At 38.0% G+C, this 57,671-nt stretch carries 52 protein-coding genes (1 of these 52 only partly in view); 44 read left to right on the forward strand and 8 right to left on the reverse strand.

Annotation, left to right across the window (positions count from 1 at the left end; translation table 11 throughout):
• The first annotated feature begins 116 nt into the window (after positions 1-116).
• The 5 genes from mgtA (at position 117) to lpdA (ending at position 8,599) form a co-directional block, all read left to right on the forward strand.
• Positions 117-2,729, forward strand: coding sequence for a magnesium-translocating P-type ATPase (gene mgtA / locus IGK27_RS05720; protein ID WP_075320339.1), 2,613 nt, complete (start codon positions 117-119; stop codon positions 2,727-2,729).
• 598 nt (positions 2,730-3,327) lie between these two features.
• Positions 3,328-4,443 (forward strand): pyruvate dehydrogenase (acetyl-transferring) E1 component subunit alpha, encoded by a 1,116-nt coding sequence (gene pdhA, locus IGK27_RS05725; protein ID WP_002357768.1) that lies wholly within the window; start codon positions 3,328-3,330, stop codon positions 4,441-4,443.
• Positions 4,444-4,445: 2 nt separating this feature from the next.
• Positions 4,446-5,423: an alpha-ketoacid dehydrogenase subunit beta gene (locus IGK27_RS05730; protein WP_002357767.1), complete on the forward strand. Its 978-nt coding sequence runs from the start codon at positions 4,446-4,448 to the stop codon at positions 5,421-5,423.
• A 142-nt stretch (positions 5,424-5,565) separates the two neighbouring features.
• Positions 5,566-7,185: a dihydrolipoyllysine-residue acetyltransferase gene (locus tag IGK27_RS05735; RefSeq protein ID WP_002357766.1), complete on the forward strand. Its 1,620-nt coding sequence runs from the start codon at positions 5,566-5,568 to the stop codon at positions 7,183-7,185.
• Between the two features lie 7 nt (positions 7,186-7,192).
• Positions 7,193-8,599: a dihydrolipoyl dehydrogenase gene (lpdA, locus tag IGK27_RS05740; protein ID WP_002357765.1), complete on the forward strand. Its 1,407-nt coding sequence runs from the start codon at positions 7,193-7,195 to the stop codon at positions 8,597-8,599.
• A 115-nt stretch (positions 8,600-8,714) separates the two neighbouring features.
• On the opposite strand, the gene IGK27_RS05745 is transcribed toward lpdA, so the two are convergent.
• The gene (locus IGK27_RS05745) at positions 8,715-9,701 is read right to left on the reverse strand and encodes a PocR ligand-binding domain-containing protein (RefSeq protein WP_002382271.1); all 987 of its coding nucleotides are present in this window, start codon (positions 9,699-9,701) and stop codon (positions 8,715-8,717) included.
• A 160-nt stretch (positions 9,702-9,861) separates the two neighbouring features.
• On the opposite strand from IGK27_RS05745, the gene IGK27_RS05750 reads away from it, so the two are divergent.
• The 5 genes from IGK27_RS05750 (at position 9,862) to IGK27_RS05770 (ending at position 13,917) form a co-directional block, all read left to right on the forward strand.
• Positions 9,862-11,001, forward strand: coding sequence for a glycerol dehydrogenase (locus IGK27_RS05750; RefSeq protein ID WP_002363858.1), 1,140 nt, complete (start codon positions 9,862-9,864; stop codon positions 10,999-11,001).
• Between the two features lie 12 nt (positions 11,002-11,013).
• Positions 11,014-11,412, forward strand: coding sequence for a dihydroxyacetone kinase phosphoryl donor subunit DhaM (gene dhaM / locus IGK27_RS05755; protein ID WP_002357762.1), 399 nt, complete (start codon positions 11,014-11,016; stop codon positions 11,410-11,412).
• A complete protein-coding gene (gene dhaK, locus IGK27_RS05760) occupies positions 11,413-12,396 on the forward strand; it encodes a dihydroxyacetone kinase subunit DhaK (protein WP_002357760.1) in 984 nt (327 codons plus the stop codon).
• Between the two features lie 12 nt (positions 12,397-12,408).
• Positions 12,409-13,011 (forward strand): dihydroxyacetone kinase subunit DhaL, encoded by a 603-nt coding sequence (dhaL, locus tag IGK27_RS05765; protein WP_002360441.1) that lies wholly within the window; start codon positions 12,409-12,411, stop codon positions 13,009-13,011.
• Between the two features lie 123 nt (positions 13,012-13,134).
• Complete coding sequence (locus IGK27_RS05770) at positions 13,135-13,917, forward strand: hypothetical protein (RefSeq protein WP_002394413.1); 783 nt, start codon at positions 13,135-13,137, stop codon at positions 13,915-13,917.
• A 72-nt stretch (positions 13,918-13,989) separates the two neighbouring features.
• Here IGK27_RS05770 and IGK27_RS05775 read toward each other — a convergent pair whose 3' ends face one another.
• On the reverse strand, positions 13,990-15,141 hold the full coding sequence (locus IGK27_RS05775) for a hydroxymethylglutaryl-CoA synthase (RefSeq protein ID WP_002357756.1): 1,152 nt from the start codon (positions 15,139-15,141) through the stop codon (positions 13,990-13,992).
• A gap of 185 nt (positions 15,142-15,326) precedes the next feature.
• Here IGK27_RS05775 and IGK27_RS05780 point away from each other — a divergent pair, with 185 nt between their 5' ends.
• Positions 15,327-17,738 carry a hydroxymethylglutaryl-CoA reductase, degradative gene (locus tag IGK27_RS05780; RefSeq protein ID WP_075320338.1) on the forward strand — a complete coding sequence of 804 codons (2,412 nt, stop codon included), beginning with the start codon at positions 15,327-15,329 and terminating at the stop codon, positions 17,736-17,738.
• Between the two features lie 19 nt (positions 17,739-17,757).
• Here IGK27_RS05780 and IGK27_RS05785 read toward each other — a convergent pair whose 3' ends face one another.
• From IGK27_RS05785 to IGK27_RS05805, 5 genes are all read right to left on the reverse strand, one after another.
• Positions 17,758-18,810, reverse strand: coding sequence for an AI-2E family transporter (locus IGK27_RS05785; RefSeq protein ID WP_002357754.1), 1,053 nt, complete (start codon positions 18,808-18,810; stop codon positions 17,758-17,760).
• A 16-nt stretch (positions 18,811-18,826) separates the two neighbouring features.
• Positions 18,827-20,032: a YdcF family protein gene (locus tag IGK27_RS05790; protein ID WP_033626311.1), complete on the reverse strand. Its 1,206-nt coding sequence runs from the start codon at positions 20,030-20,032 to the stop codon at positions 18,827-18,829.
• 154 nt (positions 20,033-20,186) lie between these two features.
• Positions 20,187-20,387: a cold-shock protein gene (locus tag IGK27_RS05795; protein ID WP_002357750.1), complete on the reverse strand. Its 201-nt coding sequence runs from the start codon at positions 20,385-20,387 to the stop codon at positions 20,187-20,189.
• Positions 20,388-20,684: 297 nt separating this feature from the next.
• Complete coding sequence (locus IGK27_RS05800) at positions 20,685-21,806, reverse strand: hypothetical protein (RefSeq protein WP_033626312.1); 1,122 nt, start codon at positions 21,804-21,806, stop codon at positions 20,685-20,687.
• A gap of 336 nt (positions 21,807-22,142) precedes the next feature.
• The gene (locus IGK27_RS05805; RefSeq protein WP_033626313.1) at positions 22,143-22,493 is read right to left on the reverse strand and encodes a helix-turn-helix domain-containing protein; all 351 of its coding nucleotides are present in this window, start codon (positions 22,491-22,493) and stop codon (positions 22,143-22,145) included.
• 191 nt (positions 22,494-22,684) lie between these two features.
• On the opposite strand from IGK27_RS05805, the gene IGK27_RS05810 reads away from it, so the two are divergent.
• The 5 genes from IGK27_RS05810 to IGK27_RS05830 all read left to right on the forward strand — a co-directional run bounded on the left by IGK27_RS05810 (position 22,685) and on the right by IGK27_RS05830 (position 27,755).
• Positions 22,685-24,118: an MFS transporter gene (locus tag IGK27_RS05810; protein ID WP_002357746.1), complete on the forward strand. Its 1,434-nt coding sequence runs from the start codon at positions 22,685-22,687 to the stop codon at positions 24,116-24,118.
• Between the two features lie 214 nt (positions 24,119-24,332).
• Positions 24,333-25,007: a metal-dependent hydrolase gene (locus tag IGK27_RS05815; protein WP_002357744.1), complete on the forward strand. Its 675-nt coding sequence runs from the start codon at positions 24,333-24,335 to the stop codon at positions 25,005-25,007.
• A gap of 9 nt (positions 25,008-25,016) precedes the next feature.
• Entirely contained in the window at positions 25,017-26,336 is a 1,320-nt protein-coding gene (locus IGK27_RS05820; RefSeq protein WP_002357743.1) for a DRTGG domain-containing protein, read from the forward strand.
• Positions 26,337-26,349: 13 nt separating this feature from the next.
• On the forward strand, positions 26,350-27,303 hold the full coding sequence (locus IGK27_RS05825; RefSeq protein WP_002357742.1) for a DHH family phosphoesterase: 954 nt from the start codon (positions 26,350-26,352) through the stop codon (positions 27,301-27,303).
• A gap of 113 nt (positions 27,304-27,416) precedes the next feature.
• Positions 27,417-27,755, forward strand: coding sequence for a zinc ribbon domain-containing protein YjdM (locus IGK27_RS05830; RefSeq protein ID WP_002357741.1), 339 nt, complete (start codon positions 27,417-27,419; stop codon positions 27,753-27,755).
• 60 nt (positions 27,756-27,815) lie between these two features.
• Here IGK27_RS05830 and IGK27_RS05835 read toward each other — a convergent pair whose 3' ends face one another.
• Positions 27,816-28,214, reverse strand: a complete 399-nt coding sequence (locus IGK27_RS05835; protein WP_002382283.1) for a hypothetical protein — start codon at positions 28,212-28,214, stop codon at positions 27,816-27,818.
• A 55-nt stretch (positions 28,215-28,269) separates the two neighbouring features.
• Here IGK27_RS05835 and IGK27_RS05840 point away from each other — a divergent pair, with 55 nt between their 5' ends.
• From IGK27_RS05840 to IGK27_RS05975, 28 genes are all read left to right on the forward strand, one after another.
• Positions 28,270-29,451, forward strand: coding sequence for a VanZ family protein (locus IGK27_RS05840; protein WP_010707619.1), 1,182 nt, complete (start codon positions 28,270-28,272; stop codon positions 29,449-29,451).
• 53 nt (positions 29,452-29,504) lie between these two features.
• The gene (locus IGK27_RS05845; RefSeq protein WP_016622251.1) at positions 29,505-30,863 is read left to right on the forward strand and encodes a DEAD/DEAH box helicase; all 1,359 of its coding nucleotides are present in this window, start codon (positions 29,505-29,507) and stop codon (positions 30,861-30,863) included.
• 546 nt (positions 30,864-31,409) lie between these two features.
• On the forward strand, positions 31,410-32,093 hold the full coding sequence (locus IGK27_RS05850; protein ID WP_002381934.1) for a helix-turn-helix domain-containing protein: 684 nt from the start codon (positions 31,410-31,412) through the stop codon (positions 32,091-32,093).
• A gap of 345 nt (positions 32,094-32,438) precedes the next feature.
• Positions 32,439-35,081 (forward strand): alanine--tRNA ligase, encoded by a 2,643-nt coding sequence (gene alaS / locus IGK27_RS05855; RefSeq protein WP_033626314.1) that lies wholly within the window; start codon positions 32,439-32,441, stop codon positions 35,079-35,081.
• A 202-nt stretch (positions 35,082-35,283) separates the two neighbouring features.
• Positions 35,284-36,000, forward strand: a complete 717-nt coding sequence (locus tag IGK27_RS05860; protein ID WP_033626315.1) for a tRNA (adenine(22)-N(1))-methyltransferase — start codon at positions 35,284-35,286, stop codon at positions 35,998-36,000.
• The gene (locus IGK27_RS05865; RefSeq protein WP_002357732.1) at positions 35,984-37,102 is read left to right on the forward strand and encodes a Nif3-like dinuclear metal center hexameric protein; all 1,119 of its coding nucleotides are present in this window, start codon (positions 35,984-35,986) and stop codon (positions 37,100-37,102) included. Before IGK27_RS05860 ends, IGK27_RS05865 begins: the two co-directional genes overlap by 17 nt.
• A 29-nt stretch (positions 37,103-37,131) precedes the next feature.
• Positions 37,132-38,361 (forward strand): peptidase T, encoded by a 1,230-nt coding sequence (gene pepT / locus IGK27_RS05870; protein ID WP_002360428.1) that lies wholly within the window; start codon positions 37,132-37,134, stop codon positions 38,359-38,361.
• Positions 38,362-38,506: 145 nt separating this feature from the next.
• Complete coding sequence (locus IGK27_RS05875; protein ID WP_002357729.1) at positions 38,507-38,773, forward strand: DUF1294 domain-containing protein; 267 nt, start codon at positions 38,507-38,509, stop codon at positions 38,771-38,773.
• A gap of 19 nt (positions 38,774-38,792) precedes the next feature.
• Complete coding sequence (locus IGK27_RS05880; RefSeq protein WP_002360426.1) at positions 38,793-39,821, forward strand: lysylphosphatidylglycerol synthase transmembrane domain-containing protein; 1,029 nt, start codon at positions 38,793-38,795, stop codon at positions 39,819-39,821.
• A gap of 139 nt (positions 39,822-39,960) precedes the next feature.
• Positions 39,961-40,536: a molybdenum cofactor guanylyltransferase gene (mobA, locus tag IGK27_RS05885; protein ID WP_033626316.1), complete on the forward strand. Its 576-nt coding sequence runs from the start codon at positions 39,961-39,963 to the stop codon at positions 40,534-40,536.
• 15 nt (positions 40,537-40,551) lie between these two features.
• On the forward strand, positions 40,552-41,376 hold the full coding sequence (locus IGK27_RS05890; protein WP_033626317.1) for a formate/nitrite transporter family protein: 825 nt from the start codon (positions 40,552-40,554) through the stop codon (positions 41,374-41,376).
• The gene (locus IGK27_RS05895; protein ID WP_002363879.1) at positions 41,366-41,947 is read left to right on the forward strand and encodes a hypothetical protein; all 582 of its coding nucleotides are present in this window, start codon (positions 41,366-41,368) and stop codon (positions 41,945-41,947) included. The genes IGK27_RS05890 and IGK27_RS05895 overlap by 11 nt, the downstream gene beginning before the upstream one ends.
• On the forward strand, positions 41,935-42,423 hold the full coding sequence (locus tag IGK27_RS05900; RefSeq protein WP_002357722.1) for an NAD(P)H-dependent oxidoreductase subunit E: 489 nt from the start codon (positions 41,935-41,937) through the stop codon (positions 42,421-42,423). Before IGK27_RS05895 ends, IGK27_RS05900 begins: the two co-directional genes overlap by 13 nt.
• Before the next feature lie 11 nt (positions 42,424-42,434).
• Positions 42,435-43,733 carry a complex I 51 kDa subunit family protein gene (locus IGK27_RS05905; protein WP_002394421.1) on the forward strand — a complete coding sequence of 433 codons (1,299 nt, stop codon included), beginning with the start codon at positions 42,435-42,437 and terminating at the stop codon, positions 43,731-43,733.
• Between the two features lie 2 nt (positions 43,734-43,735).
• Positions 43,736-46,456: a formate dehydrogenase subunit alpha gene (fdhF, locus tag IGK27_RS05910; protein ID WP_033626318.1), complete on the forward strand. Its 2,721-nt coding sequence runs from the start codon at positions 43,736-43,738 to the stop codon at positions 46,454-46,456.
• Positions 46,457-46,473: 17 nt separating this feature from the next.
• Entirely contained in the window at positions 46,474-47,676 is a 1,203-nt protein-coding gene (locus IGK27_RS05915; RefSeq protein ID WP_002360421.1) for a molybdopterin molybdotransferase MoeA, read from the forward strand.
• A 263-nt stretch (positions 47,677-47,939) separates the two neighbouring features.
• Positions 47,940-48,449 (forward strand): cyclic pyranopterin monophosphate synthase MoaC, encoded by a 510-nt coding sequence (gene moaC, locus IGK27_RS05920; RefSeq protein WP_002378319.1) that lies wholly within the window; start codon positions 47,940-47,942, stop codon positions 48,447-48,449.
• Complete coding sequence (gene moaA / locus IGK27_RS05925; RefSeq protein WP_074653131.1) at positions 48,446-49,420, forward strand: GTP 3',8-cyclase MoaA; 975 nt, start codon at positions 48,446-48,448, stop codon at positions 49,418-49,420. Before moaC ends, moaA begins: the two co-directional genes overlap by 4 nt.
• Positions 49,421-49,422: 2 nt before the next feature.
• A complete protein-coding gene (locus tag IGK27_RS05930) occupies positions 49,423-49,857 on the forward strand; it encodes an MOSC domain-containing protein (protein WP_002357714.1) in 435 nt (144 codons plus the stop codon).
• Positions 49,850-50,332 (forward strand): MogA/MoaB family molybdenum cofactor biosynthesis protein, encoded by a 483-nt coding sequence (locus IGK27_RS05935; RefSeq protein WP_033626319.1) that lies wholly within the window; start codon positions 49,850-49,852, stop codon positions 50,330-50,332. Before IGK27_RS05930 ends, IGK27_RS05935 begins: the two co-directional genes overlap by 8 nt.
• Before the next feature lie 3 nt (positions 50,333-50,335).
• Complete coding sequence (locus IGK27_RS05940) at positions 50,336-51,307, forward strand: molybdopterin-binding protein (RefSeq protein ID WP_002379413.1); 972 nt, start codon at positions 50,336-50,338, stop codon at positions 51,305-51,307.
• Positions 51,308-51,325: 18 nt separating this feature from the next.
• The gene (modA, locus tag IGK27_RS05945) at positions 51,326-52,126 is read left to right on the forward strand and encodes a molybdate ABC transporter substrate-binding protein (protein ID WP_002360416.1); all 801 of its coding nucleotides are present in this window, start codon (positions 51,326-51,328) and stop codon (positions 52,124-52,126) included.
• 8 nt (positions 52,127-52,134) lie between these two features.
• Positions 52,135-52,806 (forward strand): molybdate ABC transporter permease subunit, encoded by a 672-nt coding sequence (gene modB, locus IGK27_RS05950; RefSeq protein WP_002357709.1) that lies wholly within the window; start codon positions 52,135-52,137, stop codon positions 52,804-52,806.
• A complete protein-coding gene (locus tag IGK27_RS05955; protein ID WP_002357708.1) occupies positions 52,803-53,807 on the forward strand; it encodes an ATP-binding cassette domain-containing protein in 1,005 nt (334 codons plus the stop codon). The genes modB and IGK27_RS05955 overlap by 4 nt, the downstream gene beginning before the upstream one ends.
• Before the next feature lie 121 nt (positions 53,808-53,928).
• Positions 53,929-56,031, forward strand: a complete 2,103-nt coding sequence (locus IGK27_RS05960) for a heavy metal translocating P-type ATPase (protein ID WP_002357707.1) — start codon at positions 53,929-53,931, stop codon at positions 56,029-56,031.
• 268 nt (positions 56,032-56,299) lie between these two features.
• Complete coding sequence (zapA, locus tag IGK27_RS05965; RefSeq protein ID WP_002357706.1) at positions 56,300-56,743, forward strand: cell division protein ZapA; 444 nt, start codon at positions 56,300-56,302, stop codon at positions 56,741-56,743.
• A 19-nt stretch (positions 56,744-56,762) separates the two neighbouring features.
• Positions 56,763-57,311, forward strand: coding sequence for a CvpA family protein (locus tag IGK27_RS05970; protein WP_002357705.1), 549 nt, complete (start codon positions 56,763-56,765; stop codon positions 57,309-57,311).
• 110 nt (positions 57,312-57,421) lie between these two features.
• Positions 57,422-57,671: the 5' portion of an endonuclease MutS2 gene (locus IGK27_RS05975; protein WP_002357704.1), read on the forward strand. It continues 2,117 nt past the right edge of the window; only the first 250 of its 2,367 coding nucleotides appear in the window; its start codon is at positions 57,422-57,424; its stop codon lies beyond the right edge, outside the window.

Raw genomic sequence — 57,671 nt, forward strand, 5'->3', positions numbered from 1 at the left:
ATGACTGTCATGGAAGACCCTGGAAGTGAACAGAGAAACAAAATACAGTCACCAACGAAAGGAGAAGATTTTAGCGCTCTTTTCGGCAGGTGACCACAACCTTGGAGGAAAAGAAAATGATGAACAAAAAAACAATGGATATGAGAAAAGCAACCAAAGATCAAGAATTACGTAAATTGGCTTTGCTTTCTGAACGGGAATTAATGATGGAATTACGGACATCTGAAAAAGGACTCTCGAATGAAGATGCCGAAAAAAGATTAGAGGAATTTGGACCAAACGAAGTTTCTGCACAAAAGCCAACCCCAGCAATTATTTTATTTTTAAGTGCATTCAAAGATCCGTTTGTCTATGTCTTAGCCTTATTGATGGTCGTTTCAACTTTAACGAAAGATTTCGAAGCCGCTATCGTGATGGGCGTGATGATTTTAGCCAGTGTCTTGATTGCTTTTATACAAGAGTATCGTTCTCAAAAAGCGAGTTTGGATTTAAAAGAATTAATTGAAAATACCGCTGCAGTGACACGGGAAGGGATTACGAAAGAAATTCCAATGGACGAAATTGTTCCAGGAGACATTGTAACTTTAGCTACAGGAGACATGATTCCTGCAGATGCCGTGTTGATTTGGACCAAAGATTTATTCGTTAATCAATCGTCGCTAACAGGCGAATCCATGCCTGTCGAAAAATTTGTGGATGCAGGTGTGGATCGTCAACAAACAGAGGTTTCTGCATTAGATATGCAAGACCTAGTGTTTATGGGCACAGATGTCTTGAGTGGACAAGGAAAAGCGATTATTTTAAAAACTGGGCAACATACATTTTTTGGTGATATTGCTAAAAATGCTACAACACAACGAGGAAAAACTAGTTTTGACTTAGGCTTAGCAAAAGTCAGTAAGTTTTTATTACGAATGGTAATGATTTTGTTTCCAATCGTTTTCTTGATTAATGGTTTAACTAAAGGTGCTTGGGGCGAAGCGTTTTTCTTCTCGATTGCCGTTGCAGTTGGTTTGACACCAGAAATGTTGCCAATGATTGTTACGAGTAACTTAGCCAAGGGTGCATTATCCTTATCGAAACATAAAGTCATTGTTAAAGAATTAGCGGCTATCCAAAATTTGGGTGGTATGGATGTGCTCTGTACAGATAAAACTGGAACGATTACCGAAGATCGTGTAGTTTTGGTTCAACATTTGAATCCATTAGGTGATTTGAGTGACGAGGTTCTAAATTTAGCCTACTTAAATTCTTCTTATCAAACAGGTTGGAAAAATTTAATGGATATTGCCGTTATTAATTTTTATGAAGAGCATCAATGGAAAACGCCGTTTAAAAATGTCACTAAAATTGATGAAATTCCTTTTGATTTTTCCAGACGCCGCTTAACGGTTGTCGTGAATGCAGATGATCATCAATTGATGATTACGAAAGGCGCCGTGGAAGAAATGGAAGAAGTGTGCACGCATGCGCAAATTAATGGCGAAATTGTACCATTAAGCACTGCTGTACGAGAAGAACTACGCCGAGTGAATGTTCAAATGAACAAACAAGGGATGCGTGTGTTAGCGGTAGCTGTAAAAAAAGATGTCCATAAAGAAGCAGTTTATTCAGTTGAAGATGAAAAAGAGATGACATTGATTGGGTTTATGGGTTTTCTTGATCCAGCAAAAGAGTCAGCCGTCAGCGCTATCCGCTCCTTACATGAACATGGTGTCAACGTGAAAGTGCTAACGGGCGATAATGACATTGTCGCCAAAAAAGTCTGTAAAGATGTAGGCATTGAAGTTTCCCATGTGTTATTAGGTTCTCAAATTGAAGCAATGACAGATGAAGAGTTGCGGGCGCAAGTAGAAGAAACTAATTTATTTGCCAAATTAAATCCGATGCAAAAATCTAAAATCATTGAATTGCTACAAGCAAAAGGTCATACGGTTGGTTTTATGGGGGATGGCATTAATGATGCACCGGCATTACGAAAAGCTGATGTGGGCATTTCAGTAGATACTGCAGCTGATATTACTAAAGATGCTAGCTCGATTATTTTACTGGAAAAAAGTTTAAATGTACTGGAATCTGGTGTGATTGAAGGACGAAAAGTATTTAGCAATATGATGAAATATATTAAAATTACCATCAGTTCTAATTTTGGGAATGTCTTTTCAATTTTAGTAGCCAGTGCCTTTTTACCATTTCTACCAATGCTTTCCTTACAACTCTTGATTCAAAATTTGATTTATGATGTGGCTCAGTTGACAATTCCTTGGGATAATGTCGATGAAGAAGAGTTATTAAGCCCCGTTCGGTGGGAAACGAACGGACTAGCGAAATTTACGGTATGTATTGGCCCGGTAAGTAGTATTTTCGATATTCTAACGTATCTTGTCATGTGGTTTGTGTTTAGCGCCAATAGTTTGGCAACTCAACATTTATTCCAAACAGGTTGGTTTATGGTGGGACTTGTTAGTCAAACGTTAGTTGTTCATATGGTCCGGACGCGGAAAATACCATTCATTCAAAGTCGTGCGTCAATGCCTGTGATGTTAAGTAGTTTAGGCGCAATTTTACTCGGTTTCCTGATTGTAGCAACGCCTATAAGAGAGGTTTTTGACTTTGTGAAACTTCCGGCTAACTACTGGCCATGGTTCTTTGGAATCATCATTGCGTACATGTTAACTGTTGAAGTAGCTAAACGTTTATATATTAAAATTACCAAGGAATGGATTTAGTAAAATCTACTGAAAGAGAAAAGAAATTGCTAAGCTGTATTACTCGTTTTGCGAAAATTTGGTGATTTTAAGCAATGAATGTTCGTGATAAAACCTAAGGTAAAGTATTTGGCAAAAAAACGAGCCAAAAAAAATAAAAATTAACGAAAAAAACTTTGTTCTCTAAAAAATAAAAAACCGCATGCTGAGTAGGTTACTCGGCTGACGGTTTTTATTTTTTGGTTTTTTCAAGATAATTTTCATGAAAACGCAAAGTTCGGAAATCAGATTACTAGCCAGCTCGGGGATGAGGGGGCTCGAATTAATAGAACTGTTATATAATATTTTCAAAATAGAATATAACAGTTGGGAGAAAAATAGTACAGAAGAAGTGTGGAACAGAAACCGTTTTCTTGTTTGTGAAAATTATCACTAAACCGCAAAAACATGCGGTTTTGCTCTTTTGTGAAAAAATGAAGAAATTAGAGTTTTTTTCTTGCGCTTTTTCGAATTTAGTGATAATTTGTTAAGTGTAGTCGATAAAAAGTAATACAGTTTCGCACTCTGTTTTACTTTTATCGAAATTAAAGAAACGTAATAGAGAGGATTGTGTGACAAAATGGCAAAGGCTAAGAAACAAAAACCTATTGACTTTAAAGAGCTAATGGCTAAAGTCGACGCTGATTTCCCAACTTTCCAAATCTTGGATCAAGATGGAAAAATTGTGAATGAAGATTTAGTACCTGATTTATCGGATGAGGAATTAGTTGAATTAATGACACGCATGGTTTGGTCTCGTGTGTTAGACCAACGTTCTACTGCATTAAACCGTCAAGGACGCTTAGGATTCTTCGCGCCAACAGCTGGACAAGAAGCAAGCCAATTGGCAAGTCAATTTGCAATGGAAAAAGAAGACTACTTACTACCAGGTTACCGTGATGTACCTCAATTAGTACAACATGGTTTACCATTAAGAGAAGCTTTCTTATGGTCTCGTGGTCACGTAGCAGGGAACTACTACGCGGAAGATTTAAATGCATTACCACCACAAATTATCATTGGTGCTCAATACATCCAAGCAGCTGGTGTTGCTTTAGGATTGAAAAAACGTGGAAAAGAAAATGTTGTCTTCACTTATACTGGTGACGGCGGTTCTTCACAAGGGGACTTCTATGAAGCAATTAACTTTGCTGGTGCTTACCAAGCAAACGGTGTCTTCATTATCCAAAACAATGGTTTTGCGATTTCTACACCTCGTGAAAAACAAACAGCGGCTAAAACTTTAGCTCAAAAAGCTGTTGCAGCAGGAATTCCTGGTATTCAAGTTGATGGTATGGATCCATTAGCAGTTTACGCAATTGCAAAAGAAGCACGTGATTGGTCAGCTGCAGGAAACGGTCCAGTTTTAATTGAAACATTAACCTATCGTTATGGTCCACATACTTTATCTGGAGACGATCCAACACGTTACCGTTCAAAAGAAATGGATGACGAATGGGTACAAAAAGATCCATTGACTCGTTTCCGTAAATATCTAACAGATAAAGGCTTATGGTCTGAAGCAAAAGAAGAAGAAATTATTGAAAAAACAAAAGAAGAAATCAAAGTAGCGATTGCAGAAGCGGATAAAGCGCCAAAACAAAAAGTTTCTGATTTCTTGAAAAATATGTTTGAAGTTCAACCTCAAACAATTAAAGAACAAATTGCATTTTATGAAGCGAAGGAGTCGAAATAAAAATGGCACAAAAAACTATGATCCAAGCAATTACAGATGCCTTAGCTCTTGAATTAGAGAAAGACGAAAATGTCTTAATCTTCGGTGAAGACGTTGGTAACAACGGTGGGGTTTTCCGTGCAACTGAAGGTTTACAAGAAAAATTTGGTGAAGACCGCGTCTTCGATACACCTTTAGCTGAATCTGGTATCGGTGGATTGGCTTTCGGTCTTGCCTTGCAAGGTTACCGTCCAGTTCCTGAAATCCAATTCTTTGGTTTCGTTTTTGAAGTATTTGACGAAATCGTTGGTCAAATGGCTCGTACGCGTTACCGTATGGGTGGAACTCGTAATATGCCAATTACTGTTCGTGCCCCATTTGGTGGTGGTGTTCATACACCAGAACTTCACTCAGATAACTTAGAAGGATTAATCGCACAATCACCAGGTGTTCGTGTTGTTATTCCATCAAACCCTTACGATGCAAAAGGACTATTAATTTCATCTATTCGCAGCAACGATCCAGTTGTCTACTTAGAGCACATGAAATTATACCGTTCATTCCGTGAGGAAGTGCCAGACGAAGCTTATGAAGTGCCTTTAGATAAAGCGGCTGTAACTCGTGAAGGAACAGACGTATCAATCATCACTTACGGCGCTATGGTTCGTGAAGCGATTAAAGCAGCTGATAGCTTAGCGAAAGACAATATTTCAGCAGAAATCATTGACTTACGTACAGTGGCTCCTTTAGATGTGGAAACAATTATTAACTCTGTTGAAAAAACTGGCCGTGTGGTTGTCGTTCAAGAAGCACAAAAACAAGCTGGCGTTGGCGCTATGGTTGTTTCTGAAATTTCTGAACGTGCCGTATTATCATTAGAAGCACCAATCGGACGTGTATCTGCTCCAGATACAATCTTCCCATTCGGACAAGCAGAAAATATCTGGTTACCAAATGCGAAAGATATCGAAGCAAAAGCTAGAGAAATCGTCGAATTTTAATAGTTATTCGAAGTAGATAAACGAAGAATTAAACAGGTGGATTACGGCTATAGGCATGAAATGTTCAGCTACTATAGTCGTTTCCCCGCGTTTTGCTCCTAAGAAAATAGACAGATCCAACGAAGAAGGGAAGACTTAAAAAATGGCTTATCAGTTTAAATTACCGGATATCGGTGAAGGGATTGCCGAAGGCGAAATCGTTAAATGGTTTGTAAAACCTGGCGATACAATCAACGAAGACGATACGTTATTAGAAGTACAAAATGACAAATCAGTGGAAGAAATTCCATCACCAGTAACAGGTACTGTAAAAAATATCGTTGTACCAGAAGGAACAGTTGCAAACGTTGGTGACGTGTTAATCGAAATCGACGCACCTGGTCACGAAGATAACGATGCAGCACCAGCAGCTCCTGCACAAGAACAAACACCAGCACAACCTGCTGCTGTACCAACAACCGAAGCAGCTGGCGGATTTTTCCAATTCAAATTACCAGACATCGGTGAAGGAATTGCCGAAGGCGAAATCGTTAAATGGTTTGTTAAAGCTGGCGACACAATTAATGAAGATGATTCATTATTAGAGGTACAAAATGACAAATCAGTAGAAGAAATTCCATCACCAGTAACAGGTACTGTAAAAAATATCGTTGTACCAGAAGGAACAGTTGCCAATGTGGGTGACGTGTTAGTTGAAATTGACGCACCTGGTCATAATTCAGCAGCACCGGCAGCCGCAGCACCAGCTACTGACGCTCCTAAAGCGGAAGCATCAGCTCCAGCCGCTTCAACAGGCGTAGTTGCAGCCGCTGATCCAAACAAACGCGTTTTAGCAATGCCATCTGTTCGTCAGTATGCGCGTGAAAAAGACGTTGATATTACACAAGTAACTGCAACTGGTAAAGGTGGCCGTGTCATTAAAGCGGATATTGATGCCTTTGTCTCTGGTGGTTCTCAAGCAGCACCAGCTACTGAAGCTGCCGCAACAGAAGCAGCACCTAAAGCGGAAGCAGCTGCACCTAAAGCAGCGCCAAAAGCCTTTACTTCTGATTTAGGCGAAATGGAAACACGTGAAAAAATGACACCAACACGTAAAGCAATTGCTAAAGCAATGGTTAACAGCAAACACACTGCTCCTCACGTAACATTACATGATGAAGTAGAAGTTTCTAAATTATGGGATCACCGTAAGAAATTTAAAGATGTTGCTGCTGCAAATGGTACAAAATTAACATTCTTACCATACGTTGTAAAAGCATTGACTTCAACTGTTCAAAAATTCCCAATCTTGAATGCATCAATCGATGACGCAGCACAAGAAATTGTTTACAAAAATTACTTTAACATTGGTATCGCTACTGATACAGATCATGGCTTATATGTACCAAATGTTAAAAATGCTAATACGAAGAGCATGTTTGCTATCGCTGATGAAATCAACGAAAAAGCAGCATTGGCTATCGAAGGTAAATTAACTGCACAAGATATGCGTGATGGTACAATCACAATTAGTAACATTGGTTCAGTCGGTGGCGGCTGGTTTACACCAGTAATCAACTACCCTGAAGTTGCTATTTTAGGCGTTGGTACAATTGCACAAGAACCAGTTGTTAATGCAGACGGCGAAATCGTTGTGGGACGCATGATGAAATTATCATTAAGCTTTGACCACCGTATCGTTGACGGCGCAACTGCTCAAAAAGCAATGAACAACATTAAACGCTTATTAGCTGATCCAGAATTACTATTAATGGAAGGATGATTAACAAATGGTAGTAGGAGATTTCGCCATTGAACTAGATACAGTCGTAATCGGAGCTGGTCCTGGAGGATACGTTGCTGCAATTCGTGCCGCAGAAATGGGTCAAAAAGTTGCGATTATCGAACGTGAATACATCGGAGGCGTTTGTTTAAACGTTGGATGTATTCCTTCAAAAGCTTTAATTGCTGCTGGACATCATTACCAAGAAGCACAAGATTCTTCAACTTTTGGTGTAACAGCTAAAGGAGTCGAATTAGACTTTGCAAAAACACAAGACTGGAAAGATAACACAGTTGTTAAATCATTAACAGGCGGCGTTGGCATGTTATTGAAAAAACACAAAGTAGAAATTATTGAAGGCGAGGCATTCTTCGTTGACGAAAATACATTGCGTGTTATTCACCCAGACTCAGCACAAACTTACTCATTCAATAATGCTATTGTAGCAACAGGTTCTCGTCCAATTGAAATCCCAGGATTCAAATTTGGCGGACGCGTGTTAGATTCTACAGGCGGTTTAAACTTAAAAGAAGTTCCAAAAAAATTCGTTATTATCGGTGGCGGTGTCATCGGTGCTGAATTAGGTGGCGCTTATGCTAACTTAGGTTCAGAAGTAACAATTTTAGAAGGTAGCCCATCAATTTTACCAACTTATGAAAAAGATATGGTTAAAGTTGTCACAGACGACTTCAAGAAGAAAAACGTAACCATCGTGACTTCTGCAATGGCTAAAGAAGCTGTTGACAATGGCGATAGCGTCACTGTTAAATATGAAGTTAACGGAAAAGAAGAAAGTGTTGAAGCAGATTACGTAATGGTCACTGTTGGACGTCGTCCAAACACAGACGACTTAGGCTTAGAACAAGCGGGCGTTGAAATTGGCGAACGTGGTTTAATCCCAGTTGACAACCAAGGACGTACTAACGTGAAAAACATCTTCGCAATCGGCGACATCGTACCAGGTGCTGCGTTAGCGCATAAAGCAAGCTACGAAGCAAAAATTGCTGCTGAAGCAATTTCTGGTAAGAAAGTTGCAGTTGATTACAAAGCAATGCCAGCTGTTGCCTTTACTGATCCAGAATTGGCAAGCGTTGGTATGACTGTTGCAGAAGCAAAAGAAGCGGGAATCGAAGCAAAAGGCTACAAATTCCCATTTGCTGGTAACGGCCGTGCAATCTCTTTAGATAAAACTGAAGGATTCATGCGTTTAGTTACAACTGTAGAAGACAATGTCATCATCGGTGCACAAATTGCCGGTGTCGGTGCAAGTGACATGATTTCTGAATTAGCTTTAGCTATTGAATCTGGCATGAATGCAGAAGACATTGCTTTAACAATCCACCCACACCCATCATTGGGCGAAATTACTATGGATACAGCTGAATTGGCTTTAGGTTTACCAATTCATATTTAATAGTATCACTTTGTCGCACGACAGATATAATGCGCCTTTTGCACTTGTTGCATTAGCCACAGCAAGTGCAAAAGGTGTAAAAAAAACAACGACTTCTCGGAGTCGTTGTTTTTTTTTATGCTCTGTTCTTTCTTTTACGGTATTTAAGGGGTGTTTCACCCGTTTCTTGTTTAAAGATACGGACAAAATAGCTATCTTCAACAAACCCTAAATCTTCACTGATTTGGGCGATCGTTTTATCTGTCTCCAAAAGAAGCTGTTTAGCCCATGTGATTTTTAATTGTCGATAAAATTGACTAAAGGGAATACCAAACTCCTCTTTTAATAAACGACTTAAATACGTCGGTGTCAAATGAACAAGGTCTGCCAGTTCTTGTAAATTTAAACGCAGCGATTTGTTTTCCCAAAGGGCATCTAAAACCGGTTGTAATTGCTTATTTTTAGTTTGATAGGCACTTGAAGGAGTTAATTGAGCAGTTAATAAAGTTTGTTGAATATCTTTTTGGATCATATTCAATGGCTCCAGCTCTTCTTTTCGCGAACTAATCTGTAAGGATTGTTTGTACGTATTGATTAAATAATCTTTTTTGATGGCTTCAGAAATAATATATTGGCTTAGATCAGCGATTAATGTCGCGCTCTTTTCTAAGTCTGCTAGTTCTAAAACGGGGTATTGTTGATACAGCTCTTGGTGTGTTACTAAAAATTCTTGAATGAAGGCATCATTCATGGTTAAAACCTGTTCTAACTCTTCTTGGTGATCTTCGAGCAAAACTTCACCAGCCATAATGGCTCCTACATACTGGTCATCAACAATAATGGGGATGGCCATATCAACGATGTTAAAGTGACAACGGTAGATAAAAGGCTGACCAGTGCGAACAGCTTCCAAGCCACCACGAGCATCACATTTTTCACAAAGTTTCGAGAGCTCAGGGGAGTGACGTACCAGTTGGCAAAAGGGTTGAACTTGACTATGTTTCGTCACAGGTCGCCCTTTATAATCGACTAAAATAATGGCTAAACGAGTGCTTAAGGCCAATGATTCTTGCAATTTTTCCCACTTTTCTAAATCTAAAATATTTTTTAATTCTACAGTCATAAGGCAATCCTTCAATCTAAAGTTTAAAAATCATAATATTTTATTATTTCACAAAATAATTCTATCATTTTTTGCAAGAAAACGATACCAAAAGTTCAATGCTTTTTGGATGAAAGCGTTTTATACTATGTATGTAAACAAAATATAGGAGGCTATCAACATGAGAAAAGCATTGATTTTACCAACGAAATATGTTCAAGGGGAAGATGAATTACTAAACTTAGGTTACTTCGTTTCAACTTTTGGAAAAAAAGCGTTACTAATTGCAAATCCTGCTGACGTTGATCGTGTACGTCCACAATTGGAAGAAACAGCGAAAAAGTTTGACATTACCTTCGTAGAGGGTGGCTTTAGTGGAGAAGTAACGCGTGAAGAAACAAAGCGCTTGCAAAACGTTGGACAAAAAGAACAAGCAGACTGTATCATTGGTTTAGGTGGCGGTAAAGCAATCGATGCTTCAAAAGTCGTAGCAGAAGGTGAAAACTTAATTATTGTACCAACGATTGCGGCTCAAGATGCACCAACTTCGCATTCAGCTGTACTATATCATGAAGATGGCTCATTTGATGATTATGCTTACTTTAAACAAAGTCCAAGCGTCGTGATGGTTGATACAAAAGTGGTTGCCAAAGCGCCAACTAGATTTTTAGTTGCTGGAATGGGGGATGCCTTATCCACATATTTTGAAGCACGCGCAACACACAATTCATATTCTCGGGTTAATGCTAGTTTGCCAATGGGTTCAAGAGAAGGCTTAACGCCTGCTGCTAGCGGCACATATGCAGCTTTGGCCATGGCAAAACTTTGCTGGGAAAACCTCCAGGAAGATGGGTTAAAAGCGAAATTAGCTTGTGATGCAAACGTGGTTACTGAATCATTGAATAAGATTATCGAAACAAATATCTTACTTTCAGGCTTAGGTTTTGAAAGTGGCGGTTTAGCTGCAGCGCATGCGATTCATAACGGTATGACAGTCTTACCTGGTGCGCACAGTTATTTACATGGTGAAAAAGTAGCCTTTGCAACGATTGCACAACTTGTATTAGAAGATGCAGCAAAAGACGAATTAGAAGCTGTTTTAGACTTTAGCGCTTCTGTAGGTTTACCATTAACGCTTTCAGACATTGGTGTCGATGAAATCACTTATGAAGAAGCGTTGGAAGTAGCCAAAATTGCTTGCATTCCAGAAGAATCAATTCATTCAATGCCATTTCCAATTGTCGTTGAAGAAGTAGCGAATGCAATCATTGTTGCAGATAAAGTCGGACAAGAATATAAAACAAGACATAAATTAGATTAAGGAAGTGTCCACATGAAAGCAGATATTTTACTCGTTTCACATAGCAAAATGATTACAGATGGTATTAAAGAGATGATTGAACAGATGAATGCCAGTGAAGAAATTACGATTCATTCACTTGGTGGCACATCAGATGGTTCATTAGGTTCAGATCCAATGAAAATCATTGACACGATTAACGAAGCGGACTCTGACCGAGAATTTTTAATTTTTGCCGATTTAGGCAGTGCCGTTTTAAGTTCAGAATTAGCTTTTGATATGCTAGAAGAAGACCAACAGAAACATTATCATTTAGTCGATGCACCATTGGTTGAAGGTGCCTTTGCGGCAGCAATTACTGCAGGTGTCTCAGATGATTTGACGCAAATTTTAGCAGAAGCTCAAAATGCTGGTAAGAAAGGGTGGAACTAAATGAAAAAAATTATTAATGAACCTGGTAAAATTGTCGAAGAAATGCTCCAAGGAATTGTGAAAAGCTATGGAAACCTTGTTCATCAAGTCGAAGATTCTCGCGTGATTGCTCGCAACGACTCAAACAAACAAGTTGGGTTAGTATCTGGTGGCGGAAGTGGTCATGAGCCTGCACATGCTGGGTTTGTTGGTGATGGAATGTTAAATGCCGCAGTTTTAGGTGATGTCTTTACTTCACCAACACCAGATCAAATTTTAACAGGGATCCAAGCGGCAGACCAAGGGGCCGGTGTTCTGTTAATCGTAAAAAATTATACAGGCGATATTTTGAACTTTGAAATGGCCAAAGATATGGCTGATATGGAAGACATTCATGTAGAAATGGTCGTTGTCGATGACGATATTGCTGTCGAAGATAGCACCTATACCGCTGGAAAACGAGGCGTTGCCGGGACTGTTCTTGTCCATAAAATTTTAGGGCATCATGCCCGCCAAGGTGCTTCTTTAGAAGAGCTCGTTTCTTTAGGAGAAAAGATTGTAGCAGCCACGAAAACAATTGGAGTGGCTTTAAAAGCAGCCACTGTGCCTGAAGTTGGCAAACCAGGTTTTACTTTACCAGAAGATGAAATTGAATTTGGCGTAGGGATTCACGGAGAACCAGGCTATCGTCGTGAAAAAATCCAACCATCGAAAGAGTTAGCGAAAGAATTAGTTGAAAAAACATTAAGTAGCTATGAACAACAACCACAAACAGTGGGGGTACTTGTCAATGGCATGGGCGGCACGCCATTAATGGAACAATTTGTATTTATGAACGACGTGCTAACATTATTAGAAGATAAAGGTGTTCAAGTGACCTTCCATAAAGTGGGTAACTATATGACGTCTATTGACATGCAAGGATTATCTTTAACGATGATTGACTTGGCGACAAAAGACTGGCAAACAGCGCTAGAAAGCAATGTAACAACAATTTCTTGGTAAGGGTGATAAAAGATGGAATTAACAGTAAAAGACATTCAAACATGGTTAGACAATTATTCAAAAGTTATCGAAGAAAAAAAAGACTATTTAAGTGAATTAGACACGCCGATTGGTGATGGGGATCACGGTAACAACATGGCTCGTGGTATGGCTGAATACAAAATTGCGTTTGACAAAAAAGTACCAACAACAATCACGGAGACATTTAAAGTCCTATCCATGGCTTTAATTTCAAAAGTTGGCGGAGCTTCTGGTCCTTTATATGGTACTGCGTTTATGAATATGACTAAAGCGACAAAAGATTTGGAAACCATCAGTTCGCCAGAGCAATTAAAAGAAATTGTTCAGCAAGGTCTAGCTGGGATTCAGATGCGTGGCAAAGCTGAACCAGGAGATAAAACGATGGTTGATGTCTGGGCACCTGTTGCTGAAGTAATTGGAACGGAACAATTTAATGAAGAAAAAATTGAACAATTTGCTGAAGCAACAAAAGATTGGGTGGCGAAAAAAGGACGTGCCTCTTATTTAGGGGAACGAGCAATTGGTCATATTGATCCAGGAGCAGCATCTAGTGCATTATTATTTGAAGAACTAGTCAAAGTAATCAATCAATAACAGTGAGAAAAAAGTTTAGCAAGTGCCTCTCTTGAAGCGCTTGCTAAACTTTTTTATAAATAATGGTTTCTTTTGTTCATCTATGGGATAATTTAAGTAACAAAAAATAACAAAGATAGACAAATGGGGGATTTAAAGATGAAAAAGCATGTGATTGTGGGATGTTTATTAATCGTTAGCTCAATGTTTGTAAGTGCTTGTGGAAATTCGTCAGACGTGACCACGGAAAAAACCAGTGTCACAAAACAAGTCGAAGCTACGGGACAAAGCACATCCTCTTCCGTAGACCAAACCAAGTATGATGCCATTATTACAGAAGCTAAAAAGTTAACGGCAGAGGGGCAATATAAAGAATCAGAAGAAAAATTAGCTACGATCCCTGTTAGCGATTTAGGGAAACCACACTATTCGATCGTTAAAGAAACGGTTGAGAAACTAAATAATCAAAATAATGAAGGCTTAAAAAGACAAGAAGAAGTCGCGGTTGAAAAGCAAACGAAGTCGAGTCCGGCACCAACGGAATCACTTAAACCAATTCCAGATGAATTTGCTAAATGGGCAACCACGTATCTTTTTTATTATCCACGAGGAGATCAAAAGCAAGCGGGTTTAATCATTGAAGCGAATGGAGCGGTCACGCAGACGAATACGAATGGCGAAATTTACACAGGAAAAGCCGAAATAAGTGGAGCTTCGGGCACTATTTTAAGTTATGATACGACTAGTTATCGCCCGACGACCCAACCAGCTACAAAATCGATTACTCCAAATGTTAAAATCACTGTTACTTGGAACAATGGCGGCGGTGTTGATGTTTATTATGGCTACGTTTCTTATTCACAACGTTTAGCTTTGACAGATGGTATCGCCGTGACAGACGGGGTCAAAGAAGTTTGGCTTTCATAAAAAGAGCTAGACATTCAAGCAAAAACTTGAATGTCTAGCTCTTTTGTTGATTGAATCGAGGGATTTAAATACTTAGTTTCGATAAGAACGAACGGTATTATTAATAGCAGAAATACTATATTTTAATTCATCTTCTAACGTTTGATCAATGTCTGTGTCTAAAGTTTCTGCAAACATGGCTTCATATTCAGCGATAGAAAGTTCTGTCCGATTATCCAGCAGTGCTAAATGAGTTTCTTTTTGTAAATGATTTTGATAACCAGCTACTAATTCACCAGTGAAAAATTCAGCGACAGCACCAGAACCATAACTGAATAAACCAATTTGATTGCCTGCGGTTAAAGTCGTTGCATTTTCTAAAAGGGAAATGAGTCCCAGATAAAGTGAACCCGTATACAAGTTTCCTACGCGACGACTATAGATGATGCTTTCTTCATAACGGGCTAAAATTCGTTCCTGTTCTGCTTCAGTTTGGTCGGAGATTTTTGCTAATAAGGCTTTTTTGCCCATTTTTGTGTAAGGAATATGGAACGCTAAAGCATCATAATCTGCAAAATCAAGACCGGTTCGTTTTTTATGTTCATCCCAGACTTGGGCAAAAGATTGGATGTAGGTTTCGTTTGACAAAGGACCATCGACCATAGGATACGGATGGCCTGTTGGACGCCAAAAGTCATAGATATCTTGCGTCAGCATCACATTATCCTCTTTTAAAGCCAAGATGCGCGGTTCACTAGCAACTAACATTGCAACCGCTCCAGCTCCTTGTGTAGGCTCACCGCCAGAATTTAAGCCATATTTTGCAATATCTGCTGCTACAACCAAGACTTTTTTATCTGGATGTAAGGCTACGTGATTCTTAGCTAACTGTAAGCCTGCTGTTGCTCCGTAACAAGCTTCCTTGATTTCGAAAGAGCGAGCGAAAGGTTGAATCCCCATTAAACGATGTAAGACAACTGCGGCCGCTTTTGACTCATCGATACTGGACTCAGTCCCGACAATCACCATATCAATGGCCTCTTTATCTTCTTTGGTCAAGATCGCTTCTGCGGCATTGGCTGCAAATGTCACAATATCTTGGCTGATTGGGTTCACCGCCATTTGGTCTTGCCCAATACCAATATGAAATTTTCCAGGGTCTACATTTCTGGCTTCAGCCAGTGCCGTCATATCAATATAATAAGGGGGCACAAAAAAACTAATTTTATCAATCCCAATTGTCATTTCTTTAACTCCTTTACGATAAATAGATTCATTATATAAAATAGCACGAAATGAACCAAAATGGGGAATTTTTGTATTAACTTCATAGATTATTAAAAAATATCTTATAAGTCTGTTAACATTCAGTAATTGGCACTTGTGATTCTGGGATTTTATGATATATTTCAAGATGGAGGTGCATTTAGTTGAAAACAGTAGTTATTATTGATGCATTACGAACACCAATTGGAAAATATAAAGGCAGCTTAAGTCAAGTAAGTGCCGTAGACTTAGGAACACATGTTACAACACAACTTTTAAAAAGACATTCCACTATTTCTGAAGAAATTGATCAAGTAATCTTTGGAAATGTTTTACAAGCTGGAAATGGCCAAAATCCCGCACGACAAATAGCAATAAACAGCGGTTTGTCTCATGAAATTCCCGCAATGACGGTTAATGAGGTCTGCGGATCAGGAATGAAGGCCGTTATTTTGGCGAAACAATTGATTCAATTAGGAGAAGCGGAAGTTTTAATTGCTGGCGGGATTGAGAATATGTCCCAAGCACCTAAATTACAACGTTTTAATTACGAAACAGAAAGCTACGATGCGCCTTTTTCTAGTATGATGTATGATGGGTTAACGGATGCCTTTAGTGGTCAGGCAATGGGCTTAACTGCTGAAAATGTGGCCGAAAAGTATCATGTAACTAGAGAAGAGCAAGATCAATTTTCTGTACATTCACAATTAAAAGCAGCTCAAGCACAAGCAGAAGGGATATTCGCTGACGAAATAGCCCCTTTAGAAGTATCAGGAACGCTTGTGGAGAAAGATGAAGGGATTCGCCCTAATTCGAGCGTTGAGAAGCTAGGAACGCTTAAAACAGTTTTTAAAGAAGACGGTACTGTAACAGCAGGGAATGCATCAACCATTAATGATGGGGCTTCTGCTTTGATTATTGCTTCACAAGAATATGCCGAAGCACACGGTCTTCCTTATTTAGCTATTATTCGAGACAGTGTGGAAGTCGGTATTGATCCAGCCTATATGGGAATTTCGCCGATTAAAGCCATTCAAAAACTGTTAGCGCGCAATCAACTTACTACGGAAGAAATTGATCTGTATGAAATCAACGAAGCATTTGCAGCAACTTCAATCGTGGTCCAAAGAGAACTGGCTTTACCAGAGGAAAAGGTCAACATTTATGGTGGCGGTATTTCATTAGGTCATGCGATTGGTGCCACAGGTGCTCGTTTATTAACGAGTTTAAGTTATCAATTAAATCAAAAAGAAAAGAAATATGGCGTGGCTTCTTTATGTATCGGCGGTGGCTTAGGACTCGCTATGCTACTAGAGAGACCTCAGCAAAAAAAAAACAGCCGATTTTATCAAATGAGTCCTGAGGAACGCCTGGCTTCTCTTCTTAATGAAGGCCAGATTTCTGCTGATACAAAAAAAGAATTTGAAAATACGGCTTTATCTTCGCAGATTGCCAATCATATGATTGAAAATCAAATCAGTGAAACAGAAGTGCCGATGGGCATTGGCTTACATTTAAAAGTGGACGAAACTGATTATTTGGTACCAATGGCGACAGAAGAGCCCTCAGTGATTGCGGCTTTGAGTAATGGTGCAAAAATAGCACAAGGATTTAAAACAGTGAATCAACAACGTTTAATGCGTGGACAAATCGTTTTTTACGATGTTGCAGATCCCGAGTCATTGATTGATAAACTACAAGTAAGAGAAGCGGAAATTTTTCAACAAGCAGAGTTAAGTTATCCATCTATCGTAAAACGCGGCGGCGGCTTAAGAGATTTGCAGTATCGTGCTTTTGATGAATCATTTATATCTGTCGACTTTTTAGTAGATGTTAAGGATGCAATGGGGGCAAATATCGTTAACGCTATGTTGGAAGGTGTGGCCGAGTTGTTCCGTGAATGGTTTGCGGAGCAAAAGATTTTATTCAGTATTTTAAGTAATTATGCCACGGAGTCGGTTGTTACGATGAAAACGGCTATTCCAGTTTCACGTTTAAGTAAGGGGAGCAATGGCCGGGAAATTGCTGAAAAAATTGTTTTAGCTTCACGCTATGCTTCATTAGATCCTTATCGGGCAGTCACGCATAACAAAGGGATCATGAATGGCATTGAAGCTGTCGTTTTAGCTACAGGAAATGATACACGCGCTGTTAGCGCTTCTTGTCATGCTTTTGCGGTGAAGGAAGGTCGCTACCAAGGCTTGACTAGTTGGACGCTGGATGGCGAACAACTAATTGGTGAAATTTCAGTTCCGCTTGCTTTAGCCACGGTTGGCGGTGCCACAAAAGTCTTACCTAAATCTCAAGCAGCTGCTGATTTGTTAGCAGTGACGGATGCAAAAGAACTAAGTCGAGTAGTAGCGGCTGTTGGTTTGGCACAAAATTTAGCGGCGTTACGGGCCTTAGTCTCTGAAGGAATTCAAAAAGGACACATGGCTCTACAAGCACGTTCTTTAGCGATGACGGTCGGAGCTACTGGTAAAGAAGTTGAGGCAGTCGCTCAACAATTAAAACGTCAAAAAACGATGAACCAAGACCGAGCCATGGCTATTTTAAATGATTTAAGAAAACAATAAAAAAACAGTTCAGCAGAAATTATTCTGCTGAACTATTTTTTTTCACATTAGGTAGCCGTTTCAGGCCACGAATTGGTTTTACTTTTAAGACATCTAAGAAGAAAGTGAAAACAGGAATTCCTACAATAAGTCCCCATACACCAAAAAGACGCTCACTAACTAATAAAATGACAAACGTATAAAAGATTGGTAACTCTGTTTTACTAGACATGAATTTAGGATTTAGCACGTAAGATTCAAATAAATGGACGATTGTAATTAAAGCTAAGATATAAATCACATCGTTCAAGCCACCTTGGGAATAAGCGATGAAACTTAGCGGAATGCAGGAAATAATCACACCAGCAACTGGGACTAAGCTCAAAATGAAGATCATAATAGCTAAACTAGGTAACTGAGTAAAGCCGATTATCGCCAAGGCCAAGGTAGTAATGACTGTATTCACCACAGCAATGAAAAACTGAGCTTCCATTACGACACCAAATGTGTTGACGAACTTGTTGGCAAAATAATAGATATCCTGAAAAAACCAATCAAAATCACTTTTTAAAAATAACTTAGAAAAATCGGCCATTTGCTTCTTCTCAATCATAAAGAAGAAACTTAAAATAAAGGACATGACAAATGATAAACCGACAGCGCCAATATCTTGAATGTAGCGTAAAATCATTGAAGCACCATTCTGGAGTTGAGAGAGTAAGTTAGATTTTTCCAAGTATTGATCAATAAATTGCAATACTTGATTTGTATCTGTATGTGGACTTTGATAAAAATCAACTACAGAATTAATCATTTGAGTCGTTTGGTTAACTAGAACGGGAACATATTTAGTAATCGCTAAATAGATTAGAAAAACAACCAATGCATAGGTTAAGAGAACGATGACAATCGTCGGGATTTTCATATAGCGTTGAACAAAATGGACCAAACGAACAGCTAAATAGGTAAAGATAAATGTTAAAAGAATTGTTGTAATCATACTTCTGGATAAATAAAGCACAAAAATAATCAAAGCAAGGACGCAAAAACGTCGCAAACGTTCATTTTGAATAAATTTTTGATACAAACTCATAGGGGAAACTCCTTCTTTACTGAATAATCAATCCTGTTAAGAATAACATAACCATACCGATGGCAGCTAGGCCGCAAACAATAATATGGCGGCGTTTGTACATCACTACAATGGCGATGAACTCTCGAATAAACGCGTTAGGTAAAAAATAAAAAGCGGTTTTTGCACCAATGCCATCAGCTTTTAAGCCAGCCATTCGAGCGAAAAGACCCGCTCGGAAAAGGTGATAATTGTTTGTAGTAAAAATGGCTTGGAAATTAGCATTTCCAAAATCCTCAATCATTGTTTCTTTGGAAAAACGCATATTTTCTAGTGTGTTTTTTGAATGAGCTTCTACTAAAATATCATCATCAGGAATACCTTGTGTCAAAGCATACATTTTCATCGCGACACTTTCAGGAAGTAATTCATCGGGACCTTGGCCACCAGACATGACGATTTTTGGCGGATTTAACGTTGCGCGATTTTGAGCCTTGTAAAATTGAATGGCTTTGTTGATGCGGGCTTGCAATAACGGCGGCACAATCTCACCATTGATTAACCCCGAACCTAACACAACAATATAATCCTGTGTATATTTTGGCTGATTAAATTGATACAACGTAGAAACAGTTAAAAAATTATAAAAAACAAACGCGAAATAAGTCAAAATAAATGGCGCAATAGTTAATGGTAAGGAGAGCCAAGTTGGTAACAACGATTGAAAAAAGAAATTATAAATTAATAGTAATGTTAAGCCAATTGCCAGCAACAACGTCAACAAGTTCCCTAGAGACCGACCTTCTTTTCTCATAACAACGACCGCATTCCAATAGAGGAAAATAATTAAGGCATAGAGTCCTAAAGCCAAAGCGATAAAAATTGCCAGCAGGGCAATAATTGCTAAGGTGATTAGAAAGTAGTTGTTTGTACGAATCGCAGTAATCCCTAAATAAGTCGCCAGAACCACAAGAAAAATATTAAATAATGTTCCATTCAGTAAACGCCTTTTTTCTTTGAAGTAGAAGAGCGCAAACAAGCTAAAAAAAGCAATGGGAATTAAAAAGAAGGCTGTGCCACGAATGATTTCTAAATATAAAACATATGAGAAGAACATAAAGACGGTCCAGCCAAACATCCACGGCAACCAATCGTGTTCTTTTTTCTTTTTCCGCCACGAGGGAATGAAAAAGAGACCCAATAAATAAACACCTAAAAAGGTTAAATCACCATAAAATTGCATAAATAAACTCCTTTAAAACATTTTTCCTCTTCAGTATAACGAAAACTCTTCAAAAAAAATAGAGGAAGCACTTAGTTTCAGAAAGTTTTCTTGTTCTTTTTTTATAAAAAAAACCTGACGATTAACGTCAGGTTTTTGAGTCAGTATTGTTTAATTAAGCTTTAGTAACGTTAGTTGCTTGAGGGCCACGTTGACCTTCTTCGATTTCGAAAGTTACTGCTTGACCTTCTTCTAAAGTTTTGAAGCCGTCACCTTGGATAGCTGAGAAATGTACGAATACATCGTTTCCGTTTTCTGCAGTGATGAAGCCAAAGCCTTTGTCTGAGTTAAACCATTTTACTGTACCTGTTTCCATAATAAATATCCTCCTAGATGTGTGTTATAACACATTCATATTTTGCAATTACTTGAAAGGTGAAAAATGTGGAAGATGTTTATTTGAAACAGCTACCCATATTACCGAACAAAAACTACATCTATTACTATAGCATACTAACTGGTTTTTGTATAGCGATAACCTTATTTTCTTTTTTATCGGATGTTTTTTAAAAACTAGAAAGTGAAGATAAGGCTGTTATAGTGCTGTTTCAATAAGTCTCAGAAAAAAAGCCCATTGTAAGGCGCTTTCTTACAATGGGCTTTTTGCCTGTTTTTAATAACGGAGGATAGCCGCTAAAGATTTTTCATCTGGTGCAGCTTTTTGGTCTAAAACAAAAACTTGACCGCCATTTTGAATAACTTGGTAAGCAATGGTGTTTAAAAGTTTGCGACGATCATACTCTTCAGATGACATTTCATTGTTTTCAGTAACAAAGAGTGACGTTGCAATAAAAAGATGGGAAATTTTGCCGTCAGCTGCCGCTGGCGAAATATCTGTAAATTGATCTAAGAATTTACGATCTAGTAATTTGTTATAAGAAGCTGTTTCTTTTTCTGTTAACTCTGCAGCTATTTTTTCACTAGCGCTGCGGATATCTTGAATGGTTGCTTGTGCAGGTGAAGCAGCAACTGAAATTGAGCAATCATAATAAGGATTTTTAGCAATCTTTTTAAAGAGTGTTTGGTTTTCTGGTAAAGCATAAAGATAAAGCGGTAATTTTTCAGGATTATCCAGTTGATCTTTTAAGAAAGTATCGACTGCTTGATAGTAGTTCACCCAATCAATTTCAACTTCTTTATCTTTAGTATTGATGCTATGATAAGCGACACCTTCTTTAGAACCGTTAGAACTACCTTGAGTGGAAAAGTTTAAATTACCCCCCGTTAATTCATCACCTAAAGCTGTGACCACGTCTGTTGGCGCGTCTTTAGGCAATTCAACAGGAGTCACAGTCGTATGATCGACTTTGTAAAGTTTCATTGAATCGCGATTTAGAGCAAGTAGGTAATAATGGTAGTTAAATTGTTTGTCTTTGACTAGTCCAAGTAAATAAGGGATCGTGTCCACGTAATATTGATCGTCAACGGGCACATCTAATCGTTGAACAAAGGTGTTTTCTGGAGATAAGATGATTGAAACACTTGCTGTGCCGTTGCGCCAGAAGGAAGCATCAGCTAGAAGTGCGTCAATTTTTTCTTGGAAAACAACCCATTTTTCCTTAGGAAATTTTTTTTCAAAGCGTGTTTTTGCCGCTTTTGCAAAATTTTTCAAAACAAGCGAATCTTTTTCTACGTTTTGATGAGCGACATGGGTGTTAAACAAGAAAGTAACAAACGGTCCATGAACTTCTTCAGAAAATAATGTTGATAAGCTATCTTTTTTTTGATTTGCCATAATAAAATCCCCCTTCTAAAAGTAAGTGTAGCACAGGAAATCGAATGTTTAAAACAATATGTTCAATAAAAGAAAACGCTTTAAAGAATCTAAATAAAGGACTGTTAATGGTGTTCTAATAAAAGTTTTATAAAAAATATAGCTGAAACTCATGATAAAAAAGGCACAAACTACTATACTTACGTTATGCCAATTATCCCGAATTGGTTTTTTCATACTTACTCCTACCAAGAGTAAATAACAACCTTCATTTCCACCACAGACGACGGTCGTGGTGGTTTTTTTTGTTTAGGTTCTAGTTTTTGCTATCAATTGACTAGGAGAAGTGAACGTTCTTTAAGAATTTGTCATTTCAAATTTACGGAACCGCAAGAAACGATTTGCTTCTTCCTCTAACTGAGTAATTTCTTCTTCTGTTAACTCTTCCGTAGTAATGTGAATATGTAACTCTTTTTGTGTGCTTGTCATAGGTGCCTGATGATTAATCTCTGTTTGTTGGGTGCGGCCCATTAAATAGTCCAAGGAAACAGAAAAATAGTCTGCTATTTTTAAAAGATTCTCTACTTTAGGCGAAGAGGTATCCCAACGACGAATTTGTCCATTGGAAATGCCGACGTTTCTTTCTAATTGGGCGAGGGTTAATAGCTTTGACTGAGCTAGTTGTTTAATGCGAGAAATTAAGGTCATTTCAAGTCCTCCTTGTGTTTTCCGTTTGCTAATTTTAAATTAGCGTAAAAGCGAATGGTTGTCAATTGTGAGCGTGTAATAAGAAGGTGAACATCTCATGAGTGATTTTTTAGAAAATTTCCGATGAAAAAAAGAAGAAATAGAGTTATTATTAGTAAGTAAACTGTTTTGGAGCGAGAGGGGATGAATCAATGGAGAAAATTAAAAGTTACCAAGAGGATTCTGAAGTGCAGAAAAATCGTTGGTGGATCTTAGTTTCTGTGGCTATGTTTACCTTCATGTCTACATTAGATTCCAGCATTGTAAATATTGCTTTACCGACTATTTCAAAAGAAATGTCCGTACCCATGAATCAAGCGGAATGGGTCGTATCTATTTATTTAATGGTTGTCTGTGCTTGTTTATTATTATTTGGAAAAATTGGCGACAGTTTTGGAAAAATAAAAGTTTATCGAATTGGCACGGTTATTTTTACGATTGGTTCGTTACTTTGTGGCTTTAATCAATCGCTGAGCTTTCTATTATTTGCGCGAGTCGTTCAAAGTATTGGTGCTAGCATGACCATGGCGACCAATTCAGGAATTATTACGGAAGTATTCCCTTTAAATGAAAGAGGGCGGGCGCTTGGTGCAGTAGGAGCCTTTGTCTCTTTAGGCGCGATTGCTGGTCCTGGGATTGGTGGATTGATCTTATCAAACTTTTCTTGGTCGTATATTTTTTGGATTAATGTTCCTGTGGGGCTAGTTACAATTTTAATTGGTGAAAAGTTTCTACCAAAAGATATTACAAAAACAAAAGAAAAAATCGATTTTTCAGGATTTGCTTGTATTGCCATTGCGATTATGACGTTCTTCGGCGGGATTTTCCTCGGACAAGAGAGCGGGTTTGGCTCGTTACAATCCTATTTATTGTTCATTATTGCAGTAATCGCATTAGGATTATTTATAATGGTTGAACGAAAAAGAAAAAGCCCACTTATTAAGTTCGCAATTTTTAAAAACAAAATTTTTACTTTAAGTTTATTGTCCGCCGTTTTAATTTTTGCCTCAAACTTTTTTGTAAATGTTGTCATTCCATTTTATTTGCAGGATGCACGCAAACTAAGTGCTAGTTATGCTGGTCTATTAATGATGGTATTTCCGTTATTAATGGTGGTTGGGGCTCCTCTGAGTGGCTATTTGACGGATAAAATTGGCCCAGGTATTTTAACATTTGGCGGATTGTTGCTTTTGTGCTGTACGTCGTTAATGTATATGTTTTTAGATATGAATTCGCCTATCTGGTATTATGTGATTGCAACAGCCATTATGGGCTTGGGAAATGCACTTTTCCAGTCTCCAAACAATACAATGGTTATGAGCAGTGTTGAAAAGCAAGATTTAGGTGTAGCAGGAAGTATGAATTCTTTTGCTAGAAACTTAGGAATGGTCATTGGGATTGCGTTGTCAACGACCATTTTATATCGTGGTATGAGCGAAGCCTATGGTGAACGAGTAACCACGTATCTGGCTAATCGCCCAGATATATTTATTGTGGGAATGCGTGAAACCTTTTTTGTCGCCTTTCTATTATGTGTGGCGGCCTTTATATTAACGATTTTACGTTTTCGGAAAACAACCAAATAAGTAAAAAGAAGCAGACGAGAAAGATTCATGATTTTTCTCGTCTGTTTCTTTACTAGCTAAGAAAATAAGCAAATGCGATTGTATATTTCTAATTCTCTGTTACAATAAAGAAAGTAAACTGTACTAAACTGTACTAAACTGTACTACTTTTAAGAATGAATTTGACGATTAATTATCATAAGAGTGTGTAGAAAATACCGTAGGAGGAATACAAATGGAACTGATAGGACATGGACATTCATGTATTGAAATTCGTCTAAACGACGGCACGAACCTTTTATTTGATCCTTTTATTAATGGCAACCCTTTAGCGGACGTTTCACTTGAAGATTTACACCCTGATTACATCTTAATCACCCACGGACACAGCGATCATATTGGCGATATGCTAGCAATTGCTCAAGCCAACAAGGCAACGATTATTGCGATAGCTGAAGTGGCTACGTATGCACAGTCGCAAGGGGTAAAAGCGCATGGAATGAATCTAGGTGGGCGTTATGTCTTTCCTTTTGGTTCGGTTAAATTTGTGCCAGCTTTGCATAGTTCCGGTTATGAAATAGACGGCGTAATGACCTACATGGGCGAAGCAAGTGGGATTATTTTAGAAGCAGAAGATAAAAAAATTTATCACGCTGGTGATACGGCGTTGTTTTCAGATATGCGCCTTTTTGCAAAAGACAAATCCATTGATGTAGCGTTCTTACCAATTGGCGATAATTACACGATGGGACCAGAGGATGCGCTACAAGCAGTCTCTTACTTAAATCCCAAAATAACCATTCCAATTCATTACAATACCTTTCCTGTTATCCAACAAAATCCAGCAATATTCGTAGAGCAAGTAGTTGGCGGGAAAGTATTAAACCCAGGAGAGACGATCCTAGTTTAGGAGGAAATTATGGCGACGAAACATGATCAAATTTTAAAACATATTGAAGAATTACCAATTGGCGATCGAATCTCTGTTCGAAGCATTGCCAAAAGTTTAAGTGTTAGTGAAGGAACAGCGTATCGGGCCATCAAAGATGCAGAAAATATTGGGCTTGTTTCCACCATTCAACGTGTTGGTACGATACGAATTGAGCGGAAGTTAAAAAAACATATTGAAAAATTAACATTTGGTGAAGTGGTCCGGATTATTGAAGGGGATGTGTTAGGCGGTAGCTCTGGTCTAGACAAAGTCCTTAATAAATTTGTAATTGGTGCGATGACAGAAACCGCGATGACGCGATATATTACTCCCGGATCCTTAATGATTGTTGGTAACCGCCAAGGCGTGCAAAAGCTTGCTTTAGAAAATGGGGCAGCCGTTTTAATTACAGGTGGATTTGAAACATCTGAAGAGATTGCGCAGTTAGCAGATCGTCTGGGTATGCCTGTCTTGAGAACCACATATGATACATTTACTGTGGCTACTATGATTAACCGTGCTTTAAGTGATCAGCTGATTAAAAAAGACATTTTACTCGTCAGTGATATTTATACAGCGCTTGAAAAAACCAATTATTTATTGACAACTCAGACGATTGCAGATTATCAGGCATTATCTGAAAGTACCCATCATTCTCGTTTCCCAGTAGTAAATAAGAAATTACGTTTAGTGGGGATTGTCACAGCCAAAGATGTCATTGGTAAAAGTGAACATTTAACCGTGGATAAAGTCATGACAAAGGATCCCAATGTTGTGAAAAAGATGATGAGTGTAGCGAGTGTCAGTCATCAAATGATTTGGGATGGTCTAGAAGTCATGCCGGTGGTGGAAGATGATTTAGCGCTTGTTGGGATTGTTTCTCGCCAAGATGTGATGAAAGCTATGCAATTGGTGCAACGACAACCACAAATTGCAGATACAATTTCAGATCAAATTTCCGGGGAAGTGATGCCTGTTGAAGAAAATGGCAAAGAAACAACCCGTTTTCGTTTTTCGGTTGCGCCCCAAATGGTTAACAGTGTTGGTACCATCTCGTTTGGTGTCCTAAGTGAAATTATTTCTAACGTGACACAACGAACAATGTTGATGAATCAAAAAAGAAATGTATTAATTGAACAAGTGAATCTACATTATTTGCGGCTAATCCAGTTGGAAAGTGAATTGGACATTCGTCCACGGATTTTAGAAATTGGCCGTCGCTCTGCAAAATTAGATATTGAAGTTTATTTAGAAAATGTCATTGTGGCAAAAGCAATTGTTGTTTGCCAAGTGATGGAGAGAACGTAGGAGGCTACAAAGAATGGACGTAGTAAAAGAAATTATGGCAGCAATTAAACAATATGAAACAATTATTATTCATAGACATCAAAGGCCCGATCCAGATGCAATTGGCTCACAGGTTGGGTTAGCAGAACTCTTAAGAGCGAGCTTTCCTGAAAAAAATATTTATCAAGTAGGCGGACCAGTGGAAGGCTTAGAGTTTTTAGCTGAAATGGACGTTATTACTGACGATGTCTATCGAGGTGCATTAGTCATTGTAACAGATACTGCAAATGCTCCACGAATTAGTGATGCGCGTTTTTCTTTAGGCGATCAATTAATTAAAATCGATCATCATCCGAATGATGAACCTTATGGAGATTTAGTTTGGGTGAATACAAATGCAAGTAGTTGTAGTGAAATTATTGTTGATTTTTGGCAACAGCATTTAGCAGAATTAACGATGACAGATAATGCAGCTCGTTTATTGTATGCTGGGATTGTGGGGGATACAGGACGTTTTCTTTATCCTTCCACTTCGGCGCATACACTCGCTGTCGCTGCACAATTGCGTACGTTTAACTTTAATGCCGCAGACTTAAATCGTGAGTTAGACCAAATGCCTTTAAAGGTTGCTAAATTAGCGGGTTATATTTATCAAAATTTAGAAATCGACGCAAATGGCGCTGCTCGTGTCGTTTTACCACAAAGTATTTTAAACAGTTATGATATTGTCGATTCTGAAACGGCAGCCATTGTTTCAATGCCAGGAAAAATTGAAGATGTTCTCTCATGGGCAATCTTTGTTGAACAGCCGGAAGGTTATTATCGAGTTCGGTTACGTTCCAAAGGACCAATCATTAATACAATTGCCAAAAAACATCATGGCGGCGGCCATCCTTTGGCAAGTGGCGCTAATGCACGTGATGCGGCTGAAATTGAAGTGATTTACCAAGAAATCCAAGCAGCTTGCCAAGAGTGGGCTCAAAAATAAATAAGTAATTAGAAAGTAGTTATCGGACGTTGATAAATCATTAGGACTACTTTTCATTCACTAGAAAATAAGGTAAAATGAAAAAGAATTATTTTTTACAAAGGAGAACGTTAATGACAGAGCAATTACCAAACTGCCCTGAATGTGGGTCGGCATATGCCTATGAAGATCGCGGATTATTTATTTGTCCAGAATGCGGTCATGAATGGTCACCAACAGAAGAAGTTGCAGAAGAAGGCTTAGTAGTTAAGGATTCAAATGGCAATCTTTTAGCGGATGGTGACAGTGTTACTGTAATCAAAGATTTGAAAGTTAAAGGTGCCAGTGGCGCAATTAAACAAGGCACAAAAGTGAAAAACATTCGTTTAGTGGAAGGTGATCATAACATCGATTGTAAGGTAGATGGCTTTGGTCCAATGAAGTTAAAATCAGAGTTTGTTAAGAAAAATTAAATTTCATTTGAATGATGAGACAGTAAGAGTCTAGGACACAACCATCGTCCTAGACTCTTACTAATGTTTATCGGTCTTGTATTTTATCATTGTACGAAGGCCGTGCCAAGCGTTGTAAAGTGTGAGGATTAACCCGATACCTAAAGGAATCCATAACCATTGCGGAGAATAAGCGGCATCTTTTAACGTTTCAGGGTTGATGGTCCATGATTCTTGCAATACTTGGAAACTAAAAACCATGAGAAATGTTGAAATAAGTAACAAAATAAACCGTAAATAATGAATCGTTGTTTGACGGTGAATCAGTGCAAAGAGTAAGTAGAGCACAAGTAAAAATAGCGGCACTCCAAACGCGAAATATGGCTGTAACATGAGAACGTCCTCCTTTTTCTTAATGATACTGCAAAGGAGAGGATTTGCAAAATAAAATTTATTGTTGGTACATTTTTTTAGAAACAAGTATAGTGTTATTGAGGCATTCATACTTGAAATTGTTTATCTTGGAGGGATTTTTATGGCAGTATATAGCGAACCAATTAAATGGGCAATCATTATTTTCCCGTTTCTAGCATTTTTTATTTCTGGGGCATTATTAATCTATGAATACCGCAAATATGGTTCATTTGTTTGGACACGAGCAATGATTTTGTATTCATTTGTTTTTTATTTATTATGTGCCTATTTCTTGGTAATTTTACCGTTGCCATCTCGGGCAGAAGTGGCTCAATACACAGGACCAACAATGGAACTGCGGCCTTTTCATTTTATTTCAGGGATTTTAAACGAAACTGTTTTTTCGATCAAAGATCCTAGTACGTATTTGCCAGCATTAAAACAGCATGCCGTTTTAGAACCACTGTTTAATGTTTTATTAGTTTTACCTTTTGGTGTGTATTTACGGTATTATTTCAAATGTTCATTTTTAAAAACAGTTCTTGCGAGTTTTTTATTGTCATTATTTTTTGAATTAACACAGTTATCTGGCCTTTATTTTATTTATCCACGTTCGTATCGCTTGGCGGATGTCAATGATTTAATTAATAATACCGTCGGAGGCATGGTCGGTTATTGGTTGACGCCACTCTTTACCTTTTTATTGCCAACACGAGAAGAAATTGATGCCACCTCTTATGAAAAAGGGCAGACAGTTAGCCTGTTGAGACGTTTCTTTGCATGGGGGATTGATTGGTTGGTGATTGGCTTTGTGCAAGGCCTGCTCGTTTTTGGACTAAATTTCATTCCAGCTTATAAAAATTGGGCAACCAATTATCCGATTTTTTCAGATCGGATGTGGTTCTTTATCATGGTGTTTGCGGTCTTTATCGTCATGATGAAACTGACAAATGGTCAAACGTTAGGGAAAAAAGTTGTTCGCATTCGGGTGGTTGAAACAGGACATGAAAAAATTCGTTTAAAAGCCTTGTTTGTTCGCTACGGTTATTTGTATTTTGTGTATGGTTTAATTAGTATTTATCTAGCCAATGCCACTGATTTATTGAATTCTTCTAATCGGATGTTGCAAATGGTGTCACTGCTTCTGTATTTGTTCTGTTTAATTTTATATTTACTGTTTTTGATCAACGTTTTGTTAACCTTGATTCGTAAAAAACGGCGTTTGTTTTATGAAAAAGCCAGCCACACTTATACAGTCAGTACATTAGAAGTTGCGAAAACAAAGGAATCAGCAGGTGAGTAAAAGTTGTTTTTGTGTTATAATGCCAAAGTGCATAAAGAATTTAACGAGAAGAGGTGAGGCAAGTGCCTTCATTTAAACAATTTCAATTTCAACCTTTTATCAACGAAGCACTCGCAGAAAAAGGGTTTGAAGAACCAACAGAAGTCCAAGAAAAATTAATCCCAATCATTAAGAAAGGGAAAAGTGTCATTGGACAATCGCAAACAGGAAGTGGAAAGACGCATACTTTTTTACTTCCATTAATGGATAAAGTTAAGCCAACTATCGACGAAGTACAAATTGTGATTACTGCGCCTAGTCGTGAATTAGCCAATCAAATTTATCAAGAAGCGCAGCAACTGGCTCGTTTCAGTCAACCAGAAATTCGAGTGTCAAATTTTGTTGGCGGAACAGATAAACAACGTCAATTAAATAAATTAAAGCATCAGCAACCTCATGTGGTGATTGGTACACCAGGGCGGATTTTAGATATGATGAATGAACAAGCCTTGAAAGTGCATACGGCTTTTGCCTTTGTTGTCGATGAAGCAGACATGACATTAGATATGGGCTTTTTAGCAGAAGTCGATCAAATTGCTGGTCGTTTGCCAGAAAAATTACAAATGCTCGTTTTTTCTGCAACCATTCCAGAAAAATTACGACCATTTTTAAAAAAATATTTAGAAAATCCAGTGATTGAACATATCAAACCAAAAGCAGTTATTTCAGAAACAATTGACAATTGGTTGATTTCCACCAAAGGAAAAAACAGCAATCAAATAATTTATCAATTATTGACTATCGGGCATCCTTATTTAGCGATTGTTTTTGCAAATACTAAACAAAGAGTTGATGAAATCACCGATTACTTAAAAGATCAGGGCCTAAAAGTTGCCAAAATTCATGGAGACATCACACCACGCGAAAGAAAACGTGTGATGCGTCAAGTTCAAAATCTTGACTACCAATATGTGGTAGCTACTGATTTAGCCGCACGTGGGATTGATATTGAAGGGGTTTCACATGTCATCAATGCAGAAGTTCCACATGAATTGGACTTCTTTATCCATCGGGTTGGCCGCACAGGACGTAATGGATTGAATGGGACTGCCATAACATTATATTCACCAGCGGATGATGATGCGATTACTCAGATTGAGCAGTTAGGTGTTTCTTTCAAACCAAAAGAAATTAAAAATGGTGAGATTGTAGAGACGTATGATCGCAACCGTCGAACAAAACGAGAAAAATCTCGAGAAGAATTAGACCCAACGTTAATTGGTTTAGTGAAAAAGAAAAAGAAAAAAATTAAACCAGGATACAAGAAAAAAATTAATTGGGCAATTGAAGACAGCAATAAGAAAAAACGTAAAATTGAACGTCGTCAAAAAGATCGTTCTGCTAGAAAAGCAAAAAAGAATTCTTCTAACTAAAAACGTTGTAGATTATAAAAAGTAAGGGACTAGAATCGTAAAGATTTTAGTCCCTTACTTTTTATATGATAAATATTTAAGTCACTTTTAAAATAACTCTTTTTTAAAAGTAGTTATCGTTAAAAGTAGAGAAAATTACCGATTAATTGTAAAGATTTTTGTCGAAAACATCAAAATGTTAGTATTAAACATCAACATTTTGATGTTTTCTCAAGAAAAAAATAATAAAATTACAGAATTTTTGGCGTGTTTTAGCAAAAAGTAGGAAGTTTCGGCACTTTTTTTGTTAAAAAATCAGCTTTATTAGTTGATATTAAAGGAAATTCATTTTTTTTTACGGAGGATAAAAAAATTTTACACACAAAAAAAATCATTTTCTAATATAATATAAATAACCACCAAAATAAAGAATAAAGGAGCGAAGAGAGATGAAGATAAAAAGGTGTTTATTAACCAATCGATGGAGAAAACACGCGATTTGGTAACGTATTTTGATTGGTGCGTTTAGTTATTGGTAGCAGAAAGAGTTCTAGGAGGAAAGAAGAAATGAGAAGGATTTTGGTATTAACAAAGAACATTTTAGTTGAGCAAACATTTCAGCAGCAATTACAACATTTAAATTATGAAGTCTTTTGTACGAACTGCTGTGAAGAAACTATAGAACATGAGTTAACTTTTTTTAATTATTTTGATGCAATTGTATTAAGCGAAACACTATCTCAGAACGATTGCTTGAGATTATTAGGAAGTCTTTCATCGTTAGAGAAGCCGATTTATCGACGTTCACAATCGATGTGTAATAAACGTGAAGCGGAGATTTGGCAGGAAAGAGGTATTATCCGGTGGTTAGGCCTCAAAGATTCATTGGAAGATATTCGTGAAAAAATTGACACTGTCGATCAAAGTTTTGCCGAAGTCACAGCCGAGCTACTTGATGACCAAGTAAAAAAGATTCGCTTTACAAAAAACGAACAACGCTTTTTAAAAATCTTGTATCAGCATGCCCACGAAGGGTTGGATCGTGATCAAATTTGTCGCTTGCTTTGGCAGAAAGAACCAGATGCTTCTACAAAATCGCAGCTGTCTTTCGTATGTAAACGAGTGAAACAAAAATTTAGTGATGCAGGTATGAACGAAGAGATTATTACAACCTCTTGGGGAAAAGGGTATCAAATAAATGAACAAATTTTGCCTTATTTAGAGCAAACGTTATTTGAAACAGCTCAGTAAGGAAAGATTCCTACGAAAACAATTGACTTTTTAGCAGATCTTTCTTATACTTTTGACTATAAGCTAAAGGATATGAGGAATCTTATTTTGATCACAGAAAGCCGTTCATTGCTGAGAGAAGGGCATCAGATAAATTTACTTGCTCCCTTTAGATGGACTTGATAGAAATATCAACGCGACTCTGCGTTATAGAGCTTAAGAGGTAATGATCCAACATCATTGCAATCAAGGTGGTACCGCGAGCAATCGTCCTTGACTGCAATGGTGTTTTTTGTGTTCACAGTCTGCCGCTTAAGAGGGTACAAAACATAAATAGTTAATTATTAATAGAAAGTAGGAAAATCAATGAAAGAATTAACAAGTAGTCAAGTTCGTCAAATGTATTTAGACTTCTTTAAGTCTAAAGGACATTCAGTAGAACCAAGTGCTTCTTTAGTACCAGTAAACGATCCAACATTATTATGGATTAACTCTGGTGTTGCAACCTTGAAAAAATATTTTGATGGCTCTGTTGTGCCAGAAAATCCAAGAATTACGAATGCTCAAAAATCTATTCGTACAAATGATATTGAGAATGTTGGGAAAACGGCTCGTCATCATACAATGTTTGAAATGTTAGGGAACTTCTCAATTGGAGATTATTTTAAAAATGAAGCGATTCACTGGGCCTGGGAATTTTTAACTGGTGCTGAATGGCTTGCTTTTGACCCAGAAAAATTATATGTGACTGTTTATCCGAAAGATACAGAAGCAAAACGCATTTGGCGTGATGAAGTTGGTTTATCTGAAGACCATATTATTGATGTAGAAGATAACTTCTGGGATATCGGTGCTGGTCCAAGTGGTCCGGATACGGAAATCTTTTATGATCGCGGCGAAGAATTTTTAGATATTCCAGAAGATGATCCAGAAAATTATCCTGGTGGCGAAAATGAACGCTATTTAGAAATTTGGAACTTAGTGTTCTCTGAATTTAACCATACACCAGAAGATACGTATGAACCATTACCACATAAAAACATTGATACGGGCATGGGCTTGGAACGTGTTGTATCTATTATTCAAGATGCACCAACAAATTTTGAAACTGATTTATTTATGCCAATCATTCATGCGGTAGAAGCTTTAGGAACCAACGTGAAATATGGAGATACACCGCAAACGGATGTTTCCTTTAAAGTGATTGCTGACCATATTCGCGCCTTGTCCTTTGCAATTGGTGATGGTGCGCTTCCTTCAAATGAAGGTCGTGGCTATGTGTTACGTCGTTTATTACGTCGTGCGGTAATGCACGGGAAAAAATTAGGCATTAATGAAGCCTTTTTATACAAATTAGTGCCTGTTGTTGGCGAAATCATGGTAAGCTACTATCCAGAAGTATTACAACAAAAAGACTTCATCGAAAAAGTGGTTCGGACAGAGGAAGAACGTTTCCATGAAACCATCAATGAAGGTTTAAGCATGTTAAATGAGGTTATTAAAGAAGTTAAAGATGCAAAAGGCGATACATTAGATGGAAAAATTATCTTCAAACTTTATGATACTTTTGGCTTCCCAGTAGAATTAACGGAAGAAGTTGCAGAAGATGAAGGCTTAAAAGTCGACCATGCTGGGTTTGAAACAGAAATGGAAGCACAGCGTGAACGTGCTCGTTCTGCCCGCAGTAAAGAAACTTCAATGGGTGTTCAATCTGCTTTATTAACAGATATTAAAGTAGAAAGTAAATTTGTTGGCTATACAGAATTAACACATGATAGTGAATTATTTGTTATTATTCAAGGTGACGCACTAGTAAATGAAGCATCTGCAGGAACAGCCGAATTAATTTTTGCTGAAACACCATTTTATGCTGAAATGGGTGGACAAATTGCTGACCGCGGCTATGTAAAAAATACCGCAGGGGAAGTCGTTGCCAACGTGGTGGATGTGAAAAAAGCACCAAACGGTCAATTTTTACACAAAGTAGAAGTTTTGGCACCATTAGCTGAAGGCCAAATTTATCAATTGCAAGTGGATGAACGGATGCGGACCCGTATTTTGAAAAACCATACGGCAACCCATTTATTGCATCGTGCTTTAAAAGATGTGTTAGGAGAGCATGCCAACCAAGCAGGCTCATTAGTTGCACCAGGACACCTACGTTTTGATTTTACTCATTTTGGGCAAGTTACATCAGAAGAACTAGCGCGGATGGAAGCCATCGTTAACGAAAAAATCTGGGAAGCTATTCCTGTTGTCACAATTGAAACAGATATTGATACAGCGAAAAATATGGGCGCAATGGCGTTATTTGGCGAAAAATATGGTAAAGAAGTCCGTGTAGTTAATATTGGGGATTACTCTATCGAATTATGTGGTGGAACACACGTTGCTAATACAGAAGATATCGGGATTTTCAAAATTGTTTCTGAATCTGGAATTGGTGCAGGAGTACGCCGTATTGAAGCAGTGACGAGTAAAGAAGCGTATCAACTTTTACAAGAAGAAGAACGTCAATTGAAAGAGATTGCTACATTAGTTAAATCACCTCAATTAAAAGAAGTGGTTACGAAAACAGAGCAATTGCAACAACAATTACGTGATCTACAAAAAGAAAACGAACAATTGGCAGGCAAATTAGCGAACCAACAAGCTGGTGACATTTTTAAAGATGTCAAAGACATCAATGGTGTTCGTTATATTGCCGCTCAAGTCAATGTTAAAGACATGAATCAATTACGCCAATTGGCTGACCAATGGAAACAAAAAGAATTGTCTGATGTACTAGTTCTAGCAACTGCACAAGATGAAAAAGTAAGCTTGTTAGCGGCTATGACAAAAGACATGAACGGAAAAGGCTTAAAAGCCGGTGACTTAATCAAAGCAATTGCGCCAAAAGTTGGCGGTGGCGGCGGTGGTCGTCCTGATATGGCTCAAGCTGGTGGGAAAAATCCAGCAGGGATTGCGGATGCCTTAGCAGAAGTTGAAAACTGGTTGGCAAATGCCTAATTAAAAATGTTTTCCCTATTATTAATATAAGGAGAATGCTCTTTATAGCAATAATGACAGCCCTCTTCAAAGTTATGAAATTGATTTTGAAGGGGGTTCTTTTTTATAAGTGATTACGGAGAGAAAACAGTAGATTGCACGAATGTGTAAGTTTTCATCTTCAATTGACAATGGTATAATAAGCAACGGAGGAATCAAAAATATGAATGAAAATCAATTATCAAAACGTCTCGCAACGGTTGGTGATTTAATCCCTAGAGGAAGTCGCTTAGCAGACATTGGTTCAGACCATGCTTATTTACCAGTTGCTTTAATGTTAGAAAATAAACTGTCTTTTGCTGTGGCTGGGGAAGTGGTAGAAGGCCCTTATCAATCTGCCAAAACCCAAGTCAGTAAATCCAATTTGACGGATAAAATTATCGTACGTTTAGCGAACGGGCTAGATGCAATTGAACCTGAAGATCAAATAGACGTCATTAGTATTTGTGGAATGGGCGGCACATTAATCCGAGATATTTTAGAAGCTGGACGCAAAAAAAATCGTTTAACAGGGAAGGAACGCCTTGTTTTACAACCGAATATTGGTGAACCAACTTTACGCCGCTGGTTAATGGCAAACGACTACAGTATTATTGATGAAACAATCGTGGAAGAAAACCGTAAGTTGTATGAAATTATCGTAGCCGAAAAAACAGAGCAATCCGTTTCTTATACGGACCAAGAATTACTATTTGGGCCAGTTTTAATTAAAAAACAAGGACCCGTTTTTACCAAAAAATGGCAACGAGAATTAAAACAGCGCAAAACTGTTCTTGCACAACTAGCAAAGGCAAGTGGAGACCATATTGAAAAACAAGCGAAACTACAGCAAGACCAACAATTAATTGAGGAGGTGCTGGCCAATGGCTGTGAACGGTAAGACTTTGATTCGACGCTTCAATGACTATTGTCCCGAGTGGCTAGCTGAAACGGGAGATCCTGTGGGCTTGCACATTGGTACGTTAGATAAACCAATTGAAAATGTGATGGTTACCTTAGATGTTCGTCCTGAGGTCGTTGCAGAAGCAATTGAGAAGCAGGTTGATTTAATTATTGCGAAACACCCACCTATTTTCCGCCCAGTTAAGCGATTAACCACAGATAATTTTCAAGAAAAAATGTACGCTGATTTATTAAAACACGATATTGCTGTTTACGCAGCGCATACTAACATGGATATTATTGACAATGGGCTAAATGATTGGTTTTGTGAATTATTGGGAATTAAACAGACCACCTTTTTAACTAAAACACATACTGTTCCTTATAAAAAATTAGCCGTTTTTGTGCCAATTGATGAAGCTCCGCAAATGAGAGAAGCTTTAGGTCTAGCTGGCGCTGGAGCTCAAGGTGATTATTCTAAAACAAGTTACTCTTTAATTGGAACAGGACGTTTTACACCAACACAAGGAGCAAATCCCACGATTGGCGAAATTGGTCAAGAAAGTGTCGTCCAAGAAGCAAAAATCGAAGTGATTTTCCCTGAAACTAAGCAAGAACAAGTTCTTGCAGCTATGTTACAGGCGCATCCTTATGAAGAACCGGCGTATGATGTTTATACCATTGAAAATCAATCAAAAGAATTTGGTTTAGGTCGGGTTGGAGTATTAGACAAGCCTGTGAGACTCTCTGATTTTGTACAGCAAGTCAAGGAAGCTTTCCAATTGGATGGCTTGCGGGTCATTGCAAAAGATGATACTAAAATGATTCAACGGGTAGCCATTTGTGGTGGAAGTGGTGAAAAGTTCTATCATGATGCATTACGTAAACAAGCCGATGTCTATATTACTGGTGATGTGTATTATCATACGGCACATGACATGATTGCTGAAGATTTACCAGTTATCGATCCTGGTCATTACATTGAAGCGCTTTGTAAGCCAAAACTTGTGGAATTAATGAATCAATGGAAACAAGAAAATGAGTGGGCTGTATCCATTTTTGAATCAGAAGCGAATACCAACCCATTTCGTTTTAAATAAAAAAATGAAGATTAAAGGAGTGTTCTTTTATGTATGAAAATTTATTACCTCGTTTTTTACGCTATGTGAAAACAGAAACACGCTCAGATGCAACAAGCACAACGACACCATCAACACAAACACAAGTAGCCTTTGCACAAACCTTAAAAAAAGAATTAGAAGAATTAGGGATGAGCGATGTTATTTATAACGAAACAAATGGTTTTGTGATTGCTACGTTACCTAGTAACGTGGAGAAAGACGTTCGTTCAATCGGCTTTATTGCCCATATGGATACCGCTGATTTTAATGCAGTGAATGTTTCTCCGCAAATTGTTGAGAACTATGACGGAGAATCAACGATTCCTTTAGATAAAGAAGGCAAATTCACTTTAAACACGAAAGACTTTCCTAACTTAAAAAATTATCGTGGTGAAACACTTATTACAACCGATGGTACCACTTTATTAGGAGCTGATGATAAATCAGGTATTGCGGAAATAATGACAGCCATGGAATATTTAATTAATCACCCAGAAATTAAACATGGCACCATTCGTGTGGCTTTCGGTCCCGACGAAGAAATTGGTGTAGGTGCCGACAAATTTGATGTCGCTCAATTTAACGTGGATTTTGCTTATACAATGGATGGCGGACCAGTAGGTGAATTACAATTTGAAACGTTTAATGCGGCGCAAGCAGAAATTACAATTCAAGGGAAAAACGTTCATCCAGGAACAGCAAAAAATACAATGATTAATGCGTTACAATTAGGAATTGATTTCCATAATGCCTTACCTGCTGACGAAGTTCCAGAAAAAACAGCAGGTGAAGAAGGCTTTTATCATTTAGCAGCGTTTGCTGGAACGCCAGAAGAAGCTACAATGACGTATATTATTCGCGATCACAATCGCGAGATTTTTGAAGCACGTAAAGCTAAAATTAAAGAAATTCAGCAAACATTGAATGCACCATTTGATGAAGAACGAATCAAAGTTGATTTATTTGATCAATACTATAATATGCGAGAAGTGATTGAAAAAGATATGTCCATTGTCGAAATTGCTAAACAAGCAATGGAAGAATTGTCAATTCAACCAATTATTGAACCTGTTCGCGGTGGAACGGATGGCTCAAAAATTTCTTATTTAGGGATTCCCACACCAAATATCTTTGCTGGTGGCGAAAATATGCATGGCCGTTTTGAATTTGTTTCATTACAAGCCATGGAAAAAGCGACCAATGTGATTATTAAAATTGCTGAATTAAATGCAAAATAAATGAGGCACTCAATAGGAAAGTAAGAAAACGGGCAACCGAGAACTTACTTTCCTGTTGTAGTTTCATGAGTCATTGAAAAATTTTTTGCAATTAGAATCAGAACAAGGTATCCTAGTACAGTAACTAGTTAGGAGGCCAGAAAGAATGCTTCAGTGGATAGTAATCATTTATTTCCTCGTCATTAATTTAGTATTGTTTAGTATGATGGGTTATGATAAAAAACAAGCAAAACGTGGGGACTGGCGTATTCCAGAACGCCGCTTATTGACGATAGGACTTGTCGGTGGCGGTCTAGGTGGGCTAATGGGACAAAAGAAATTTCATCATAAAACTCAAAAACCAGTTTTTGCATTGTGTTATTCAATTGGCGTAATCGCGATGATTAGTTGCATCTATCTAACGTTTAAGTAAGAACAAAAAAGGAGAAGCGATGAAAGGAAAAGTAAAAATTGGCTTAAATATGTTGTTAATGATTATCGTTTTAGGCGTAATCTTTTATGTCATGGATAATTCATTAAGTGATATTTTTGCTCAACTGATGGAAACGAGTTGGCTGGTGCTGATTGCTGTTATTTTTTTTGGAGTAGTTTATCAATTTGCAGAAGGGCGCTCAATCAAGGAAATAGCTCGTTATTTTAACAAAGACTTTACAACAGTGGATGGTTTTTTTACTTCTTGTTATGTAGCATTTTATCGGATTATTTCATTTGGCACGGGAACCTTGCTTTCAGAAATTTATTTTTATAAGAAAAAAGGAATTCCTGTTTCTAAAAGTGTGGGAATAACGGCATTACATATGATTATGTACAAAGCAGCCGTGATTTTTTTAGCAATTATTGGTTTGATTATTCAATTTTCCCTGTTTTATGAAAATGCGCCTAAAATGATTCCATTCATTTTAGCAGGTGTTATTTTAACATTAGTAATAATTGCAGCATTACTTATTTTATCTAGTAGCTTAAAGTTGCAAGTTTTATTGGTTAAGTTTGCCAATCGTTGGTTTAAACGACCAAAACTAAGAGATTGGGTGGATAATTGTAATTTACAAATCTATTCCTTGCGGGCAGCTGTCCAAACAATTACACAAGATCGCTCAGCGTTGCTTCGAATCTTTTCATGGAATGTATTTAAATTATTATTTTGGTACATTATTCCTTACATTGTTTTAGTAGAAAATCACCCGAATATTGATTTATTATTAGTGATGTCCTTTACCAGTTTTGCTGTTATTCTTTCAGGAGTTATTCCGACACCTGCTGGCATTGGTCCATTTGAATTTGTTTACTTATTGTTGTTTAAACCATTGGTCGGCAATGTTGATGCTGTAGCATCTGTTTTACTGTATCGATTTGGTAGCTTTGTGTTACCCTTTTTGATTGGCTTGGTTTATGTCGCCATTGAGAAACGAAAATCATTACGCATTGAGATTGAAGAAATAAAACGTCAAACAGATGAATAAGGTAGAACGAGAAAAAGAGTCGCTCTTTTTCTCGTTCTTTTTTTTAAAAGGAATTGACTTGTACGAGGGATGTCTTATAATAGACTTAATACATGACTAAAAAATATTTTTTTGAACTAATAAAAATTATGGTAAAGGGGTGGCGAAAATTATTGCTGATTGTACAGCAGTGCTGTTATGCGGCGGGAAAAGTTCACGGATGGGATTTGATAAAGCATTATTGAAAATTCAAGGGCAATACGTGATCTTGCAAACAGCTGAAAAGTTAATGGAACTGTTCGAAGAGGTTATTTTAGTAACGAATGATAGTCAAAAATTTCCTAAGGCGTTTAGAAAATGCACAATCATTCAAGATATGTATCTTGGAAAGGGGCCATTAGGTGGGATTGTGACAGCAATGAACTATACTCAGAAAGCTGAAGTGTTTGTAATTGCCTGTGATATACCAACTTTGTCTCCTAAACTTGTGTATCAGTTAGCTTCTAAGCGTGGACAAAATCAAGTAACAATCTTTGACTTTGAAGGTCGTCAAGAACCATTATTTGGCTTTTATCGATGTTCTTGTTTACCAACATTTCAAAAACAGCTTGCGCAAAATAACTATCAGATTCGGCAAGAATTTGAGCATCTATCTGTAAAAACGGTGCAACTATCAAAAGAGAATCAACTTAAAAATGTCAATCGAAAAGAAGAATTGTCTCAGTGGTATCGATAAAAAGGAGGAATCGTAATGGATTTTTTCAGTAGTGAAGAAATAGTTGCAAGCTTAGGTGATAAGGCAGAAATGAAAGGGAAATTATCGTTTGTTCGACTCTGTATTTTAGGCATCATGGCTGGTTTTTGTATTGCACTAGGTTACTTGGCGTTTATTCGTATCACTGGAACCGCCCCCACAGAATGGGGAAGTTTTAACAACTTTCTGGGTGGAGCTTTATTTCCAGTTGGATTGATAGCGCTTACTTTTGTTGGTGGTGAGTTAGCAACAGGCAATATGATGGTAATGACATTAGGCGTATTACAGAAAAAGGTTCGAGTGGGCGCTCTTTGTTATAACTGGCTAGTTGTTTTATTGACCAATTGTCTAGGCGGATTTCTTGTGGCGTATTTATTTGGCCATATTGTTGGGTTAACTGAAGGTGCGTTTCTGGATAAAACAGTCGCAGTTGCTCAGGCGAAAATTGCTGATCCACCGATAGTTGCTTTTGTTTCAGGGATTGGCTGTAATATTTTTGTTTGTTTAGCGGTTTATCTCGGAGCGTTGGCAAAATCATATTTAGGTAAAATGTTTGGCTTATGGTTTCCTGTCATGGTTTTCGTTGTTTGTGGGTTTCAACACGTGGTCGCCAATGCATTTATTATTCCAGCGGCAATTTTTTCACAAAGTACCACAATCAGTTGGTGGGATTATTTGCAGAATACATTATGGGTATTTTTAGGCAATGCAGTAGGTGGCAGTCTTTTTATGGCCGTACCATTGATCTTTATGACAAAACCATCAACTGTCAAACCAAGAGTTGAGAAAACGATTCAGACGGAGGAGCTCTATGGCAATTGAGGTACCAAACATGATTCAAATTGGTTCTACTGGTCGGAATAGTGGCAAAACGACATTAGCCGAAGCCCTTATTAAACAGTACCAAGAAGTCTATCCAATTTATGGCTTGAAGATTATTACGATTAGTGGTCAACGAGGGGTGTGTCAACGAGGCACAAAAGGATGCGGAATTTGTACCAGTATTACAGCTGGTTATGAATTAGTAGAAGAGCAAGAGACGATTGGCAATAAAGATACCATGAAATTATTAGCTGCAGGTTGTCAAAAAGTTTTTCTATTGAAAGTTTTTCAAGAAAATTTGGCGGAAGCCATTCAGCAATTTCTGAAAGCTGTGCCGGCCCAAGCATTAATCATTTGTGAATCAAATTCATTACGTAATGTTGTGCAGCCAGGACTATTTCTTATGATGAATAACCAGAATCGCCAAAAAGAATCAGCAAAAAAAGTCATAGATAAAGCCGATTTTTGTTTACTATCTGCTGAAATACCAAAAGAATTGCGTATCTATTATCAAGGAGAACAACTTCAAGTTTCACTAAAAAGGGGGAATAAAAAGGAATGTGTGCATTAAGCTTAATTGAAAAAGAAGCGATTATTCTAGAAAACGATGCTGATCCACAACGAATTTTAAATATTTTAATTGAATTACAATTTGCTTCAGAAGAAGGGTATATCGATCAGGAGACAGCTCAATTAGTTGCAGAGCATCTACATTTAACGGAAGCGCGAGTCTATGAAATCGTCAGTTTTTATGCCATTTTAAAGACGGAACCGCAAGCGAAGTATGTCTTGAAGATTTGTAACAGCACACCGTGTCATTATACTGGTGGGGCGATGGTTGCCGAAGTTTTAGAAACCATTTTAGAAGTGCCAGAGAATCAGCCGACACCAGATGGCTTATTTATGTATCACAGTATTCCTTGTATCGGGGCTTGTGATTTAGGTCCAGTAATTAAAATTAAGGACACCGTTTTTAGTCAACTAACAGAAGAGAAAATTTATCAATTAATTCAACATTTACAAAATGATTGCTATGAAGGACTGTAGGAGGTGAGTCAATGCTTAAGAGAAACCAACCAATGTTATTAGAGAGAATGGGAAAAATGCAATCTGCGACCGATGTTGCTGAATATTGTAAATACGATGGATTTGATGGTTTAAAAAGAGCAATTTCACTATCGGATGAAGAAATTTTAAACGAACTGGATGTTGCTCACTTAAGAGGTCGCGGTGGAGCAGCCTATCCTTTAGGAAAAAAATGGCGCCATCTTTATCATGCAAAAGGAACCACAAAGTACATTGTTTGTAATGCTGATGAAGGCGAACCAGGGACCTTTAAGGATAAAGTACTTTTATCTGAAGATCCATTGAGTGTGATTGAAGGAATGATCATTGCTGGTTATTTATTTTCAGCAAAAGCAGGTTATATTTATATGCGAGGAGAATATCGCAGAATCCAAAAAACATTTCAAGAAGCACTGGATAATGCACGACAAGCTGGCTTTTTAGGGGAAAACATTTTAGGAATTGAAGGATTCAATTATGATATTACGATTATTTCTGGTGCTGGCGCCTATATTTGTGGGGAAAATTCAGCACTTTTAAATTCAATTGAAGGAAAAACGGGGCGGCCGCGTGTCAAACCACCACACTTAGCAGATGTTGGTTTATATTTGCAACCAACATTAGTAAATAATGTTGAATCATTTGCAAGTGTTCCTGTAATTTTAAGAGAAGGTGGACAAGCTTTTTTAGAGATGGGTACTGCCGATGGTGGCGGAACAAAGCTAATTTGTTTGTCTGGACATATTAAAAATCGGGGCTTATACGAGGTCAACCTTGGAACACCATTAGAAGAAATAATTTATGGCGAGCAATACGGCGGAGGCTCTGCAACTGGTCGATCATTAAAATTTATTCACTTCGGTGGACAATCCGGTCCAATTGGTGCTGTCGCAACGTTAAGGGATTGTTTGTATTCCTACGAAGATTTATGGGCCCATGACTTATCTGTCGGCTCTGGTGCAATTGTAGTAATGGATGATTCAGTTAATGTTGTGGACTATTTAGTACACGTGGCGGCCTTTTTTGCTCATGAGTCCTGTGGTAAATGCACCCCTTGTCGATTGGGAACAACTAGGATTTTGGAATTATTGAGTAAATTCAATCGGAACGAGGCAACAGCTAGTGATTTGCCGCGATTGGAAAAGATGCTCACGCATGTCACGCGATTATCAGCTTGTGGTTTGGGACAATCCGTCGCAAATCCAATGAAGAGTGCATTGGCTTTGTTTCCAGAAGAATTTGAAACGACTGCTGAAACAGAAATCTATGCCACCAGCAAAGGAGGTTGGTAAAAATGAAAACAAAGTTGCATACGCAAACAGTTACATTGTCTATTGATAACCAAGAAGTAACTGTGCCTAAAGGGACTACCATTCTCGAAGCAGCGAAAGGGCTAGGTGTTGAAATCCCAACGCTCTGTCATTTAAAGGAATTAGCACCTGATGGTTCTTGTCGGATGTGCGTGGTTGAGGTGGAAGGCGGCCGACGTGGCGGCTTAACAACTGCTTGTACGGCACATTGTCAAGAGGACATGGTTGTGGCAACACATTCTGAAAAAGTTGCTGATTCCAGACGTTTTATTCTTGATTTATTATTGAGTAATCATAAATTAGAATGTTTTTCTTGTGGAAAAAACGGGGATTGTCAATTACAACAGTATGCGCTAGATTATGGGATTGATGCCACTAGCTTTACCGAGGGAAAAAGAATGCCTTGCCATCAAGAAGATACCAGTAATCCATTTTTCTCTTATGATCCAGAAAAGTGTATCATGTGTCGTCGTTGTGCCCGTGTCTGTCAATTGCGGCAGGGAAGAGATGTACTTAGTATTGCTAATCGTGGCTTTGAAACAAAAATGATGCCGAGTTATGGGCAGGCGTTTGATCAATCTATCTGTGAATCATGTGGCAATTGTGTCTCTTCCTGTCCTACAGGAGCGTTAACAGCAAAAGATACAAAAGAGTACCGCAAATGGGAAACCCAGAAAATTCCTACAACTTGTCCACATTGTGGGACAGGCTGTCAGATGAATTTACTCGTTAAAAATAATCGTTTGGTGGGTGTTGAACCCCTGGATGGACCAGCTAATAAAAATTTACTTTGTGTGAAAGGAAAATTTGCTTCATATAAATTTGTTGGGTCAGGAGATCGCTTAACGGAGCCATTAATTAAACGGAATGGGATTTTTGAACCTGCTTCTTGGGAAGAAGCCTTAACGCTTGTTTCGTCAAAATTTAACGAAATTAAAGCAGAAAACGGTCCGGATGCTCTTGCTGGTTTTTCGTGCTCTAGAGCGACAAATGAAGATAATTATGTCTTTCAAAAAATGGTGCGTGCTGCTTTTGGTACCAATAATGTTGATAACTGTGCCCGTGTTTGCCATTCGGCTTCGGTCCATGGTTTAGCCCAAACCTTAGGCTCTGGTGCGATGACTAATCCTATTGCTGATATCACTGAAGATGTCGACATGATTTTATTAGTAGGTTCCAATCCAGAAGAAGCTCATCCAGTTATTGGTGCGCAAATTCGCCAAGCCATCCAAAGAGGAACGCAAGTTGTTGTTGTTGATCCGCGGAAAATTAACTTAGTGAAGGATAGTGCGCTGCATTTACAAGTTCAGGCGGGAACGAATGTCGCATTTGCTAATGGCATGATGCATGTGATTTTGAAAGAAGGTTTAGCAGATCGCCACTTTATTGAAGAACGGACAGAAGGATTTTCAGATTTAGAAAAAATGGTGGCTGATTATACGCCGGAAAAAGTCGCAGAAATTTGTCATATTCATCCAGAAGATCTAATTCAAGCAGCACGCATGTATGCAAAAGCAGAGAAAGCACCAATCATTTATTGTTTAGGCGTAACGGAACACTCGACAGGAACTGAGGGTGTTATGAGTATGTCTAATTTGGCAATGTTGGTTGGTAAAGTTGGAAAACCAGGCTGTGGTGTCAATCCTTTGCGAGGTCAAAATAATGTTCAAGGTGCTTGCGATATGGGCTGTATGCCTTATGATTTCCCAGGCTATCAAAAAGTCAATAATCCAGAAGTAATCGACAAATTTGAAAAAGCTTGGCATGTGCCGTTAAATCGAAACACAGGTTTAACTTCTACTAAAGTCTTGCCAGCAGCAACGGCAGGAAACGTCAAAGGCCTTTATATTTTTGGAGAAGATCCAATTGTTACGGATCCAGACACAGGACATGTTCGTCAAGCTTTAGAAAGTTTAGACTTTTTAGTTGTTCAAGAATTATTTATGACAGAAACGGCTGCTTATGCAGATGTCGTTTTACCAGGCATCAGTTATGCAGAAAAAGACGGGACATTTACAAATACAGAACGGCGCGTGCAAAGAGTCCGTAAAGCTGTTGAACCAAGAGGACAAGCGCGAGAAGACTATGAAATTTTTTGTGAAGTCATGACACGAATGGGTTATCCTTGTGCGTATGAATCTGCAAAAGAAATTATGGAAGAAATTTCAGCTGTGACACCTTCGTTTGGTGGAATTAATTATGAACGATTAGAGAAGGAGAGCTTACAATGGCCTTGTCGGAGCTTGACAGATCCAGGTACGCCGATTATGCATGTGGGCAGTTTTGCTCGTGGGAAAGGTTTATTTAAAGCAATTCCGTATAAGCAAGCACAAGAATTACCAGATGAAGAGTACCCGTATTTAATGTCGACAGGCCGAATGCTTTACCATTACAATACCCGAGCAATGACAGGACGAACGGAAGGGATTAACCAAATAGCGAATCACTCTTATATTGAGATAAATGCAGTTGATGCACAAGCTCTGGGAATCCAAGAAGGTGACAAAGTGGAAGTTCATTCTCGACGTGGCAAAATTGAAACCTATGCGGCTGTCGGAAATCGAGTATTTCCGCAAGAAGTCTTTATGACATTCCACTTTCCAGATGGGAATGTTAACGAAATCACCAATGCTGTATTTGATGATATCGCCACAATTCCTGAATATAAAGTTTGTGCCGTTGCGATTAAACCAGTGAATAAATAAAAAAGGATGGTTAAAACATGATCGAGTTGGAAGAAGCACGAGAGAAAATGACCCAACATATGAAGAGTCAATGTGAAACAGAAGAAGTGGCGCTGCTTGATTCCTTGGGACGGATTAGCGGAGAAACCATTTTTGCAGAGACAGCGATTCCTCATTTTCCTCGTGCCGGAATGGATGGGTATGCCGTTCGTGCAGTAGAAACACGAGGTGCGACTGCTGAAAGCCCAAGTTGTTTAAAAGTCGTCGGTTCTTTAGTGGCAGGGGATTCCATGTTTTATTGTAATCAGACGAATAACTGTGCGATTAAAATAACAACAGGTGCTTTTATTCCAACCGATTTTGATGCTGTAGTGCCACAAGAATGGACGGATTTTGGGCAAGACCATGTTAAAATTTTTCGCTCTGTCACTGCGGGCCAAAACTATGCGGAAATTGGAGAAGATATTGCTTTTCAGCAAAAAATTTTAGCAAAACATCAACAGATTAATAGTCGCATGATTGGTTTGTTGGCAATGCAAGGGATTGATAAAGTTGTTGTATTGAAGCGCATGAAGGTGGGGATTTTAGCGACGGGTAGTGAGTTAGTTTCTTTGGAAGAACCGCTGTCAGTTGGGAAAATTTATAATAGTAATCTCTACATGTTAGCAGCTTTTGTCAAAGCAAGTGGCAATGAAGTAATCCACCTAGACCATTGTTCAGATGACCCTGAAGAATTAGCGAAGAGGCTGATTGAGATTTCACCAAAACTTGATGTATTAATTACTTGTGGTGGTGTTTCGGTAGGTGAAAAGGACAATTTACCTTTAGCAATTAAACGTATCGGAGGAACAGAGTTGTTTCATTTTGTAAATATGAAACCTGGAACCCCAGTTATGGGAAGTCAATTTCAAGAAACACTCATTTTAAGCGTTTCAGGCAATCCGTTTGCGGCAATGGTTAATTTACATCTTTTTTACTGGACATTATTAGCTACTTTTTTTAATTGTGTCGAGTTAAATCTCAAGGAACGAACAGTAATTTTAGCGCATGAATTAGCCCCCAGTAGACTACGTCGATTTTACCGAGCGAAAGAAATAGATGGCAAAGTAAATTTAGTGACAAAAAGTCATCTTTCATCCAATTTATCAAATACTTTAGAAACAAATTGCCTACTAGAACAACCAGCTGGTGTACTACTCAAAAAAGGCGCGCTTGTAAAAGTCTATTATTGGCAAACTTGATGACAACCTGACCTAAGATTAGTATGAAAGTAAGCCATCAGTCGAGTCGACTGGTGGCTTATTGCTTATCAAGTTTTAAGACTTAGACAAAAGTCTGGTCAGGCTAAGCGAAGCACGTAATTTTTGTCACTTAACGTTTTTTTACTTCGATTTCTCACTAAAAAAAATTATGGATGCCAGATTGTTTTTTTGATGCAAGAGTGATACACTTGAAAAAGAAGTATTGTGTAAACGTTAACAAATGTCAAATGTGAGGTGGAGAAATGGTTCAAAGTAAGGAATTTACGCACTTGAATACACAAGGAGAAGTGCATATGGTTGATATTTCGGAAAAAAATGACACTGAAAGAACAGCCCTCGCTTATGGAGAAATTCACATGTTGGAAGCGACAGCAGAAGCGGTTCAGACCCAAATGATTAAAAAAGGTGAAGTATTACAGGTAGCAAGAGTAGCTGGGATTACCGCCGCAAAACGAACGTTTGAATGGATTCCTTTGTGTCATTTGGTTGCTTTGACAAAGTGTGAAATTCAGTTTGATTGGCGCAATCAAACTTGTTTAGAAGTACGTTGCTTTACAAAAACAGTGGGTTCAACTGGCGTTGAAATGGAAGCGCTAACAGGTGTGCAAGCAGCACTCTTAACAATTTATGACATGTGTAAAGCAATTGATCGAGGAATGACAATGACAAACATTGGTTTATTAGAGAAAAATGGTGGACGTAGTGGTCATTTCATTCGTTCTTCAATTAAATCAAAGGAAAGTGATGAGTGAACAGCATGAAAGATGCATTTAACCGTGAAATTGATTATGTTCGTTTGTCTTTAACAGATCGTTGTGACTTACGTTGCACGTATTGCATGCCAGCAACAGGTCTTTGCTTTTTAAAAAAAGAGCAGCTTCTAACAGATGATGAGATTATTTTTTTACTGAGGATATTAGCGAAAGAAGGCATCAAAAAAGTTAAATTAACAGGTGGTGAACCGCTTGTTAGACCAAATTTACTCTCTTTAATTAAAAGGATAAAGCAAATCTCAGGCATCGAAAAAGTAACCCTAACGACTAATGGCATGAAGTTAGCTCGTGAGGCTCAAGGGTTAAAAGAGGCGGGCTTGGACGGCATTAATATTAGCTTAGACACTTTGGATCCAGAAGAATTTCGAGAAATAACAAGAGTTGGTCAGTTAAGGAATGTTCTGGCGGGCTTAGAACAAGCGATTGATGTGGGATTACCTAATATCAAAATTAATACTGTAGCTAGGAAAGAGCTAAGTGAAGCAACAATTGTAGAACTGGCTGAAATCGCTAAGAAAGAGACTGTGCATCTTCGTTTCATTGAAATGATGCCAATTGGATTAGGGAAGGAGCATCCAGGTAAGCAACAAGAAGAAGTAGAAGACATTTTAACCAAACATTATGGAACGTTACAACCATACCAAAAACCATTGGGCAATGGCCCTGCTAGTTATTACGCCTTAAAAGATTTTAAAGGGAAAATAGGTTTTATTAGTGCATTAGGGCATTGTTTTTGCGAGACGTGCAATCGAATCCGAATTACTGCAGACGGCCATTTAAAAACGTGCCTGCATTCTGCAGACGGCTACTCGTTAAAGGAAGCTTTAGCTAAGGAACAAACAGCAGAATTGTTAGGGATTATTAAGAGTGGCATTGCCTGTAAGCCTGAAAAACATCTTTTCTTGGAACAACAAGGAGAACAACGATTTATGTCACAAATAGGAGGGTAAGTATGAAAACAGGAGAAATTATTGCAATAAATATTAGCCCGCGAAGAGGCACACAGAAAAAGGAAATTCCTGAAGTCAACTTAATTAAAGGTTTCGGATTAGAAAATGATGCGCACGGCGGTAATTGGCATCGACAAGTCAGTTTGTTATCTTTTGAAGAAATAACGGCTTTCAATGAAAAAGGAGCTCGGGTTGGCAATGGTGCTTTTGGGGAAAACATAATCGTCTCAGGGATTGATTTACGTCAATTACCTGTTGGAACGAAAATGAAAATAGGCGATTCCGAATTGGTGGTTACTCAAATTGGGAAAGAGTGCCATAAACACTGTCAGATTTACGCGCGAGTGGGCGATTGCATCATGCCTAGAGAAGGAATCTTTGCAGTCGTTGTGACAGAAGGTCATATTAAAAAAGGAGACCAGTTAGACGTTGTTTAAAGTGGGCATTGTAACATTAAGTGATCGTTGCTTTCAAGGGCTTGCTGTCGACCAATCGGGTCCCTTGATTCGTGAACAGTTACCTGCGCTCTACCAGGTAACCAAACAAACCATTTTACCAGATGAAGAAAATCAATTAGTAGAGCTATTGCAAGAGTGGTCTAAGACCTGTGATTTGATTTTAACGACAGGCGGCACAGGGTTGAGTGAACGGGATCGGACCCCAGAAGCTACCTTACGTGTAGCAGAGCGAATCATTCCTGGGATCAGTGAGGGCTTGCGTCAACTTAGCTTGGAAAAAACACCATTTGCTATGTTAAGTCGAGGCATTTCTGTTCAAAGAGGACGCACGCTCATTGTTAATTTGCCTGGTAGCCCGAAAAGTGTAACAGAACATTTGCATTTTTTGTTGCCTGTTTTGCCCCACGCTTTGGATTTAATCACAAATAAAAAAATCATACATGATGAGGAATAAACCATGAAAACAATTCGAACAGAAGAGGCAGTTGGCCTTCCGTTGAGTCATGATATTACGCGAATTGACTATGGAAAGACCAAGGAAGTGTGTTTTAAAAAAGGACATATAGTTGTTCAAGAAGATATTCCAATTCTTTTATCATTAGGGAAAAAACATCTGTTTGTTTCCTTGGATCCAGCAGAAATACATGAAGAAGAGGCAGCGACATTTTTGTATAACCTGTTAACAGATGACTCATGTCAGCCGAGTGAAGTCCATGAAGGAAAAATTGTTGCTAAAGCTAGTACGAGAGGTCTTTTAAAAGTCAATCGAGAAAAATTAATTGCTTTAAATGAAATTGAAGGTCTCGCCTTGTCAACTAAAGTTACCAATATAGAAGTTCAGAAAGATGAAAAAGTTGCAGCCTTTCGAGTGATTCCACTAACAATTTCTAAAAGCCAATTAGAAAAGGCACGCCAGCTCAGCACGTCTGAGCCACTAATCTCTGTGAAACCTTTCAAAAAAATACGGGTCGGGATTGTAACTACTGGCAGTGAAGTTTACACAGGATTGGTTGAGGATGCTTTTTACCCTGTGTTAAAAGCCAAGTTCTCCGCGTATCCTTTAGTTACGATTGTCAAGCAAGAAATTGTCGATGATCAGCCGCAAAAAATTACTGTTGCGATCAAAAAGATGTTAGCACAAGGGGTTGATCTGATTGTTTGTACAGGTGGTATGAGTGTAGATCCTGATGATTTGACACCGTTAGCAATTAAGCAGACAGGTGCTGAAATCGTAACCCATGGGACACCAGTCTTACCAGGCTCAATGTTTTTGCTGGCTTATAAAGGAGAGCAGACGATCATTGGCTTACCAGGTGGTGTTTTATTTTCAGAAAAAACGGTTTTTGATTTGTTGTTACCAAGATTAATGGCCAAAGAAGTGATTAAAAAATCTGAAATTATTGACTTGAGTTATGGCGGGTATTTATAAAAGAAAAGAGGCGTTCAAATGTCTAAACAAAAAAAGGCTGTGTTCCTGCTTAGTTTATTCAGTTTAGTTGCCCTAATTGCTGCATGTACAAATCAGCCGCAAAAAGAAACAGTTTCAACAAAAAAAGAAGAAATAACCCTTGCGGCAGCAGCTAGCTTAGAATCAGTCATGGAGAAGAAAATTATTCCAGCCTTTGAAAAAGAGCATCCAGATATTCAGGTAACTGGAACCTATGATAGTTCTGGAAAATTACAGATGCAAATTGAAAAAGGCCTAAAAGCCGATGTATTTTTCTCGGCTTCGACAAAACAAATGAATGCATTGGTTGCAGAAAAACTAATTAATAAAAAAAGTGTCGTTCCTTTATTGGAAAACCAGCTCGTTCTTATTGTGCCTAACCAAGATCAAGCAAAGTGGCATGATTTTTCTGATTTAAAAAAAGCCCAAATGATAGCAATTGGTGATCCTGCAAGTGTTCCAGCTGGTCAATATGCCGAAGAAGGCTTAAAAGCTTTAGGCGCTTGGTCTTATGTAGAAAAACACGCAAGCTTTGGCACGAATGTAACAGAAGTCCTTGAATGGGTAGCTAATGCAAGTGCAGAAGCTGGCTTGGTTTATGCGACAGATGCAGCAACCAATTCAAAAGTAGCGATTGTTGCGGCCATGCCTGAAGCTGCTTTGAAAAAGCCAATTATCTATCCAGTTGGTAAAGTTGCCGCCTCTAAGAAACAAAAATCAGCAGATGCTTTTTTAAATTTTTTACAGAGTCAACAATGCAGAAAATATTTTGAAAATATTGGCTTTAAGTTAACAAAGTAGGTGGGAAAATGGATGTTCGACCAATTCTTTTATCTTTTCAGACAGCAATAATCGCCATTTTATTTACTTTTGTTTTAGGAACAGGCGTTGCGTATATTGTTTTTCGTTTGAAAAATCGTAAATTAAAAATTCTTTTGAATAGTTTATTTACGTTGCCATTAGTTTTACCGCCGACTGTTTTTGGTTTTTTTCTCTTAACTATTTTTGGTGTTCAGCAACCAGTGGGCCAGTTTTTACTTGATTTTTTTGCCATTCAAGTTGTTTTTTCGTGGCCAGCTACGGTTATTGCTGCCGTTGCTGTTTCATTTCCTTTAATGTATCGTTCAGCCTTAACGGCGTTTGAACAAATGGATAGTGAATTGTTGGCGGTGGCCCAGACACTCGGGTTTTCGGAAAGTCGATATTTTAGAAAAATTGCGTTACCTTTGTCGATGAACGGTCTCTTGGCCGGTGGCGTGTTAGCCTTTGCCCGTGGGTTAGGCGAATTTGGAGCGACGACAATGTTAGCAGGGAATATTGCTGGCAAAACAAGAACGCTTCCTTTAGCTATCTACTCTGCTGTAGCAAGTGGGGATTGGCGCTTAGCCAATCAATATGTTGTGATTATGTTATTACTTTGCCTGATTATTTTATTTTTTACGGAATTTTTTAGTCAGCGCGCTTGGAGAAGATCGGAATGAGATTAATTGTTGATATTCAAAAAGAATTGAAAAGTCATACTTTGCAAATTCAGTTTGAAACAAAGACTCAAACAACAGGAATTTTAGGTGCTTCTGGTTGTGGCAAGAGTATGTTGTTAAAATGTATTGCGGGTGTTGAGACTGCGGATAAAGGTCAGATTGTTTTAAATGATCAAGTCTTATTCGATACTGAAAAAAAGATCAATTTGTCGCCGCAACAACGAAAAATTGGTCTTTTGTTTCAACAGTATGCGTTGTTTCCTCATTTGTCGGTAGTAGAAAATCTGACGTGCGTGACAAAAGATTTACAATTGGTCACTCAATTGCTTGCATCTTTTCACTTAACTAAAGTCCAACAACAATATCCTAGTCAACTTTCTGGAGGACAAAGACAGCGAGTGGCTTTTGCGCGAATGCTAGCGGCTCAGCCGGCTTACCTGTTATTAGATGAGCCATTTTCCGCATTAGATGCACCCTTAAAGGAAGAGCTGCAAATTGAACTTCAACAGCGATTAAGTAATTTAAATCAACATGCCTTAATTGTGAGTCATAGTTTAGATGAACTGTATAAGTTATGTCAGAGTTTAGTGATAATCACAAAAAACCAAACACTTTTTGGTGCAACAAATCAATTATTTAACCAACCTCAAACGATTGAAGCAGCTAAACTCACTGGTTGTAAAAATATTTGGCCTGTCAAACGCATAGATGCGCACAGAGTCCAAGTGATTGGCTGGCAACAAACACTAACGGTTACACAAGAAGTTCCTATTTCTTGTCATTCTATTGGAATTCGGGCCCATGATTTCACAACAGAACCGCAGGCAACCAATCAGATCGAAGTGCATCACTTACAAACATTGTCAGCACCTTTTGAACAAAGTGCTTGGTTTCAACACCAACAAACCAAAATTTGGTGGAAAGGGAGCAATAGACTCAATCCGAAAGTTATTACTCAGTTATCCATTCCACCTACAGCAATTATGCCATTATGTCTATAAAATAGAAAAAGATTACGTGAAGCGGTTGACATATGATTGCATCTTCATTTATAATAGATTCATGAAAGGTTATTCATGTAAACGGAATAATCGCTATTATATAGGGAGTGAAGGTGTTTAAATGCAAAAGAGTTATAAACTAGAAGGACTTGATTGTGCAAGTTGTGCAGACAAAATTGAAAAATCTGTCCAAAAAATTCACGGAGTAGAAAAAGCGCGTGTGGACTTCATGGCTGAAAAGATGACACTGGAAGTTGAATCAGGACATGATTTAGAAGTCGAAAATGAAGCGCGTGCAGTGATTGGTAAGTTAGAACCAGATGTCAAAGTTATTTCTTTAAAAGATGTCAAAGAAGAAGAGGGACGTAATCCAAATAAGAATCGCTTAATTCGTATCATTATTGCATTTGTTTTATTTTTAGCACTTATTATCATTAAGCCAAGTAATAATTGGGTTGCTTTGGCGTCTTATTTAGTCGTTTATGTCTTAATTGGTGGCGACATTGTCAAACGAGCGGTAACGAATATTTTTCGTGGGGAAGTGTTTGATGAAAATTTCTTAATGTCTGTGGCAACGATCGGGGCATTCTTTATTGGGGAATATCCCGAAGCTGTGGCAGTAATGTTGTTCTACCAGGTCGGCGAATGGTTCCAAAGTGCTGCGGTTGATCAATCCAGAAAATCAATTGCCAAATTAATGGATATTCGTCCAGATTCAGCAAATCTTTTAGTAAATGGACAAATAAAAGCGGTCGCTCCAGATACAATTGAAATTGGGCAACAAATATTAGTGAAACCAGGTGAAAAAGTTCCATTAGATGGTCAAATTATTGATGGATCAAGCATGGTAGATACCTCTGCGTTAACTGGTGAATCCGTTCCAAGAACGGTCAAAGTCGGCGATGAAATCTTAGGTGGTTTTATCAATAAAAATGGGGCCTTGACCATTAATGTTACGAAAAAATTTGGGGATTCAACAGTTAGCAAAATTTTAGATTTAGTTGAAAATGCTAGCAGTAAAAAAGCCCCTGCAGAAAACTTTATTTCTAAATTTGCTCGTTACTATACACCAGTTGTCGTTGTTTTAGCTGTCTTATTGGCAGTGATTCCACCATTTATTTTCCCTGATACTTCTATTAATGAATGGGTTTATCGGGCATTAACGTTCTTGGTTATTTCTTGTCCATGTGCCTTAGTCATTTCTGTTCCTTTAAGTTTCTTCGGTGGAATTGGCGGAGCCAGTAAACTAGGTGTTTTAATTAAAGGAAGTAACTATTTAGAAATTTTAGCGAATACGGAAACGATTGTTTTTGATAAAACTGGTACGCTAACAAAAGGAAATTTTGTGGTTCAAAACATAACTAGTGTTGTTTTACCTGAAGAAGAGTTGTTACGTTTAACAGCAACAGCAGAACAATTATCCACTCATCCAATTGCTATTTCTATTAAAGAAAGCTATGGCAAAGAAACAGTTCCAGCAACAGCAATTGAAGAGGTTGCCGGACACGGTATCAAAGCCACAATTGAAGGCAAAACAGTTTTAGTCGGTAATGCGAAGTTAATGAAACAATTTGGTATCGAAGCACCAGAAGTGAAGGAAGCGGGAACTTTAATTTTTGTCGCTATTGATAATCAATTTGCAGGCTACTTAGTGATTGCGGATCAATTGAAACCAGACGCCATTTCAGCAATAAAAGAATTAAAAGCTGAAGGGGTCAAACAAACTGTTATGCTGACTGGAGACAATCAACAAGTTGCAGAAGCTATTGCAAAAGAAGTTGGTGTTGACAAAGTTTATGCAGAACTTTTACCAGATGGCAAAGTGGATCGTTTAGAAGAGTTGTTAAAAGCATCTTCACCTAAAAACAAAGTTGCCTTTGTTGGTGACGGCATGAATGATGCACCTGTTTTAGCCCGGGCTGATGTTGGGATTGCCATGGGTGGTTTAGGAAGTGACGCGGCAATTGAAGCTGCTGATGTGGTGATTATGAATGATGAACCAAGTCGTATCGCCTCTGCGATTAAATTATCAAGAAAAACATTGAGAATTGTTAAACAAAACATTATCTTTGCGATTGCTGTTAAAATCATTGTTTTGGTACTAGGTGCATTAGGCTTGGCTTCAATGCAAGCAGCAGTGTTTGCTGATGTTGGTGTAACTATTATCGCTGTTTTAAATGCTATGCGTTGTTTACGTGTAGAAAAGATGAAAGATAATAACTAAGCCTTAAAAAGTACAGCTGAAACAAACATTTTTAGCTGATTATCAGAGTTTGAGCGTGGGACAAAAATCATTTTGACTTTTTGTTCCACGCTTTTTCTCCTACACAATTTCTATTCGTTCTTAAATTGCCAGAGTTCTTGTAAAGAAATCTTTAAATTTTTCGCTTTGTGGCATATAATAAGAAAGAATTTGTACGAAAATTGCGCTTCGCTTTTTTTTCATGGTACAATAAGCAAGAATGGATTGATTTACAGGAGGGAACCTCAACATGGCATCAAATGAAAAAACACGATATAAAGCAATCATTGCAGACCATACGTATACAATTATTGGCCAAGAGTCAAAACAACATATGGATTTAGTCACAAAAATTGTCAACGAACAACTGGCGGAAATTAAACATCTTTCTCCGCAAACTGATACGGAACAAGCTTCTGTTTTATTAGCAATTAATGCAATTTCAGATCAACTAAAAAAACAAGAATATGCTTTAAAATTGGAAAAACAAGTAGCAGATTTAAAACAGAAAACCATTCGTTTGGCTGAATTAGAGAATCGTGTGCGCCGAATGGAAATTATCGAAGAAGAAGCACGGGATGTTTTGAAAAAGAATGGACAAGAAGATGTAGAAATTCATAATCATGTGGAAGCCCAACAAATTTTGAATGAAAATCGAAAACAGCAGATTCAAAATAAAGGTGTTTCGGAGTAGTTCCTGAAAGGATGACAAGATGTTAACAATACTTATTTTATTACTTTTAGCCTTTGGATTTTATACAGGAGCTAAACGAGGCTTGATTTTACAAGTGCTCTATTCAGTGGGTTACTTAATTTCATATTTTGTTGCTCGAACCTATTACAAAGAGGTCGCCTCTCATTTAGAATTGTATATTCCATATCCATCGGTTACGCCAACGTCAAAGCTTGTCTTTTTTAATCAAGAGATTTCTTTAGACTTGGACAAAGCCTTTTATTCAGCGGTTGCGTTTCTATTATTGCTGTTTGCAGGCTGGTTAGTCGTTCGTTTTTTAGCTATCTTTTTACATGGATTAACATTTATTCCAGTTTTGAAACAGGTAAATGGACTATTAGGTGGCGTATTAAGTGTTCTTGTGTTATACGTGGGTCTTTTTCTAGTGTTAGCTACGGCGTCAATGATTCCGTCAGATATTGTCCAAAATCAGTTTCGGTCAAGTGGCTTGGCACGAGGCATTGTAAAAAATACCCCAATTCTAACAAAACAAGCATATGAATTATGGGTTGAACCAATTACGAAATAAAGCTGAATGGGACTGAGATAGAGATAAGAAGTAAGTGAGCAAAGCGAAACTTCTTATGTTATGTCTCAGTCTTTTCAACAAATGAAAAAGTTTGAAAAGTAGGTGGAAAAATGAATCAGCGTATTCTATCAACATTAGGGTTTGATAAAGTAAAACAACAGTTGTTGCAATTTATTGTGACAGCTCAGGGGACAAACGAAGTTTCGGAATTATTACCGATTGCTGATGAAAATAAAATTCAATCATGGCTAAATGAAACACAGGATGGTTTAAAAGTTCAACGATTACGTGGTGGAATCCCCATTCCTAAATTAGAAAATATCCAACCACACATGAAACGGATTGAAATTGGTGCGGATT

It is taken from the genome of Enterococcus sp. DIV0236 (assembly GCF_050558525.1).
Classification (GTDB): Bacteria; Bacillota; Bacilli; order Lactobacillales; family Enterococcaceae; genus Enterococcus; species Enterococcus faecalis.

Bases quoted from the DNA above. Each gene is read 5' to 3' on its own strand.
- IGK27_RS05895 (WP_002363879.1), top strand. From the start codon at position 41,366: ATGGCAATTGAGGTACCAAACATGATTCAAATTGGTTCTACTGGTCGG.
- IGK27_RS05830 (WP_002357741.1), top strand. From the start codon at position 27,417: ATGACAGAGCAATTACCAAACTGCCCTGAATGTGGGTCGGCATATGCC.
- IGK27_RS05815 (WP_002357744.1), top strand. From the start codon at position 24,333: ATGGAACTGATAGGACATGGACATTCATGTATTGAAATTCGTCTAAAC.
- IGK27_RS05865 (WP_002357732.1), top strand. From the start codon at position 35,984: ATGGCTGTGAACGGTAAGACTTTGATTCGACGCTTCAATGACTATTGT.
- IGK27_RS05775 (WP_002357756.1), bottom strand. From the start codon at position 15,141: ATGACAATTGGGATTGATAAAATTAGTTTTTTTGTGCCCCCTTATTAT.
- IGK27_RS05770 (WP_002394413.1), top strand. From the start codon at position 13,135: ATGGGGGATTTAAAGATGAAAAAGCATGTGATTGTGGGATGTTTATTA.
- IGK27_RS05745 (WP_002382271.1), bottom strand. From the start codon at position 9,701: ATGACTGTAGAATTAAAAAATATTTTAGATTTAGAAAAGTGGGAAAAA.
- IGK27_RS05905 (WP_002394421.1), top strand. From the start codon at position 42,435: ATGCTTAAGAGAAACCAACCAATGTTATTAGAGAGAATGGGAAAAATG.
- IGK27_RS05735 (WP_002357766.1), top strand. From the start codon at position 5,566: ATGGCTTATCAGTTTAAATTACCGGATATCGGTGAAGGGATTGCCGAA.
- IGK27_RS05810 (WP_002357746.1), top strand. From the start codon at position 22,685: ATGGAGAAAATTAAAAGTTACCAAGAGGATTCTGAAGTGCAGAAAAAT.
- modA (WP_002360416.1), top strand. From the start codon at position 51,326: ATGTCTAAACAAAAAAAGGCTGTGTTCCTGCTTAGTTTATTCAGTTTA.
- alaS (WP_033626314.1), top strand. From the start codon at position 32,439: ATGAAAGAATTAACAAGTAGTCAAGTTCGTCAAATGTATTTAGACTTC.
- IGK27_RS05930 (WP_002357714.1), top strand. From the start codon at position 49,423: ATGAAAACAGGAGAAATTATTGCAATAAATATTAGCCCGCGAAGAGGC.
- IGK27_RS05875 (WP_002357729.1), top strand. From the start codon at position 38,507: ATGCTTCAGTGGATAGTAATCATTTATTTCCTCGTCATTAATTTAGTA.
- IGK27_RS05890 (WP_033626317.1), top strand. From the start codon at position 40,552: ATGGATTTTTTCAGTAGTGAAGAAATAGTTGCAAGCTTAGGTGATAAG.
- IGK27_RS05800 (WP_033626312.1), bottom strand. From the start codon at position 21,806: ATGGCAAATCAAAAAAAAGATAGCTTATCAACATTATTTTCTGAAGAA.
- IGK27_RS05850 (WP_002381934.1), top strand. From the start codon at position 31,410: ATGAGAAGGATTTTGGTATTAACAAAGAACATTTTAGTTGAGCAAACA.
- IGK27_RS05970 (WP_002357705.1), top strand. From the start codon at position 56,763: ATGTTAACAATACTTATTTTATTACTTTTAGCCTTTGGATTTTATACA.
- pdhA (WP_002357768.1), top strand. From the start codon at position 3,328: ATGGCAAAGGCTAAGAAACAAAAACCTATTGACTTTAAAGAGCTAATG.
- dhaM (WP_002357762.1), top strand. From the start codon at position 11,014: ATGAAAGCAGATATTTTACTCGTTTCACATAGCAAAATGATTACAGAT.
- IGK27_RS05940 (WP_002379413.1), top strand. From the start codon at position 50,336: ATGAAAACAATTCGAACAGAAGAGGCAGTTGGCCTTCCGTTGAGTCAT.
- lpdA (WP_002357765.1), top strand. From the start codon at position 7,193: ATGGTAGTAGGAGATTTCGCCATTGAACTAGATACAGTCGTAATCGGA.
- IGK27_RS05880 (WP_002360426.1), top strand. From the start codon at position 38,793: ATGAAAGGAAAAGTAAAAATTGGCTTAAATATGTTGTTAATGATTATC.
- IGK27_RS05805 (WP_033626313.1), bottom strand. From the start codon at position 22,493: ATGACCTTAATTTCTCGCATTAAACAACTAGCTCAGTCAAAGCTATTA.
- IGK27_RS05900 (WP_002357722.1), top strand. From the start codon at position 41,935: ATGTGTGCATTAAGCTTAATTGAAAAAGAAGCGATTATTCTAGAAAAC.
- IGK27_RS05825 (WP_002357742.1), top strand. From the start codon at position 26,350: ATGGACGTAGTAAAAGAAATTATGGCAGCAATTAAACAATATGAAACA.
- dhaL (WP_002360441.1), top strand. From the start codon at position 12,409: ATGGAATTAACAGTAAAAGACATTCAAACATGGTTAGACAATTATTCA.
- moaC (WP_002378319.1), top strand. From the start codon at position 47,940: ATGGTTCAAAGTAAGGAATTTACGCACTTGAATACACAAGGAGAAGTG.
- IGK27_RS05790 (WP_033626311.1), bottom strand. From the start codon at position 20,032: ATGCAATTTTATGGTGATTTAACCTTTTTAGGTGTTTATTTATTGGGT.
- modB (WP_002357709.1), top strand. From the start codon at position 52,135: ATGGATGTTCGACCAATTCTTTTATCTTTTCAGACAGCAATAATCGCC.
- IGK27_RS05960 (WP_002357707.1), top strand. From the start codon at position 53,929: ATGCAAAAGAGTTATAAACTAGAAGGACTTGATTGTGCAAGTTGTGCA.
- dhaK (WP_002357760.1), top strand. From the start codon at position 11,413: ATGAAAAAAATTATTAATGAACCTGGTAAAATTGTCGAAGAAATGCTC.
- IGK27_RS05730 (WP_002357767.1), top strand. From the start codon at position 4,446: ATGGCACAAAAAACTATGATCCAAGCAATTACAGATGCCTTAGCTCTT.
- IGK27_RS05915 (WP_002360421.1), top strand. From the start codon at position 46,474: ATGATCGAGTTGGAAGAAGCACGAGAGAAAATGACCCAACATATGAAG.
- pepT (WP_002360428.1), top strand. From the start codon at position 37,132: ATGTATGAAAATTTATTACCTCGTTTTTTACGCTATGTGAAAACAGAA.
- IGK27_RS05860 (WP_033626315.1), top strand. From the start codon at position 35,284: ATGAATGAAAATCAATTATCAAAACGTCTCGCAACGGTTGGTGATTTA.
- mgtA (WP_075320339.1), top strand. From the start codon at position 117: ATGATGAACAAAAAAACAATGGATATGAGAAAAGCAACCAAAGATCAA.
- IGK27_RS05840 (WP_010707619.1), top strand. From the start codon at position 28,270: ATGGCAGTATATAGCGAACCAATTAAATGGGCAATCATTATTTTCCCG.
- IGK27_RS05785 (WP_002357754.1), bottom strand. From the start codon at position 18,810: ATGAGTTTGTATCAAAAATTTATTCAAAATGAACGTTTGCGACGTTTT.
- IGK27_RS05820 (WP_002357743.1), top strand. From the start codon at position 25,017: ATGGCGACGAAACATGATCAAATTTTAAAACATATTGAAGAATTACCA.
- IGK27_RS05795 (WP_002357750.1), bottom strand. From the start codon at position 20,387: ATGGAAACAGGTACAGTAAAATGGTTTAACTCAGACAAAGGCTTTGGC.
- IGK27_RS05955 (WP_002357708.1), top strand. From the start codon at position 52,803: ATGAGATTAATTGTTGATATTCAAAAAGAATTGAAAAGTCATACTTTG.
- IGK27_RS05750 (WP_002363858.1), top strand. From the start codon at position 9,862: ATGAGAAAAGCATTGATTTTACCAACGAAATATGTTCAAGGGGAAGAT.
- fdhF (WP_033626318.1), top strand. From the start codon at position 43,736: ATGAAAACAAAGTTGCATACGCAAACAGTTACATTGTCTATTGATAAC.
- zapA (WP_002357706.1), top strand. From the start codon at position 56,300: ATGGCATCAAATGAAAAAACACGATATAAAGCAATCATTGCAGACCAT.